Source organism: Pseudophaeobacter flagellatus, assembly GCF_021228235.1.
Classification (GTDB): Bacteria; Pseudomonadota; Alphaproteobacteria; order Rhodobacterales; family Rhodobacteraceae; genus Pseudophaeobacter; species Pseudophaeobacter flagellatus.
The window spans coordinates 1-57671 of record NZ_JAJQRG010000012.1 but is presented as its reverse complement, the minus strand read 5'-3'; the positions used below and the strand labels follow the sequence as shown (position 1 = coordinate 57671).

Sequence of the window (57671 nt, the reverse complement as noted above, 5' to 3'; positions counted from 1 at the left end):
GACCAGCAGGTGGTGCTGGACGGGACGACCCTGCTGGCGGGGCCGGGGGGGACACAGCTGGGCCTGCGCGAGGCGCAGCGCCGGGTTGGCCTGGCGCTTGATCTGCGCTTTCAGCTGCTGGAGCAGGCTGATTTTGATGCCGCCCTGGCACGGGTCTACCGTGAAGCCAGCCTGCCCGCCGAAACCGCGCTGAGCTTTGATCTGGAAGAGCAGGCCTTTGCCCGCCGGCAGCGGGATCTGCTGGATGAGCCGGGCGATGCGCCAGTGATCACCCTGGTCAATCAGCTCTTGGCGCGGGCAGTGCAAAGCGGGGCGTCGGACCTGCATATTGAACCGCATGAAGCCGGTCTCAGGGTGCGCATGCGCATCGACGGGGTCTTGCAAGAGGTGATGGATCGCGCCGATGTACCGGTGCGCCGGATCGTGTCGCGGTTGAAGGTCATGGCGGGGCTGGATATCGCGGAAACCCGGCTGCCGCAGGATGGGCGCATCCCGCTGGCGCTGGCGGGGCGGCAGATCGACACCCGGGTTTCTGCGCTGCCCGGTCACTACGGTGAACGCATCGTGCTGCGGATTCTTGACCGCTCAACCGGGCTGCGCCCGCTGCAGGATCTGGGGCTGTCGGATCAACAACAGGCTCTGTTACAGCGACTTTCTGGCTTTCCCAACGGAATAATCCTGGCCACTGGCCCCACCGGGGCGGGCAAGACCACGACGCTCTATTCGCTGTTGCAACTGGCGGATCGCGCCGAGCGCAATATCGTCACGGTGGAAGATCCGATCGAATATGACCTGCCCGGCATCAGCCAGAGCCAGATCAACGCCGAGATCGGCATGAGCTTTGCCGCCGGGCTGCGCGCCACGCTGCGGCAGGATCCGGATGTCATTCTGGTGGGGGAAATTCGCGATCAGGAAACAGCCCAGACGGCGGCCCAGGCGGCGCTGACCGGACATCTGGTGTTTTCCTCGCTACATGCCAATAGCTCTATCGGGGCGATTGTGCGGCTGCGGGATCTTGGGCTGGACAATTTCCTGATCGCCGCCAGCCTGCGCGGGGTGATTGCCCAGCGTCTGCTGCGTCGCCTGTGTCGCCAGTGTCGTGCGCCGCAACGCATCGATGACGCCGAACAGGCCCGCATTGCTGCGCTGTTCCAGCGGCATGCGGTGGCGCTGCCGGGCCAGATTCAGGCCCCGGTGGGCTGTGCCGCCTGTGGTGGCTCTGGTCATGCCGGGCGTATCGGTATTTTTGAAATGGCTGAAATCACCGCTGAAATCACCGCTGCGATTGATCGCGGTGCCCCCGAGAGCGAGCTGAAGGCGCTGGCGCTGGAGGTCACAGAGACGCTGACAGGCCAGGCGCTGCAGGCGGTGGCTCTGGGCGAGGTCAGCCTGCAAGAGGCCCTGCGGGTGGTCGGGGATGTGATGTGAAGGCCTATCGCTACATCGCCTATACCGATACCGGGCGACGGCGCAGCGGTACGGTTGTGGCCGAAACCGAAAGCGATGCCAGTCGTCAGCTGGCGGCGCTGGATCTGTTTGTCGCAGAGCTGGCAGAGGCCCGCCGCCAGCCTGCATTCCAGCCCGCCCCGCAAGAGACAGGCGCCGATCAACCGTCAGATCCGGCAGGCGGGCCTATCGCCGCCCGGCAAGAGGCGGGCAAGACCATGCTTTGGGCCCCATGGCGCCAGCGGCTGAACCCGGAATTGCAGCTGGTCTTTACCCGCCAGATGGCGGTGATGCTGGAGGCCGAGCTGCCGGTCGATGCTGCCCTGGAGGCGGTGCGCAGTGCGGGCCACTCCAGTCTGGATGCCATGGCCGCTGATGCCCGTGCTGCCCTGCTGGATGGGGCCAGCCTGTGTCAGGCGCTGGATCAGACCGGGGCCGGCTTTGCCCCCTATTATCTGGCGGCCCTGCGCGCCGGGGAAAGCGCCGGAGAGCTGGCCTCGGTCTTTACCGCCCTGGCCGATCATCTGGAACAATTGGGCAGCGACAAGGCGCAGATTGCCACCGCGCTGGTTTATCCCGGATTTGTCGCCGCTGTGTCCTTGCTGGTCTGTGCCATTCTGATGGTCAATGTCGCGCCCGAGATCGTGGCTCTGTTTGAGCTCTCGGGGCGGGATCTGCCACCGCTGACCCAGGCGGTGCTGGCGGTTTCGGATTTCATCCGCGATCAGGCGGAGCTGATTGGCCTGGGGGTCTTGGCAGTCTTGCTGTTTCTGGCCTTGGTGCCACGGATGCCTGGGCTGCGCCAGCGGCGCGACCGGCTGCTGCTGCGGGTGCCGCTGGTGGGCCGGCTGATGCGGCTGTCGGCAGCGGTGCAATATCTGCGCACCCTGGCCCTGGTGTTGGGCGCGCGCCATGCGGTTCTCAGCGCCACCGACAGCGCCACCGAGGTGCTCTCGGTGGCGCTGTTCCACGCTGAGGGCCGCGCCGTCACTCGTCGGGTGCAGCAGGGCGAAAGCCTGTCCTCGGCGCTGGCGCAGCTGTCCTGTCTGCCGCCGGTGGCGCGCCAGCTGATTGCGGCGGGCGAGGTCTCGGTTAGATTGGCCCCGATGAGCGCCCGCGCCGCTGCCCTGGTGGAACATCGCTTATCGAGCGAACGAAAGCGCATTGCCGCCTTGTTAGAGCCTGCCTTGATGATGTTGGTGGGCGGGATGGTACTGGTAATTGTCCTGGCGGTGCTGCTGCCGATCTTTGATCTGCAGGCGGTGGTGACAGGGTGATATGATCGAATTGACCGGGGCGAATGGATTGGGCCTGGCCGATCCTGTCGGGGCGGCAGCGGTGCATAGGCTCAGTCGACAAAGCCCAGCAATTCTGGCGCCCCACCCTGGCGCGAGACCCAGAGCCCCTGGCCATCAATCCGCATCACCTTGATATCGGCGCGCAGCGCATCACCTTGGCGCAGCAGCTGTTCGCCGCTGGGATGGTCAACGATGGCCCAGGTGGCATCACCTGCCTGCACCCGGCCTTTCAGCACATAGCCCAGGCTCTCGATCGGGGGCAGATCGGCGGAGGCGGAGAGCGGCTGCGGTTCTGCCGGGGTGGTCGCCGGGCGGGGCGGTTGCTTTTCACCAAACAGCGCTGGCCAGCGGGGCGGTGGGGCGCTGGTGGCCTGATCGGGGGCCAGGTTGGGGGCCTGATTGGCAGGGTGAGGGCGCATCAGATCTTGCCCGACAGCGGGCGCCGCTGCCAGATCCAGAGGCCCGTCTTGCGGCCCATTGAACAGCTGCCACAGCTGATAGCTGGCCAGCAGCGCCAGCAACAGGCAGGCAAAGGTCAAGAGGCGGGCAATCAGGCGCATGGGCTTCCTTGCTGGCGTTTTGGGCGGGGGCCGGAGTCAGCCCCTGACAACAAGAGGCGCATATGGGTCACAGATCTGGCCGCAGTCGTGCCTGCGGGCCGGCCCAGATAGACGGGCTGTGCTGAACATGGTAAATTTTCAGCCAAAGTTAAACAGAAAAAGAGCAGGCAATGCAGGTGATATCCATGACCAAATTCGCGATCATCAGCCTGAGCTTTGTAATCCTGGGCAGCTGTGGTGACAGCCTGGGGCCCCAGGCCGCGGGCAATGGCGGGTTTCATGCCAAATATGCGGTGGCGCGCAACGCGCTGGAAGGCGGCGATTACGCCCGCGCCAGCCGCAGCTATCAGCGCCTGATCACCCAGGCCGGCCCGCTGGCACCACGCCTGCAACTGGAATATGCCCATGCCGAACTGCGGGCCGGAAACTACGGCGAAGCGGCCCGGATTGCCGGCACCTTGGCCCAGGGGCAAAGCGGGGCTGCCCGGGGCGCGGCCCTGGCGGTGCAGGGCACGGCCCAGCATGAATTGGGGCTGGCGCTTTTGGCCAAGGGCGAGATCGCGCCCGGCAAGGCCCAGCTGACCCAGGCCAGCGCCGCTCTGGCAGAGGTACTGAAAGCGCGCGATGATCTGGATCCATTGGGATCCATGGCGGGACGGCGCGCCAGCATCGAGGCGCGGTTGCAAAAGCTGTAACCCCGGCCCAGCCTCATCCCATCCAGTTCCTTCCAATCAGGCGCGGGCACCGGTTGCAGGGCGGCCGGGCAAAACAGCGGGTCAGCGGGTCTGTGTTGTCGGGCTCAGGCTGATCCAGGCGGCGACCCGACCGGCTGCCGCCTCGCCCTCCAGCGCCTCGAGCCGGAAACTGTCGATGCGATAGCCCCAGGCCGGATGCGCCGTGCGGAGCCACTGGCCCAGCTGGATAAAATCGACCCGATCAAAGCGTAGATCAATGGCGCCGCCCTCCTGGACCGAAAGCGCGCTGAGCGGCTGACGCAGATGCGCCTCTATCAGGCCGGCCTCTATGCCGCTGGTGCCAATCGGCGTTTGCGAAATTGCAATATTCCCCTGATTTAGGCCCTGTTTTTCGGCAATACGCGCCATGATCCACTGTTCCAATGCGCGCAGTTCGGCCAGCTGGGTTTTGGCCTGCTGGTGGCGTTCCTGCAGCGGCAGGAGCAGGCCAAAACCAACCGCCAACAGGATCATCAGGCCTGCGCCACCCAGCAGCCGCCGTTCGCGCCGGGTAAGACGCAGAAGCAGGTCGATCAGCTTCGCGCTCATGGCTGTGGCTCCTGTATTGCCTTGGGGGAAGGCTCTCGATCTGTGATGACAAATTCGACATAGACGCCGCGCCGCGCCTCATCCACCCGTGACTTGGTCAAACTGGGGCTGAGCTGGGCCGCGCGCAGGGTCGCGGCCAGCTGGTCGGCGGCCGCAAAATCCGGCAGGCGCAGGGCCAAGAGCAGCCCCTCTCCGGCACGATAGCTGAGCAGATCAGGCCGCAGCCCCGCCGCCGCGACCTTCTGAGCCAGCCGCCCGGTCAGGTCTAGTGGATCGAAATGCGCCCCGGCAGCAGCGCTGTTGCGCTGCAGGTCGGCAAGGGCGCGGCTGACCTGAAGGCGGGCATCCAGAACCGGGCCACTTGGGACAAAATGCGCCCTGACCAGGGCCTGATTGCGGGCGGTCTGGGCGGCGATTTCAGCGCTGATCCGGGTCAGCTCGATCCACTGCCCTGCCGCCCAGAGCCCGGCGGCGAGGCAGGCGGCCAGCAGAGGCCAGCGCCAGGGCAGAACAGCTGCGGCCAGCCGGGCCCGGGCCGCCATCGGATTATGGCGCAGATCGCAGGCCAGTTCACCATGGGCAAAGCGTTCCGGCCGGGGCAGGTCCAGGGCTTTGGCCTCTTCGGGGCTGTGGATGAGGGCAATGTCATGGGCGCGGGCCACTGCGGTGATTTCGGCCAGTTCGGGTGCCTCTGGCGGCCCCAGCCACAGAATGGCCTGCGGTGGTGTGCTGGGGGCGGCCTGCAGGGCCTGATGCAGCATGGCCAGCCCCAGGGCGGGGCGGGCGCTGAAACCATCACCGGGCCCCAGCCGTGCCACCAGCAGCGGCAGAGTGGCGGCCGACCCTGCCCCAGACTGCAGCACAGGGTGCGGGCCAGGCTGGGCGGCGGGGGGCACGGCCGGGCCGGGCGCGACGATCTGCTCCAGCGTCAGGCTCCAGACCCCGGCCGCCGTGGGCAGGGTCAGGTAATCCGGCAGGACCGCCCGACCGGGGAGCTCTTGCAGGCTGTGCAGCCAGTCGCTGTCCCCGGCCAAGACCCGCGTCCAGCTGTCAAGACCGCGCGTCTGGCGCGACCGGATTGGATCTGTCTGTTGCGGCATAAAGGGGCGCAGGCTCAGGCTGTTTTGCCCCAGCCCGGTCTGGTCGGCCAATTGCCGCTTGGCCACCTGTTCGCGGGCCTGCCCCCGTAGCCCAGGCGGCAGGGCAAGACGCAGCAGCGGGATCTGGCTGCCCGGCACCGTGATCACCGTTTCCGGCGAGATCTGCGCCACCATCGCTGCAGAGAGTTGATCCTGGCGGATGATCTGGCCCCCCACCTGCCCATCCACCTGGCCCGCACCCTGGCCGGCACCCTGGGCAAGGTCCGGGCCCAAGGCGGAACCAGAAGCAGAGCCAGGCCTGGCCAGTTGGGCACTCTGGGCGGCGGGCATCAATCGGGGCTCCTGACGGTGGTCATTTGGGTCATTCGGCTTTCATTACGGGCTGCATCTGTCGATAGCATCCCGCCCGCGCAATGTCGCGTTTTTCTGCCGCGGATCTGGGATCTGTCAGGGGCGATAGGTCACCTGCCAGGCCAGTCTGGGGCGCGCGCCCCGGGTGCTGCGTTGCAGCAGGCTGATGCGGCGGGCATCAGAGTGATTCAGCCGGGCCTGGCTGTCGACGCGAAACCACTGGGATTGGACCGCCAGCTGATCAGCGCCCAGCGACGCAGGAGTTTCTTCGGGGGGATCCTCTGTCCCGGCATCGTTGTCAGAGCGGTCCTCTTGCGGCAGCCGGGCGGCGATCAGGAAACTGTCGACCGAGGCAAAGCCACTGCGATCGCGCAGGCGCAGCAGCCGGGCCAGGGCGGCGGGCGGCAGGTCAGGCAGAAAGCTGGCCAGCACCTCGGGGGGGGCGGTGTTGACATTCAGGCGGCTGTCACCGGGCAGGGCCGTGATCCAGGGCCGCAGCCGGGCATAGGCGCGCGGCGACAGCCCCGGAAGATCCGTTAGCTGATCGGCGCTGAGCAGCGGGCCGCCCACCGGATCCTGCGGCGGATCCATCTGCCGCCAGCGGCTCTGGCCCTTGGACCGGGCACCGGGGGTGACAAAGCTGCGGATCTCGGTGGCAATCTGCGGTGCCAGGCCAAGCCGCGCCAGCAATCGCCCAAAGGCAGCCTGCGCCAAGGGATTGTCCGGGTTGCTGAGCCAGTTGATATTGAACCGGCCCTGCAGATCCCGGATCTGGCCAGAGACCTCACCGCGCTCCAGCGCCAGTGGCGGCCTGGGCCGCGCCCAGGCTTCGCCCAGGTGATCGGTGCTGCCGCCATCCCGGGCCAGCTGTGTCAGTGCCAGCGTATCATAGGCATCCAGCGCCAGCATTAGCTGATCCGCCTCTAGCCCCGCCTCTAGCCGACTGCGCCCCTGTTCGGCCCGGGCCAGTAGCAGGGTCGCCAAGGCCGCCAGCGCCGCGACCAGGACCAGGGCATTGACCAGCACAAACCCGTGATCGCCGGACCTGCCCCCAGTGTGGCGCACCGGGCTCATTTCAGGCTCTCTATAAGGGATATTTCGCCAAAATCCCCGGTGACCAGGGTTAGTTCTACCGCCAGGGGCAGGGTGCTGGAATAGACCTCTCTGACGATTCCGGCCCGGTCGTCATCGCTGACAGCACCGGCCTGAAGCCCATGCGCCTGCGCCCCGGCGACCCAGCCGATCTGCGGCCAATAGCTGCGCAGGCGCAGATCCTGCACCCCGCCAAGCCGGGTCTCCAGCCCGGTTGCAACCTGATGATAGGAGCTGCGGTCGGCGGGCATCAGGCTGAACCAGACTGCCCGGCTCAGCTGGCCATTTTGCAGCTGCCATTCCACCCGACCGGTGGCCAGCCCGCTGGCGGGCTGTCTGCTCTGCTGTCCGCTCGGGGGCAGGGGGCTGTCGAACTGCGCCATTCCGCCTCGGGACAGGGTCAGCCGCACCGCATTTTCCTGGCGGGAAAATCCAAGGGCGCTGCGGGGCGCGCCGCGGTCGGGCGGGTAAAACAGCATTGGCACCAGCGCCGCCAGATCGGCGCGCAGCAGGCTGGTCAGCTCACTCAGGGCGGCGCTCTGGTCGGCGCGCGCGGTTAGATCGGCGCGCATGCGCATCATCCCGGTGAGCGCCTGAGCCCCCATCACCGCCACCAGCGCAAAGAGCCCCATAGCCAGGACCAGCTCGATCAGGCTGAGCCCCTGATCATCGGTTTGATCCCTGACTGCAACACCGGGCGGTGGCCTCTGCGGCCGGGGGGCTGTCGCGGCGCGGCGCGTCATTGGCGCGGCTCTGGCGACAGATAGAGAAACAGCTGCGCCCCCGCGCCCTGGGTACTGCGGGCGATGATCTCGGTCTTGATCAAGCCACCGGCGGTGATCTCTTGCCGGGTTGTCAGAAGGAATTGCTGCCCCCCCTGGCTGACCTCGGCGGGCAGAGCCGGGCCTGCACCGGCATAGAGCTGCAGCTCTTCGGCGCGGTTGCGGGCGGCAATGCGGGCCAGAAGGCGTGGGGTCTCGCCGCCAATGGCAAGGCGCGATTGATCGCTGGCCCGCAGCGCCGCCAGGGTACCAAGCGCCAGCACCAGAATGGCCAGGGCCAGCTCGATCAGGGTGAACCCCCGGCTGGAGCGTTTCAAAAAGTGCTGCATGTCAGCCCCGTCCAGCCATCGCTGCGACAGCTGGCCTGTCGCCCGCCCCCCCGCTGGGAAAACCGGATCACAAAGGCCGAGCTGCGCCCATCGGCAAGAAACTGGATCTGCGGGCTATCCGTCGCGCGGCTGGCAGCGCGGCCCAAGCTGGCAAAGACCACCCGCCCCTGCCAGCGCAGCTGCTGCGGCGAGAGCTGCCAGTCGGGCTGCTGCTGATCGTTGAGCTCCCGTCTGGCCTGGCGCATCCCGCGGGCATCCACTGCCAGCCCGGCTGTGACCTGCCCGGTGATGGCCCGCTGGCGCAGCGCTGTGTATTGCCGTTGAAACAATGTCATGTCGCGGTCTGCCGCCGCACTGCCACGGGGCAGGGCCAGGCTGGCACCAAAGGCCAGTACCGACAGAATGGCAATACAGACAAGTAGCTCTATCAGGGTAAAACCGGCGGTTTCAGTCTGGAAATCAGGCTCTATTGCAGGGTCCATGAGCCGATATCCTGATCTGCCCCCGTGCCCCCGGCCTGACCATTGGCACCATAGCTGAAGATGTCGAACTCCTCATGCACCCCGGGCGAGAGATACTGATAGGGCTGGCCCCAGGGATCCATCGGCAGCCGATCCATATAGCCGCCCTCGGCCCAGTTGGCGGGGAGGGGATCGCTGCTGGGGCGGCTGACCAGCGCCTGCAGCCCCTGTTCGGTGGTTGGATAGCGGAAATTGTCCAACCGGTAGAGTTTGACGGCGCTGACCACCGAGGCGATATCGGCGCGGGCGCGGGCGGCGCGGGCCTGATCGGGGCGGTCAATCACCCGCGGCACCACCACCAGCGCCAGGATCGACAGAATCACCACCACCACCATCAGCTCTAGCAGGGAAAACCCGGCGTCGCCTGCTTGGCGGTCAGGTCGGCGGTCAGGCCTATGGGCTGGCGTATGAGCGGGGCGAGGCGCAGCCTGATCGCAGCGGCGGCGCGCAAAACAGACAGGAAAAACAGAGACCATGGGTGACTTTCATTTGCTTGCCCGCATGATAAGGGAGGGCGGGAAGACTTGTCCATCATCCGCCGGTCGCGTGCCGTGAAAACCTGCCTCTGATGGCAAGAACAGCCAGGGCCAGGTCGGCTGCGACAGCGCAGACAAAAGGAAAGACACGCGGCATGACCCCGGATCAGGATATATGGCCCTTGGGGCTGACGCTGTTCCTGTTGCTTCTGGCGCCGGCCTTAGGATCCTTTCTGGGCGTCCTGGTTGATCGCCTGCCGCGGGGCGAAGATGTGGTGCGCGCGCCCTCATGCTGTCGCAGCTGCGGTGGGCGGCTGGCGCTCCGGGATCTGGTGCCGATCCTGTCTTTTGTCTGGTCGCGGGGGCTGTGCCGATCCTGTGGCGCGCCGATCCCCGCCTGGCAGCTCTACCTGGAGATTGCGGCCACCGGGGCGGCAGTGCTGGCGCTGGCGGCGGCGGGCGGCAGCGCGGCGGTGCTGTTTTCCTGCCTCTTCCTCTGGGGGCTACTGGCCCTGGCGGTGAGTGATCTTTTGTGGCTGCGCCTGCCGGATCTGCTGACGGTCGGCCTGGCCCTGGGGGTGCTGGCCTTTTCCGCCTTTGGTGGCGGCGGGCAGGGCGGGGCGCAGGATCTGGGGCAGGCGGTGCTGGGGGCAGTGCTGGGCAGCGGCAGTTTCTGGGCCCTGCGGCGGGGCTATCGCTGGCTGCGCCAGCGCGAGGGACTGGGGTTGGGCGATGTCAAGCTGATGCTGGGGCTGGGGGCCTTTGCCGGGCCGTTTGATCTGCCGCTGCTGGTCCTGATCGCGGCGCTGCTGGGGCTGGGGGCCGGGGTGACCGGCTGGCGAAGGGGCAGGGTAAAGGCGGGGCGGGGCGCAGAAGCCCCGCCCGCCCTGGGCCAACAGGCGCTGCCCTTTGGCACCGCCCTTTGTGGCGCGGGGTTTGTGATCTGGCTGCTGCGCGCAACAGGTGTCCTGCCCGGCTAACCGGGCAACAGGACCGGATTGTTTGATCTTGCCGCGCCCTGGCCTTAGGCTCCGGCTGCAGCCTGCCCGGAGCCTATTGGCAGCTTTCCTTCAAACCTTTTGAAACGTGAGACAGATGGCGATTTTCAAGACCTTTTGGTACTTTTCCCGCAAGCTCCTGCCCCTGAGCCTGTGTTTCGTGCTGCCACCTCTGGTGCTTGGTGCGCAAGAGGCTGACCCTGCTCCGGCTGCTGTTCCGGTGCCGAGCGCGCCCCTGACCGTGACCGCGACGGAAACAGGGCCAGAAGAACCCGCCCTGAACAAAGACCCTGCCCTGGACATGGTGGCCGTCGAAGCGGCCTGGGCGGCGGGTGATTTTGCCAGGGTGCGCCAGGGGCTGAAACAGCTGGCCAGCGAAGGCGGCGGGCCACTGGTGCAGTATCGCTATGGTCGGGTGCTGCTGGAGGGCCGCGGCGGGCCACAGGATCTGGCGGCCGCACAAGACTGGCTGGAACGCGCTGCGGCGCAGAACCAGCTGCCCGCCGCGGTGCTGCTGGCGCGGCTTTACCTGCAGCCACCGCCGGGCTTCCCCGCAGCAGACCCCGGGCGCGCGGCAGTGCTGCTGCGCCGGGCTGCGGTACGCGGCGACCCGGCGGCGCAGTATTACCTGGGCCTGCTCTATAGTACCGGGCAGGGGGTCACCGCGGATCCGATAGAGGCGCAGACCTGGATGCAGGTCGCGGCAGAAAACGGCGAAGCCGAGGCCCAGTTTCTGCTGAGCCAGGCCTATGCCAGCGGCGCGGGGTCCTCGCCAGAGGCAGGTACATCAAAGGCGGGCACATCAGAATCGGGCGCGCTGGCCCCGCACAAAGGGCTGGGGCTGGCCAAAGATCCGGCAGCGGCGCTGCGCTGGCTGCAGGCGGCGGCCCGGGCGGGCCATGGCGAGGCCCAGTATTATCTGGCCTATGCGCTGGATCGTGGCCAGGGGGTCGCGCGCAACCCGGCGGATGCGCTCAACTGGCTGCGCCGCGCCGCCGAAGGCGGCTTTCTGCGCGCACAGGTGGCTTTGGGCCAAAAATATCTCAAGGGCGACGGGGTCACGGCCAACCCGGATGAGGCGCTGCGCTGGCTGGCGCTCGGGGTTGGGGCGGGGGATCTGGCAGCGACGGAAGCGCTGGGGCTGGCCCTGCTGGGCGGCAGCGGGATTGCCCGCAATCCGCAACAGGCCTGGAGCCTGCTGAGCCAGGCCGCCGCGGCAGGCTCGCCCCGCGCCAGTTACGCTCTGGGGCAGATGCTGGAACAGGGGCTGGCAGAGGCCGCCGAGCAAGGCACCGCACTGGATCAGGCGGTCCAGATGTATCGCCAGGCGGTGGAGCAGGGCAGCCAGGAGGCCCTGTTGCATCTGGGAACAATGACCCTGAGCGGGCAGCTGGACGGCAGCATGGCACCGCACCGCATGGTGCCCTGGGTTGCCGCCTTGCGGAACGCAGCACCGCAGGACAGCGCCGCCGCCGCCGATTGGCTGCGTGGCCAGGCCGAGGCGGGGCTGCGCCCGGCTCAGCTGGCCTGGGGCCAGTGGCTGCTGGCAGAGGATCCGGCAGCGGCGGCCCCCTGGCTGCTGCAGGCGGCCCAGCGGGGCGCGACGCAGGCCCAGCATCAGCTGGGGCGGCTGTATATTCAGGGCGAAGGCGTCTCGCAGGACTATGTGCAGGCGCATAAATGGCTCAATATCGCCGCCGCAGGCGGCAGCAGCGCAGCGCTGGAAATGCGCGCCACCGTTGCCGATCTGATGACCCCCGAGCAGGTGGCCGAGGCCCAGACCCAGGTGCGCACTTTCTTTGCCGCATCCCAGCCAGAGCGGGGCACAGAATGAGCCGAGACATCAGACCAGACAGGCGCCAACAGCAGGCGCTGGCGCTCTTGGGGCTGACCTCGGCGCTGTGGCTGTCCGGCGGGATGGCCCTGGGAGAGACACAGGAGCAGGGCGCCCCCCCGGCTGCCCTGGTGGGGTCTCTGGTAGATCCCTTGGTGGATCCCCTGGCGGATCTGCGTGCCAAGGCCCAGGCAGGCGAGGCGCAGGCGCAGTATCAGCTGGGGGATGAATTGCAGCGCGGCCGCCTGCTGGTGCAGGACCACGCGGCGGCGGTTGCCTGGTTCTTGCGCGCATCCGAACAGGGCCACAGTGGCGCGCAGACGCGCCTGGGACAGATCTATCTACAGGGGCTGGGCGTCGCGGCAGATCCGGCCCGCGCCCTGCAGTTTCTGGAACAGGCCGCTGAAAGTGGCGCAGCCGAGCCGCTGTTCTATCTGGCCAGTCTGCTGGAACAGGCCGCCGCACCGCTGGCCGATCCGGCCCGCGCCGCCCGGCTTTATCAGCAGGCGGCAAAGCTGGGCCATATGGATGCGGCGGTCAGCCTGGGGGTGCTCTATCAGAATGGCACCGGGGTGGTGCAGGATCTGGAGCGGGCGCACCAACTCTATCAGGCACCAGCGGCGGCCGGCCATCCCCGGGCGCTGAACAATCTGGGCCTGCTCTATGTGCGCGAGACCGGGCCAGAGCAGGACTATGGCCGCGCCGCACTGCTGTTTCAGGCAGCGGCTGATCAGGGGCTGGCGGTTGCCTTGAACAATCTGGGCACCCTTTATGAAAATGGCTTTGGCGTGGCGCTGGACGAGGCGCGCGCACAGGCGCTTTATCGACAGGCCGCGGATCTGGCGCGGGGTGGGGCGGACCTGATCCAGACCACGGCAGCCGGGGCGATCTATGATCCCAGCCTGGAGCGGCCCGCGCGTGCTGCTGCCGATCTGCAGCAGCTGCAGCAGCAGGCCAAGGCGGGCGATCCGGTGGCGCAGTTCCAGCTGGGCTGGCTGATCCTGCAACCGGAAACCGCAGCCTCGCGCCGGGAGGAACTGCTGGCGGTACAGCTGTTGCAGGCGGCGGCCCAGGCCGGGCAGGCAGCGGCGATGGTCAATCTGGCGCTGCTCTATGTCGAGGGACGCCTGCTGCCGCAGGATCACATGCTGGCCTATATGTGGCTGGTGCTGGCCATTGCCGCCGGTGAGCCAGGTCTGGCGGCCCAGGCCAGCGATCTGGCCGCAAGCCTGGCCAGACAGATCCCGGCGGCGCAGATCCTGCAAGCCCAGAGCCGGGCGCAAAATCTGGCCCAGAACCGGAGCCGCTAAGCCGGTCCTATCGCCCAGTGTTAACCTGGTGCCTGCCCATTTCCTATCCGGTGCCTACCCGGTGCAAAGATCGGCCGCCCCCCAGGGGCGGCCGCGCAGGATCAGAAGTCCAACCGGACCCCGTGCTCGATCTTCAGGCTGTCGACGCCGGGCATCGACAGGCGGGTCACGACCGCGCCCTGATCATTGAGAAAACGGCGTTCCCGGTGGAAATCAATGCTCAACCGGTCAGTATCATCGATATTTTCATAGTCGATCTCAAAGCTATAGATCAGCCCGGTTACCGGATTGAACACCTCACGGCGGAAGCCCAGTCCCAGACCACAGCCCAGGCTGCTGTCATAGGAAGAAACCTCGCAGATCACCCGTGGCGTCAGCGCCATCTCGGCCTGGCTGGCGCGTGGATCAGCATCGCTTGTTGCAGGGCCAAAGCCGGAAAACGCCACCTCGGCAAACAGACGCCCGCCGTTGTAATCGGGGATATCAATACTGCCGGTATCGGTCTGGGACAGCTGAGTGGCAGTGACATCGGCATCGCCAGTCAGCGCATAGGCCAGATCCAGCCCGACGCGCGGGGTAATCAGCATCTTGTCCAGCTGGTGCTGTCCTGACAGGGCCACCCCGGCAAAGGCCGCGGCATAGTCATAGCTGCCATCAGCCTGGATCGCGCCGCCGATGGCCGCAAAGCTGAGGTCAAAGCGGTGATGGCCAAAGCCGCCCGCCGCGTAATAATCAAGGAACAATCCATCGCCCAGCTGGCGCGCGCCATAGATCCCGGCATTGACACCGACCCCGTTGATCGAGCCATCCGCCAGCCCGGTGACATTGGTCCGGCTGAGATAGCCGCCCCAGAACTTGCCGCGCAGGTCGGTTTCAGACAGGAAGCGTTCCCGCTGGCTGGAGAACTGCACCAACGCCTGGGTGCCGATGTTTTCCGTCCGGGTCAGGCTGAAGCTGCCGGCCAGAATGCTGCGGCTGCCGCTGCTGCAATTGTAGACATCATAGCCAAAGGTCCCGTCGCTCTGGCCATTGCCCCCTTGGGTATTGATGCTGCCATCAATGTCAAACCCGGCCAGAGAGCCACAGCCCAGCCCGGCCTCGCCGGCCTGCAACCGCGCCAGGGCGCCCTTGGCGATGCCATTGAAATAGCGCTGCTGGGTCTGCACGGTTTCTTCGACATCATTTTTCAGGATCTCGGTCAGCGGTTCCCGGATCTGGTCGATCAGGTCGTCACTGACGGTGACCTGCGCCAGGGCCAGGCCAAAGCCGTCAAAGGCGCTATCGGCCGAGCTGACGCTGACGCTGGGCTGGCAGCTATGCGCGCCTTCCACCACATCGTCATCCAGCGCGGCAATGGTCAGGGTCTGGGCACTGGCATAAGTGGCGCTGGTAAAGGTCAACACCGCAGGCGAGACGCTACACTGGGAATCGCCGGTGAAATTCAGCACCACATCCTGGCCCGGCTGCCCCATCAAAACAAAGGACATCGCCGCAGTGTCGCGGCCATTTTCGGATGCGGTGAGATCATCATTGGTCACCGCAATGGTGGCAAGGTCATCATCGGTGATGCTGGTGCTTTGGGTCAGATCCGCCGTGGTGGTCGACAACATCACCGCCGTATCCGTCGAGGTGACAGAGGTCAGGGTGAAGATCACGGTTTCACTGCCCTCGATCAGCCCGTCTTCCAATACGGTCAGATCCACCAGCGCCGAGGTATCGCCCGCCGCGATGGTAACGCTGCCGCTGGGGGCGGTGTAATCCACCCCGGAGGTTGCGGTGCCGCCCAGGCTGTAGCTGATGGTGCTGTCCTGAGCGGCGGCCTTGCTCAGGCTGACGGTAAAGCTGACGCTGTCGGTGGCTGCGCCATTGGCCTCGGCACCGGTATCGCTGGCGCTGGCTGTTACCTCGATGATCTCGCAGTTGGTCATCGGGATATTGTTGGCCAGTACATCCGGATCGCCTGCTTCAATCGTGAAGTTATCGTAAAATACCGGGTTGGCCGCCAGGGATGCATCCGCCAGGAAGCCGGTTGATCCCACCTCGGTCGAGCCCAGCACCGCCGGATTGGCCGGCAGCAGCGAGGTCACGTCCAGCGTGCCCGACGACAGGCGCGTGGTGCTGGCGCTGCCGCTGGCAGGATAGCTGTAGGCGATGCTATAGCTGCCGGGAGAGAGGGCAAACCACTGAAACTCTCCGCTAGAGCCATCGCGCACGATATTGATGCCATTGGAAATCCCGACCGAACTGTTGGAGCCGCTGGGGCCGGTCACCGTAATGCCGCCACCTGACAGGATGCGGCCATCATCTTCGCAGTAGAAATAGCCCTGCGGGTCATAATCGGCGCTGTCGACAATACCATCGCCATCGCGGTCGGCGCTGCTGCTTTCCAGGTGGTCAGGGATGCCATCGCCATCGGCATCGGCGGGGGGATTTGGATCGGGCGTGCCGGTCAAATGCGCCTCGACGGTCACCGGATCGCTGACCAGGTTGCCATTGCCATCAGCATTGACGGCACTGTCCTGCGGCAGGGTCAGGGTCATGGTGCCATCATGGTCGGGGGTCACGGTAAGACTGTAGCTGGTGCCGCTGCCGGTCAGGCTTGCGGCGCTGCCGCCGTCCACCACCAGGGCGCTGGCCACCAGGCCGGTGACGCTCTCGCTAAAGTCCAGATCAAGGGTAAAGGCGCCGCTCTGGGCCGGTGTCGGCGCGCTCAGGGTGACAAGCGGCTGGCTGGTATCCTTGCGGGTGGTATCGCTGGCGGCAGGGCCGCTTTGCCCCGCGGCATCGGTCAGCACAACCGAAAGCGTCAGGGTGCCATCCGCAAGCCCCGATACATCCAGCCCAGTGATCTGATCGCTGGCGCTGGCCAGGGTCCCGTTGCCGGTGACCGCCGTGCCGCCACCATCCGACGTGATGCTATAGCTGTACTGGATGCCGGTTTCGGCCCCGGCAAAGGTAAAGCTGAGCGCGGTCTGGGCGCTGACATTGACCGGATCCTGATCAAGACTGACGCTGTAGCCAGAGGGCGCATTCTGATCCAGACTCAGCGTGGTGCTGGCCTGATCGACCGGATTGCCCGCCACATCCATGGCATCTGCGGTCAGGGTCAGGGGGCCATCGGCCAGCGGGCTGAGATCGAGGTTCACGCTCCAGGCATTGCTGGTCACTGTGGCGCTGCCAGTGACGGTGGCGCTGGCGCTGTCGGTGACCAAGAGGGTCACGCTCTGGGCGTCTTCCACGCCGGCAGAGCTGCCGGACAGGGTGACCGCGCTGGCTTCGGCTGCTGACACGATGTCATCCCCGGCCAGTGGGCTGTCAAATCCCAGCGCGGGCGCATCGGTATCCAGGCTGAGGCTGGCGGTTGCCTGCGGTGTCGGCGTGCCTGCTGCATCCGTAACATCCGCAGTCAGGCTGAGGCTGCCATCGCTCAGAGGGCTGAGGTCCAAATCCGTGCTCCAGCTGCCGCCGGTCACCGTGGCGCTGCCGCTCACCGTGGCGCTGCTGCTGTCGGTGACCACCAGGCTGACGCTCTGGCCGTCTTCGATCAGGGTACTGCTGCCGGACAGGGTGACGGTTGCGGCCTCGGCGGAATTGACGACATCATCCCCGGCCAGCGGGCTGTCAAAGGCCAGGCTGGGCACCTTCAGCGTGGCGCTGGCTGTGCCGGAATTGCCCAGCGAAGAGGTCAGATCGCCCGTGGTATTGACCAGGCTGCCGCTGGCAGAGCTGAGAACATCAACGCTGAGGTCGCAGCTGGCGCCGGCGGCGACCGTGCCGCCAGTATAGCTGATGGTCGAGGCCCCGGCAGTGGCGGTCAGAGTGCCCCCGGCGCAGGTGGTGCTGGCATTGGTCGGGCTGGCCAGGGCAAGCCCGGCGGGCAGGTTATCGGTGAAATCCAGCCCGCTGGCTTCTATCAGGGCACTGCTGTTGTCGATGGTAAAGGTCAAGCTGGTGCCGGACCCAAGGGTGACACTGCTATTGGCAAAACTCTTGCTAAAGCCGGGCAGCGGCGCGGCGCTGACATTCAGCGTGGCGCTGGCTGTGCCGGAATTGCCCAGCGAAGAGGTTAGATTGCCTGTGGTATTGAGCAGCCCCCCCACCGTGGTCGCTCGCACCTCCACTGAAAGGTTGCAGCTGGCACCCGCAGCGACCGTGCCGCCAGTATAGCTGATGGTCGAGGCCCCGGCCGGCGCGGTGATGGTGCCTCCGGTGCAGGTGGTGCTGGCATTGGCACTTGGGGCGATGACCAGACCTGTCGGCAGGTTATCGGTGAAATTCAGCCCGCTGGCCAGAAGCGTCGCGGCGCTGTTGTCGATGCTGAAGGTCAGGGTTGTGGTATCGCCCTGCACAATGGGGGATGCGGCGAAGCCCTTGCTGTACAGCGGTGCCGGATCAATGGTGAAGCTGGCACTGGCGGCATTGGCGGCAAATACACCGTTTTCCGTCAGGGGGCTGCTGCTGCCGGGATAGCTGCCGGCACTGGCCGTGCCTGGAATCGAGAGGGTCAGCGCGATGCTGCAACTGTCACCCGGTGCCAGGCTGCCAGAGGTCAGGATGACCTCGCTGGTGCCGGAAACCACAGAGCCGCTGCCGCAGAGATTGCTGCCGGTACCGGCACTGACGACCAGCCCGGTGAGGGCGACATCCAGATCATCGGTAAAGCGCAGCCCCGAAAGGCTGGCACTGCCATCATTATTGGTGATCTGATATGTCACGGTGGTGCTGCCACCGGCGCCCAAAACCGGATCGGCAAAGCTCTTGACGAAACTGGGCAGCGCAAAGGCGCTGACGGTCAGATCCGCTGCGGCCGCTGGCCCGGTCACTGCCAGCCCGCTGGCCTCGGCCGTCACGCTGGTGGTGGTGCCGGCATAGACATTGGCACTGCTGCCGCCGGGCACCACCTGCGTGACGCTGAAGCTGCAGCTGGCGCCTGCGACCAGAGTGCCGTTTGCAAAGCTCAGCATTCCGGTGCCGCTGAGCGATGATCCCGAGCCACAGATATTGGACTGGCTCCCGGAGGTAGAGGCAAGCCCGCTGAGCTGCGCGTCCAGATCATCGCTAAAGGCGATGGAGGTCAGCGCCCGGCTGCTGTCATTGCTCAGCGTGTAATTCACCACGACGCTGTCCCCGGGGGCGGTTGGGGTGCTGGCGTAGGATTTGCTCAGGCTGACCAGGGTGCTGTCGACTGCAAAGTTGGCCAGCATATTGTCAAGAGTGACAGTGCCGCCGTTCAGGGTTGCGCGGACGGCGGTGGTGGCCGTCATATAGCTGCCATCGGCGGCCCCTGAGGGCACGGTCAGGGTGACAGCGATATCGCAGTTTGCCCCTGGTGCCAGCGACATGCCGGTGAAGACCCCGGTTGTGGTGCCGCTGGCAGAGCCGCCGCCGCAGAACCCTGCGGTGGGCAGCGCGGCGACCGCCAGACCGGACAGGGCCTGAGAGTAGTTGTCAGTAAAGTTGATGGCGGAATAGGTATAGGTGCTGTCCGGGTTGCTCAGCCGATAGGTCAGGGTGATCTCTTCGCTGGGCAGGGGATCGGTGATGTCAAAGGAGGCGCTGAGGTTCAGCGCCTGGGCCACCAGGATTTCGATCGAATCCGTGGCCGCCGCCGCCGTTGTCGTCTTGCCACCGGCACTGCCGGTCAGGGGGCTGGTGGTATTGGTATAGGTATTGGCCACCACCCCCGCATCCAGCGTCACCGTGGTCTCGATGGTGCAACTGCCGCCGGGATCCAGGCTGCCCCCGCTATAGGTGAGCATGGAATTGCCCGCAGACAGGCTGGTGCTGCCGGTACAGGTGCTGCTGTCAATGGTCAGCGTGGTGCCGCTGGCAAAAGCCGCCAGATCATCGGTAAAGCTAAGCCCGGTGGCCGTATTGGGCGATTCCGCCGCGCTGGACATGGTAAAGGTCAGGGTTGTGCTTTGACCTGCCCCCAGAATATCGGCGGCAAAAGTCTTGGAAAAGTTGAGATTGGCGCCGCCTTCGACATCCAGTGTCGCGCTGGCCGCTGCCGTCGTGACTGAATTGCCATTGACCGTTGCGCTGACCTCTCCGGTGCTGAAGGGATAGCTGCTTGGCGGCACGCTTGCATCCACGTCCAGGATCAGATCAAAGCTGCAGGTCTCGCCAACCGCGAGGTCAGCGCCACTCACCTGCATTCCAAAGGTATCAAACGCCGGGAAGCTTAGGTTAAAGGTGCTGCCCCCGCCGCAGCTGCCGTCTGCTGGCAGGGTCGCAATCGAGATGGAATTGGCCCCGGTGATATCGGTGATGACCTCCTGAAAGGCGATATCCGTCAAGGCCTGCGCCGAATTGGGATTGCTCAGCGTATAGCGCAGGGTGGCGCTGCCACCGGGGGCAACCGGATTATTGACCACCTGTTTGCTCAGGCTGGCGCCCTGGCCGCCATCGCCCAGCACCGACAGCGTGGTAGAGGCGGTGCCGCCGGTATAGGGAGCGCCATCCAGCGTGGCGGTCACCGCGCTGGTGACATTGAGATAGCTGCCACTGGTAGCCCCGGCCGGGATCAGCACCGAAACATCAAAGGTACAACTGTCGCCCGAGGCCAGCGTGGCGCCACTCAGGGTCAGGTTGCTGCTGCCGGTCAGGCTGGATTCGGCCCCGCAGAACTCATCTGGGGGCAGGGCAGTGGCGGTCAGCCCCGACAACATCGCATCCAGGTCATCGCTAAAGCTGATATTGGTGGCGCTGCCGCTGCGGCTGGTGTTCTGCAGCACAAAGCTGAGGGTCACGGTCTCGCCCGCCCCCGCCTGTGCGACATCAAAGCTCTTGAACAAGCCAATGCCATCTGTCGGCAGGCTATTCACGGTGAAGGCGGTGGTTTTGGTCTCTGTACTGAGCGGGCTCCCAAACGCATTGCGGATGATGAGATTGCTGCTCAGCTGGTAGTCATCCGAAGCACCCCCTGTCAGCACTGAACTGACCGTACAGCTATAGGTGCCCGCCGTTTGCAGCTGATCGCCGGTAAAGCTTAAGGTACCAGCATCGCGATCTGCCGCGAAGGTGCCACTACAGCCGCTTGATGTGTTATTCAGCGGCGTGGCAAACTCCACCCCTGTGGGCAGGTCCAGGGTCAGATAGGAAGAGCGCCATTCACTGGAGGTCCCACCCGTGGGGACCACAATGTCAAAAGACAGGCTCAAGGTGGCAGAGCTGCCGGGATCTACCGCTGTGGGGCTGATAGAGGTGATAAAGTTGGTGGTGCTGGCGGTGACCGTCAGATCATCACTGGCGGGGCCGCTATTGCCCAGATCAGAGGTCAGATCCCCCGTGGTGAAGGTATGGGTCCCCGCTGTGCTGGAATTGACGGGCAGGGATACTGTGCAGGATTCGCCATTGCCGAGACGTCCGCCGCTCAGGCTGATGGTGTCGCCGCCCGCCGTGGCGCTGAGGCTGCTGCTGTTGCAGCTGTTGCTCTGACTGCCGCTGGCAATGGTGACCCCTGCGGGCAGGGTGCCGTTAAAGGCCAGATCCTGCGCCGCCGTTCCGCTGGTGTTGTCGATGGTAAAGGTCAGCACCGACTGCCCGCCGGAGGAGATACTATTGGGGCTGAACTGCAACGAGAAATCAGGCCCCACCGGAGCAGCCCTGGCGACACCCGAACTCAGGATCATCGCCGGTACAAGCCCAAGGCACAATACAAAGCAGAGGCATGAAAAACGGCGCAAAAGGCTGGTCATAGAATATCCCGAAATATCAGAAGTGATGGTCTGCAATGCCCCGCCTGCGACAACCTGCAGGGGTGCCGCAAGCCTACGGCGGGGCAGCAATGGGCAGCAATGGTGCATTTTCAGAAAGGCGAATTTTTAGGCGAGTGTCGCAGATTGGCCATTTTCCGCCGACACAACCCAGGGTGTTGCCAGCCGTCAGCCGCAAATGGCAGGCAACAGCCGCACCGCGGGGGGGGGGGCACAGACGGTGGTTTTTCAGGACAAGCCGCCAGCCAGAGGGGCCCAGGTGCAGCCCGGTTGCCAGCCAGTTGCAGCCCAGATCAGCCCCTAGCGCTGGCGGCTGATCTGATAGAGGTTACCGGCGCGCAGGGGGCCTTCGATACGGGTCTCGCTGCCATCAGGCCAGCGGATGCTGACAGCGCTGGCCGCGCCGTTTTCTCCCAGGCCAAAATGCAGTCGGGGCGCATCGTAGCTCATGAAACCACCGCCAAGCTGGATCTCGCGCATCTGCTGGCTGCCATCCGCCATTTCCAGGGTGACCCGGGCGCCGATTGCGGCGCGGTTGCCCCTCAGATCCTCTAGCTGCATCGCCAGTCGTGGGGCCTGGGCGCTGTTGCGAAACAGCGCCACCGGCCCGTTCACCGGATGGGTCACCAGATCAAGATCGCCATCCCCGTCGATGTCAAACTGGCTGGCTGCGGCTGTCATCAGGTGATCCTCCAGCCCCGCTGCCCGCGAGGCTTCGGCAAAACCGCCCTGGCCGTCATTCTTGAAATAGAGGTTGGAGGGCGAGACCTCATTGGGCACCCAGGTGCCATTGACGATATAGAGATCCTGCCAGCCATCCAGATCAAAATCCGCCACCTTGGTGTCCCAGCTCCAGCCGCCGACCTCCAGCCCGCGTGTGGCTGCGGTATCAGCGTAGCGCCCGGCGGTCCCGGCGCTGGCCGCCTGCCATTCCAGCAGCACATTGGCCCGCAGGATCTGCGGATGGGTCAGGGCAATTTCTGCCGCCAGGGGCGCGCGCGCCGGTTTGAAATGCAGGTCGCAATAGGCCCGCGGCACCGGCTGATGCTCTGGGATCAGGGCACAGAGCGCGGGATCGCGTTTCTGGATCGCCAGATCCTTGATCAGCATGGCTTTGCACGCCTCTTGGTTGCGCCCCTGCAATTGCTGACAGCGGCTGGCATAAGAAGGATCAAAACGGTTGCCCGATTTATACCAGGCCTTGATCGCCATATTCTGCTCGCAGGTGGCCTTGCTGGCCGGGTGCTCGATCGCATCGCAGTACTGCGCCAGCGGCTGCATGTTCAGCCGATCAGACACCCCGGAAGAGCGCCCGGCGATCTGCGCCATGTAGATATCGGGGGTGCCATCGTTGAACAGATCTGCCACCGCCACCGACATGGTGGTGGTTGGCGTATGCGGGATCAGCCCCTCGGGCTGGGTCAACATACGCATCCCCCCTGCGCCATCGCCGCGATAGAAATAATCGGGGATATCAAAATCATTGCCGACAATCAGATCCTGCATCCCATCGCCGTCAAAATCGCTGAACAGCAGCGACAGGGTTTCGCCGGGAATGCCGGGCAGGTCCTGGGCGGTCTTGCCATCCAGGCGGCCATCGGGGTTAAAGACCAGCCGGTTGCGGGATTCCTCGCCCGGAATGCGGCGATACCAGCCCGCCGCCCAGTTGCCGAGGCCGAGATCCAGATAGCCGTCGCGGTCCAGATCGGCAAAGCTCAGCGCCATGGCAAGCGGGGTCTCTTCGCTGCCCTGCACCACCTGCAGCGGGCTGTCGCCAAACCGGCCCTGATGGTTGCGCCACCAGAAGTTGCCCTTGAGATAGCTGGCAAGGAACAGATCCAGCCAGCCGTCATTGTCGATATCCACCAGGACCGCGTTGAAAATCGACAGATCCGTCAGCGCTGCCAGCTCGGCCTGCGCCGCCGGGTCCAGGGCAAGGCGGGAAAACTGGCCGCTGCCATCGTTTTCATAAAGATAAAGCCCGGCTTCGGTCGAGGCCAGCACCAGGTCTATATCGCCGTCCCCGTCCAGATCACCCGAAGACAGGCTGCGGCCCTCCCAGAAGGGGGGCCACATATCGCGCATGGAAAATTCCAGCGGCTTGTCGATGCCAAAGCTGCGGGCCTCGGCGCGGGTGAACAGGGTGTCGGCCGCAGGCGAGGGCGGCGCCAGGGCGCTGGCGGTGAGGCTGATGTCAGCGGCATCCGGCGTGGTGACCTGTGGATCCAGCGTCGCCGCCTGGGCCGCGCCCCAGAACAGCCCGCCGCCTGCGATCTCTGCGGCAGGTGCGAGGGGCTCGGCCGCGCCCTGCAACAGCATCTCCAGCGCCCGCTGGCTTTGCCAGTTGTGATAGCTCTGCGCCCCGGCCCCGGCCAGAATACCCAGCAGCGCCAGCACCCCGGCCATCTGCGCCGCAACCCGCAGCCCCAGCATCTGGCGGATGATAAAGAAGGAATAGATCGAAAAACTGCCCAGGGTGATCAAGAGCGCCATGACATAGCCCTGCGCCAACCCGCTGGCGATCAGCACCCCGCAGAGCACCACGTCAAATCCAATGGGCACCGGCAGGAACAGCCCCACCGCAGCAATCAGCAGCAAGGCCCCCAGCCCGAAGGGCAGGCCAGTGATCAGGCTTGACGGCAGCAGGGTCGCGACCAGCGCCCCCAGAAATCCCGCCGCCAGCATCAAGGGCACAGTGAGGCGCACAATATACCACAGGTTGCCCAGATAGGCCCAGGCAACGCCAAGCACCGCGCGCAGCAGCCCCTCGGGCTTGGCCGCCGCTGTTGCTGCGGGGGCCAGTTCGGCGGCGCTCCAGGGCTGCTGCGCGGGTGCATTGGGCGGCCCCTGTTCCGCTGCCGCCTGATCGACCGCAGCTTGGGGCAGGGCCCGGCAGATCAGCGGCACCACCACCAGGATCACCAGCAGGCTGATCGCGACCTTCACCACCACCATATAAAAGGGCACCAGTGCCAGCAGCATGGTCAGCACCACAAAGTTGAGGGTGGGCGAGGCCACCATCGTGGCCAAAACCGTCTCGACCCGCATCCCCGAGGCATGTAGCCCCCGGCCAATCGGCGCGGCACAATTGGCGCAGACCCCCAAGGGCACGCCGATGAACAGCCCCAACAGCGCATTGGCCAGCCCGCTTTGAAAGGCACGGCGGCGCAGATAGCCAAGCGCGGTCATGAAGCTGGCGGCAAAGAGAATGCCGAAGGTCATGCCCTTCTTGTTGGTATTGATCCAGTTCAGGGTGGTGTAGAACACCCGCTCCGCGATCCCCATGGTCTCGGTCAGCTGGTATTTTGCCTCAAAGCTCAGCGGATCTTCGAGCTGGATCGCGCCAGACATCATCAGCTTTTCATTCAGCGCCGGATAGCGTGATCCGGTCCAGAACAGCAGGGTGATCACCACCAGAAGCAACAGCGCCAGCCCCAGCCGCAGACCAGAGGGCGCCACCGCCGTTAGACCAGGGCCAAAAGACGAAGCAGATTGGGACTGGGGCTGAGACTGGGGGCTGGCTGGCATGGGGGATCTCATCTTTTGTAGAAAATACAGGTGGCTGAGACTTCTGCCGGGCAGGCGGGAGCCGGGGACCTGGAGGCAAGAGGGCAAGGGGGGGGGCAAACGGCAAAGCGCAGGGTTGGAAAGGCGCAGCCGATCCGGCCAGACTTCTGGCCAAAACACGGGCCACCCGAGACTCAACCACAATCGGACCAGAGCCTGGGGCGGCCGCCGGGATCAGCCCCCTTGCAGGTGGGTTTCCAGTTCTGAAATCCGGGTGTTCAACTGTTCGATGTAGATATGTGCGGTTTCCAGCTCGTTCAGCATCCGCAGCATCTTCAGTGAAACATTGATCGGCGCATCCGGACCGGTTGGCCCCACCGCTGGCAGGTGCTTGTCTGCCCACATCTGCGCCGCGTGCTCTTCGATCGAAGGCACCTGATAGGCTTCGGGGTCAAAGACAGCATCACAGGGATCAGCCGCCGTACAGGCGCCACCGCCGCCGGTGGTGATCAGACTGCCGGGAATAGTCACATTGCCGGCTTCATCCAGCTCCAGCTCGGCATCGCCGGTGCCGTCAAAAGACAGGCGGAAGGTGCCGCCAGCCAGGACCATTTTCAAATCGGGACCGGGGTCACTGCTGTCAGACATGATCAACGAGGTGGTCCCCGCATTGGAGATATTGATCGTGCCGCCCGTCGTCCCGTTGCCAGCGACACTAAGATCGCCGTTTTCAACATTAATATTGCCACTTACCAGATGCAGCTTGGCATTGGGGGAAGCGGTCCCCAGGCCAATATCACCGTCCGTATCGATATACAGCGCATTGGTCGGCGCCGAGGGGCGGATCCTGAAAGGCAGGAGGCTGCCATTGGTGGCATCGCGGATAAAGAAGTTGGTCTCGTTGCTGGCCAGATCCCAGGTCTGTGGGGTGAAGCCGGAGGAGCCATCCTGCTCAAGCCGCAGCGTCGGCGTATCGCCATCCACGACATGGGCTTCAACGACCGGGTTGAAGGTGCCCAGGCCGATGCGGCCGCTGGCATCCACATACAGACTATTCGATGGCGCCTTGGCCTCGATGGTAAAGGGGGTGCGATTGTTATCAAGGTCATCGATGGAGAACTTTTCCTGCCCGCCGTTTGCGCTGTCGTTGAAGGTCAGCTGCCAGTCATTGGTGGGAAAGCTGCCGGCGGTTGAGGTATCCATGGCGCGAATACGCAGATTGTTTTCCTTCAGGCGAATGGTCTCAAAGCCAAAGCTTTCCCCATTGACGCAATCCATCCCGACGCAGATACTGCCGTCCGCGATCACGTCGTCAGTGAACACCTGATCCGCCTGCGCCACCCCTGTTGACAGACCCAGAGCCCCCGCCATCAGGCCTAGGGAACTGATGCCTGTGATCAGGCTGCGCTGGAATGAAACTGTCATACTATATCCTCTTTGGTGCTGCGCAGATCTGACTGCGTGGCCTGGCGTCATCGACTTAGTCTTCCTGGATCTCTTCCGGGGTAACAATCACCCCGCGCGATACCATAAAAGACCCGTTCATGTAAAAAGGTTTGGCCTTCGAGCTGGCGACCTCTCCCCGGCCATTGTCGGTAGGGTTGACGATTTCAACCGTCTCATCGGTGGCCGCCTTCAACTCATAACGATAGATGCCGTCCAGCACCTCGTCGCGGTCCAGTTCATAGACCGGGGTGCCAGAGGCGGAAAAAACTTCGCTGACCGCGCCATTGGGGGCGGCAACCACCAGTGTGGCGTTGCTGAGGCCCGACCAGTTTTCAAACCAGACCGCGCTGGAATTATGCTGCTGCACCGGATCGATGGTCAGGGCCGAAGCGGCAGTCAGCCCCCCCAGCGTCAGGCCACCCAGCGCCAGGCCAAAGGCCAATGATCTGATAGAAACGCGCATTTTCAAATCCATTTTTCCTAATAGCTTCAGCCCAGTCAAACCGCCCGTCTGACTGCCAGCCCGTTCGCCCGGCTGGGCCTTGCCACATCATCTACTAAACCTGCACAGGATTAGCGGAAAAAGGCAAAAACTTTAAGTATTTTTCACACTAGGGCAATTTTGCAGCACCCAGACCCGCCACACCCCAGGGGGTGCCCCGGCTCTTTGGCCAGGCGAGCGGTCCCGGGTCAGCCCCTAGAGAACCCCCGCCCGGCTAAAGACGCCAAAGAAATTGCCGATGATATTGGAAATGGTCAGCGCGTCATTGATCGGCGATTCTGTTGCCATCACCAGATCTCCGGGGTTGATCTGGAACTTGCGGGCCGAAAACAGCCCATCCGCCGAGGTCAGATCCAGGGTAAAGACCACCCGGGGCAGGCGCGGCCCCCGCACACCGGGGGCCACTGCATCCGGCCCATATTCACGCAGCACCAAGAGCCCCTGGGGATCGGCGCGACCATCCTGAAAACCACCGGCTACCGAAATCGCATCCATTGCCGACATCTCGTCCTTGGTGAAAATATGCAGATCCTCTGTGCCGGTGGCCCCGAAGGACAGGAAATAGCGGGCATCTTCTTCGACAAAGACCCGGTCGCCACCGCGCAGCAGCGTATCAAGCCGCGGGGTGTTCAGCAGGGTATCCACCGAGGTGCCATAGATATTCTGGCCGCGCACCAGACGGATCTGCGGGTTGTTCAGACTGGCGCTGATGCCGCCCCCGGTCGAGATCAGCCCCATGACGGAAAAATTCCGGTCGGGCATCGGATAGGTGCCCGGACGCGCCACACCCGAGACCAGATCAACCGAATTGTTGCGCCCCTCGGCCATGTCCAGCTGCAGCTGCGCCGAGGGCACGATGGCCTCCAGCTCGCCCTGCAGGGTCTCGCGGGCCAGATCCGGGGTCAGCCCCAGCACATTCACATTGCCCACATAGGGCATGAAGATGCTGCCATTGGCCGCCACCCGCACATCCTGCAGCTGCACCATCTTTTGTTCTGTAGAGGTCAGCAGGGAATTGTCGCTGCTATCCCAGATCCGCAGGGTCAGCTTGTCGCCGGGCTGGATGATCTGGGTCTTGGCCCCGGTGCTGGCCCCAATCCAGTTGAGCCGCTCTTGCTTGCCCGTTGCGGGCCACTGCGCCACCGAGGGCAAAAAGGCACGGGTGACCGCATAGAGGGCAAAATCGGCCTCTACCTGCCCCGATTGCTGGATGATCTCTTCGCTGGCGGGGGCCCCACCGGGCAGACGCCCGCAGGCCGCTGGCAACAAGGTAAGGCTGACAGCAGCAAGCAGGGGGAACAGAAGGCGCATGGAGACTCTTTTCGGGAATGGTCTTGATTTTTGCTCTGTGCAAGATACTGGGCTTGGGCGGCGCGTCAACACGGCTGCGCGCCCAGAATAAACAGAGGCGACAAATGGGTTTTCCGGTCACAGTCATTCTTGGCGCTTCAGGGCGTATCGGGGCGCTTTTGCGCCAATTCTGGTGCCCAGAGCAATCGCCGAGAACCACCGCCACCGCCCAGCTGCACTGGCAAAGTCGCCAGCCGCTGCGGGACGCCCACAGCAGACCCCTGGCCAATCCAGTGCTTGACCCGCTGGCAGAGCCCACGCGCCTCGCAGCGCTGGTGGCCAGGGCGGATGTTGTGCTCTGTCTGGCGGGCAGCATTCCGGGGCGGGGCGGCGATCTGGCCGATAACAGCCGCCTGGCCGAGGCCACAATCAGGGCATCGGCCCAGGCCCGCAGGCCCGGAACCGATCAGCCGCCGCGGGTTTTGCTGGCGTCCTCGGCAGCGGTCTATGGCAATCAGCCCGGCCTGCTAGCGGAAGATCAGCCGCTGCATCCGGTGCAGCCCTATGGCATCGCCAAGGCCGAGATGGAGCAGCGCGCCACCAGATTGGGCCAGCAACTGGGGGTGCCGGTCACGGCGCTGCGCATTAGCAATATCGCCGGGCTGGACGCCATTCTGGGGGGCTGGACGCCGGGGTTTTGCCTGGATCAGTTCGGGGATGGATCCAGCCCCCGGCGCAGCTATGTCGGGCCACAGGCGCTGGCCCGGATCCTGGCGGCGCTGCTGCCCCGGACCGATCTGCCGCCCTGTCTGAACCTGGCCCAGCCCGGATTGATCGAGATGGGCGCGCTGCTGCGGGCCGCCGATCTGCCGTTTCAGCTGCGCCCTGCCGCCGCCAGCGCCATTGCCGAGGTCGGGCTGGATGTCGGCCGCCTGGCGCGGCTCTTGGCTGGAACCCCTGTGCAGCAGTCGCTGCTGCAAACCCCGGCGCAGGTAGACCAGCTGGTCGCAGACTGGGCCACCATCGCCCCGCACCCCACAAAGGAGACCCCCGGTTCATGACCTGGCGCAAACGTCTTTTTGATCTGTTCTTTGTCACCCTGCTGATTGTTATTCTGGGGCCAATCCTGCTGGCCCTGCTGCTCTGGCTGTTGTGGAAAGAGGGGCGCCCGGTGTTTTATCTGGCCGAGCGCATGACCACACCGACCCGCGGCTTTCGCCTGTGGAAGCTGCGCACCATGACCCTGGCCAGCGACGACACCGGGGTTTCGGGCGGCGACAAGGCGGCGCGCATCACCAGGACCGGGGCCTGGCTGCGCGCCAGGCGGCTGGATGAATTCCCCCAGCTGTGGAATATCCTTAAGGGGGATCTGTCCTTTGTCGGGCCCCGCCCGCCGCTGCGCCAATATGTCGAAGCCCATCCCGAGATCTACGCCCAGGTGCTGCAATCACGCCCCGGCGTCACCGGATTGGCATCGATCTGCTATCACAAACACGAAGCCACCCTGCTGGCGCGCTGCCAGACGCCAGAGGAAACCGATGCGGTCTATTCCCGCATCTGCGTGCCCGCCAAGGCGCGACTGGACCTGATTTATCAGCGCAACCAAAATATGTGCTATGATTTTGATCTGGTGTTTCAAACCATTGGCAATATCTTCCGACGCGGTTGACGTCCCAGCCGCCATCCCCCAGATCCCAAAGGCAAAAAGCGAAGCACCGATCAGGGTTGCAAACCCGGGCCATGACCGGCGCTGCCGCCAATTGGCAAAAATGCACGTATTTATAAGAAAAAATCCGCCCTGGATCTGGTTGGACCCCCCGCTTTTCTTTGCTAGTCATGGGGTTTCATGTTAGAGGCAACTAAATGCGAAGACGGGCCCGGAAATACATCTTAAAGGTGTGAATCCAGACAGGGCGGGGCGTGAAAAAACGCTCTTGCAGCTCTTCACCAACAAGCACCACCCTCGAAACGGGGGGCAAAGAAACTGGACGGACTGGGATGCTCGACCTGATCAGCGCGCTATCGCGCAAGCAGAAGTCCTATGTCTTTTTGGCAATTGACTTGACCCTGGTGCCGCTGGCGCTGCTCTTCACCCTCGCCATGCAGCCACTGCCGCAGTCGGCGCTCCTGACGCTGTCGGGGCTGCTGCCGGTCTTGCCCTATGTCCTGACAATCATGGCCCTGGCCGAGCTGCGATTGGGGCTGCCGATGGTGCAGCTGAATGCCTATGAACGTCACGCGGTGGGGCTGACCGCCCTGGTGGCCCTGGTGACGGCGGCCGCCCTGGCGCTGCTGACACAGCTGTTTGGGCCGGGGCTGTCACCGGGCACCTATGTGGTCTTTGCCACCAGCCTGCTGCTGTTCATGATGGCCATCCGCGCTGTCCTGCATCAGGTGGTCCTGATGGCCTATCGCCGTGCTTCGCCGCGCTGTCGGGTGCTGATCTATGGCGCCGGCACCACCGGCACCCAGCTGGCCCAGGCACTGAAATCCCATGATGGCATTGATCCGGTGGCCTTTGTCGATGACAACAGCTCGCTGCAGGGGATGACCCTGGTCGGACTGCAGGTCTTTGCCCCTGGCCGCATTCAAGAGCTGGTGGAGACCCGCCAGATCAACCGGGTGCTGCTGGCGATGCCGTCGCAAAGCCAGCCGAAACAGGCCCAGGTCATCGTGCGGCTGCAGCGCATGGGGCTGGAGGTGCAGGCCCTGCCCTCCTTTGCCCAGCTGATTGGCGAAGAGGCCCTGGTCGACAAGCTGACTCTGGTGCCGCCGCAGAAATTTCTTGGCCGCAAAGCCCGCGATCTGCCGCTCAATGCGGCCAGCAGCTCTTATGAGGATCGGGTGGTGCTGATTTCCGGCGCCGGTGGCTCCATCGGATCAGAGCTCTGCCACCAGGTGCTGCGGTGTCGCCCCACCCGCCTGGTACTGTTCGAGCTGAACGAGCTGGCGCTTTACACCATCCACCAAGAGCTGGAGAGCCTGGCCCGCGAGGCCGGTGTCGAGATCGTGCCGGTGCTGGGATCGGTCACCGACAACCGCCAGATGCGCCGGGTGCTTGCGGCCCATAACGTACAGGTGGTGCTGCATGCCGCCGCCTATAAACATGTTCCCCTGGTTGAAGCCAACCCCTTGGCAGGGCTGGCAAACAACGTCTTTGGCACCCAGAATCTGGCGCAGGCCGCGCTACAAGCCGGAGTCGAACGCTTCATCCTGATTTCCTCTGACAAGGCGGTGCGCCCGACCAATGTGATGGGGGCCTCGAAACGCATGGCCGAACTCTTGCTGCAGGATATGGCCAGCCGCAGCCCCCGGACCGTCTTTACCATGGTGCGCTTTGGCAATGTGCTGGGCTCTTCCGGTTCAGTGGTGCCGCTGTTTCAGGATCAGATCAGCCGGGGTGGCCCGGTCACCGTGACCGACCCCCGCGTAAAGCGCTATTTCATGACCATCTCCGAGGCGGTGCAACTGGTGCTGCAGGCCGGGGCAGAGGCCCAGGGCGGTGAAGTCTTTGTGCTGGATATGGGCGAGCCGGTGTCGATTCTGCAGATGGCGCGCCAGGTGATCGAAAGCGCCGGCTACAGCCTGCGCGACGCAGAGAATCCGGATGGTGAAATTGCCATTGAAATCATCGGGCTGCGCCCCGGTGAAAAGATGGAAGAAGAACTGACCCTGACGAATGAGCTGATCACGACCCGGCACCCCAAGATCTTTTGCACCCGCGAGACCGTGCTATCGGAAATCGAAGTGGCCACTTTCATGCGCGGGCTGCGGACAGCCGTTGCCTCGGGCGACAACCATGCCGCAAACCTGGTGTTGCAGCGCTGGGTTGAAGGCTATGGCAGCCAGGACACAAACCGAAAATCTTCCTGAGCCGCAGAGGTCCTGTGGCCGCGCCAGCGTTGATCCCTTTGCGGGTTCCGTGGTCTAACCCCTGAAACACCTGCATAAAACACGTCAGCGAATAAGGCAGCCCCAATCCCGTGATACGCCGCTCTTTCTTCACGTTCAGGACCACCCTGGGCAGCGCTGCTGTTCTGGTCTGTGGTGCCTCGGCGACCCTGGCCTGGGGCCCGGATATCACCCGAACGCCGCATGACCCCGCGCCGGGCAGCGCCGAGGCCGCGCCCCGGTTCAAACCACTGCCGCCGCCCGCGCTGAACTTTTATGGCTCACCCGGTTTGCTGGACACGCCCTCGGCCGAGATGCTGCCGGATGCGACCTATGCGGTCAGCTATTCCTGGTTTGGCGGCCAAAGCCGCTACAACATCACCTTTCAGGCGCTGCCCTGGCTCTCGACCAGCTTTCGCTACAATGGCATCCGCAACCTGAACCTGTTTGGCTTTTCCACCTATTACGACCGCGGCTTTGATGTGCGGGCGCGGCTCTGGAAGGAAGGGAAATACCTGCCAGAGGTGACCATGGGCCTGCAGGATTTTGCCGGTACAGGCGTCTATGCGGCGGAATATTTTGTTGCCACCAAACGCTTCCAGACCCCGGCGCTGTCGCGGCGCAGCGGCCCCGGCCTGCTGAAGCTCAGCGCAGGCCTTGGTTGGGGGCGGCTTGGCTCTTCCGGGGCCATTGGCAATATTGGCGGCCAGCGCCCCAACTTTGTCGGCGGCGGCACCGGCGGCCAGCTGTCTTATGACCAGTGGTTTCGCGGCGATTTTGCCCCCTTTGGCGGCATTGAATGGCAGCCCAACGATCGCTGGAGCCTGAAGGCGGAATATTCCAGCGATGCCTATACCACCGAGACCCAGGTCTCGGATGTGTTTGAGCGCAAATCCTCGCTGAACTTTGGCGCCGAATACCAGTACAGCAACCGCACCCGTCTGGGCGCCTATTATCTCTATGGCTCTGAAGTCGGCTTTACCGCCCAGTTCCAGCTGAACCCGCGCCAGCCGATGACGCCAATGCTGGTGCCCGCCGCCGCGCCAATCCTGCCGCGCAGTGAATGGGCCGTCGGGGAAAACGACTGGAATCAGGACTGGCCCCAAAGCAGCCGCCAGACCACGGTGTTTCGCGATCAGGCCGCCGCGGCCTTGAAAAAGGACGGGCTGATCCTCGAGGCAATCCACTTTACCGGCACCGAGGTGGAACTGCGCTATCGCAACCCGCGCTATCAGTCGGAAATGCAGGCAGTGGGGCGCGTCGCCCGCGCCATGGCCGCCACCCTGCCAGCCTCGGTTGAGACCTTCCGCATCACCCCGGTGCGCAATGGCGTCGGACTGTCGACCGTCACCCTGCGCCGTTCCGATCTAGAGGCCCAGGAATTCAACCCGCAGGCCAGCGAAGCCATTCTGGCGGTCAGCGCCATCAGCGACGCCCGCCCGCTGGCCGAAGACGCGGTCTTTTCCAACGAACTCTATCCTGCTTTCTCCCGCAGCATTTCCCCCTATACCAAGCCCTCTTACTTTGATCCGAGCCGCCCCTTCCGCCTAGATATCGGCGTCGATCTGGCCGCCAGCTATGCCCCGGCGCCGGGCTGGTTCATTGCCGGGGCGCTGCGTCAGCGCCTGGCGGGCAATGTAAAACGCTCGCGTGAATCCAATTCGGTCCTGCCCCATGTGCGCACCGATGTGGCAGCATATGCACAATATGGCACCACTCTGGAAAACCTCTATGTGATGCGGCACTGGAAGCCCGGCCGCAATCTCTATGCCCGCGCCAGCGCCGGTCTGTTTGAAACCATGTATGGCGGGATCTCAGGCGAAGTCCTGTGGAAGCCGGTGAACAGCAAACTGGCCCTGGGGGTCGAGGCAAACTATGTGGTCCAGCGCGACTATGACCAGCGGCTGGGCTTTCGCGACTACAAGACCTTTACCGGCCATGGCTCTCTTTATTACCAGCTGGGCCATGACTACCATCTGCAACTGGATGCGGGGCGCTACCTGGCGGGCGATTATGGCGGCACCCTCAGCCTGGATCGGATCTTCAGCAATGGCTGGGTTGTCGGGGCCTTCTTCACCCTGACCAATGTCTCGGCCGCAGACTTCGGCGAAGGCTCTTTTGACAAGGGCTTTCGCTTTCGCATTCCGCTGGCCTGGATGCTGGGCAAGCCCAACCGCCGCGGCTATGGTCTGACCATTCGCCCCACCCAGCGCGATGGCGGTCAGCGGGTATCGGTGCCCGGGCGCCTTTACGGATCCATCCGCACGGCCCACCGCAACAGCCTGCAAGAGCAACGCGCGAGGTTCTGGGAATGACGTATCTGCCGCGCCGCGCCACGGGGCCAAGGGCCCGAACCCTGTTCAAATCCCTTGCCGGGCTGGTGCTGCTGCTTGGCACCGCAGCCTGCAGCACGGGCCCGGAAGAGGCCAGGAGTTCTGTTGTGCTGGGCCAGGCCATCCGCGAGGTAATTTCCGATTACCGCGCGCCAGATCCCACACCGGTCACGGTCAACCGCGCCTTGCTCGATCAGCTGGGGAACCCGCATCTTGAAGTCTATATCGAAAACCGTGACCTGACTGGCTATGTCGGGCTGCTGCGGGTGCGGCATGACGATCTGCCCGGTGAAATCACCACCTGGAGCACCAATGATGACATTGCCTTATTTTTCCGCAATGGCCTGCTGATTGGCACCCGTGGCCTGCCCGGAAACCTGATCTCTGCCGATGTCCCGGTGCAGGAAAACATTGTCGGCCCGGCCCAGGGCGGGCTGCGCCGCTATTACCTGCGCGGCGGCAACAGCGAAGAACGGCGCATCACCATGGCCTGCGAATTGCAGCAGCTGGGCCGCGAAACGCTTGAAATATATGAGCGCCACTTTACCACTCAGCACCTGCAAGAACGCTGCGAAGGGCGCGATCCAGATGGACGCAAGACAGAAATCATCAATGAGTACTGGGTTGATTCCCGTAGTCAAAAAATTTGGAAATCTCGCCAGTGGGCCGGGCCGGAAACCGGGTATCTGCGCATCCGAAACCTTGCAAGCTGAGCGTTTTTGCCACAGGTTCGAAATATTCGAGCAATTTTCCTCTTAAATACCATTCCGCAAGCTATTCCCCTCTATGCCTTAAGTTGAAATTGACCGTCAGCTCGCTTAGGGTTGTCGCAAACAACTCTCCAAAGGAGCTTTTGGATTATGAACAAGATGATTGCAGCCCTGCTTCTGACAGCAGCCACCACAACCGCCAGCTACGCTCAGGCCGTCGATCCTGATGCTGTCTCCCCCACCGTAACCAACCAAGCCACTGGTGCAGGCGGTGGTGGTGCAGGCGGCGGTGGTGCTGCTGGTGGTGCAGGCGGCGGTGGTGCTGCTGGTGCTGGTGCAGGCGGTGGCCTTGGCGGGCTGGGTGGTGGACTCGGTATCGGAGCTGCTGCTGCTGCTGCTGCCCTTGTGATCGCAGTGGTCACCAATGACGATGAGAGCACAGGCACAACAACAACGACAACAACAGACTGATCCCAGTTGGGGTGACCTTGCCCCCAGAGACAGGCAGAAACTGAAACTGGCAGAAACTGGCGCAGTTTAGGAGAAGCTTCGGCGGGATAGGTCACACAGAGTCAGCAACACAACATTCAAAAGGCGGGTCTGAAAAGGCCCGCCTTTTTGTCACCGCCGCTTTGGTCCCGCGCACTCTGACTCTGTCGCAGCACTCTGGCCAAACCTGCAATTGTGCAATCCATTCAGCCTCCAGAACCTGTCGCGTTCATTTGGGTTTGCTAAAGATCCGGGATCAAGCCTTTCTGGCTTGCGGTGTCCAGATCATGCTGAAATTGCAATAACTCAACAGCACCAGCGCCATTTCAGCCCATGACTGCAAGGCAATCACGTACCGGCTGTATCGTCCCCTGGGGATTTACCAGGGGATTCAACTTGCATGTCGGCCAGATATTTGGCTGGTTTCACACAGCCAGGCGCCGCAATGGATTTGGCCACAAACTCGTGTTCTGGGGCCAAATATCAACGCCAAGATGGCGCGCTGCCTTGTCTCAAATTCAAAGCTTCGCTACCAATATCGCATTGTAATTATTGCTTGATAGAGTAGTTCTTGTGACCCCAAGCATCCCCATTCTTCTGTGCGGGGGCTCGGGCATCCGTTTGTGGCCGCTATCGCGCAAAAGCGACCCCAAGCAATTTGTCCCCTCTGAGGGGGAAGAGGCCTTGTTTCAGGCCTGGACACTGCGGGTGGTAAAGCAAGGGAACGGCGTTGATTTTTCCGCACCGATGGTGCTGGTCGAGGTCCAGACTGGCAGTTCCTGGAAAGGCTGCGCCCAGAACAGACGAACCTCTGCTGCCCTCGGGGCGGATACGATACAACGCAAAACAGGATGCCAACTATGAAAATTGCTGTTGCCGGAATTGGCTATGTAGGACTTTCCAACGCGGTGCTGCTGGCCCAGAACCACGAGGTCGTTACTGTTGATATCGCCGAGGATCGTGTCGCGATGGTCAATTCCAACCAGAGCCCCATCGCCGACCCCGAACTGGAAGATTTCCTTGCGACGCGAGATCTCAAGCTCAGCGCCACAACCAACGGAGCCGCCGCTTACCAGGATGCGGATTATGTGATCGTCGCAACACCAACCAATTATGACGCGCAGACCAACTCCTTTGACACCTCCACCGTCGAAGCTGTCGTGACAGAGGTCATGCAGGCCAATCCAAAGGCCACCATCATCATCAAATCGACCATTCCGGTGGGCTATGTACGCGGCCTGCGCGCCCGGCTTGCGACGGATCAACTGATCTTTTCACCGGAATTCCTGCGCGAAGGCCGCGCCCTCTACGACAACCTGCATCCCAGCCGCATCATCGTCGGAGAGAGATCCGAGCCCGCCCGGATCTTTGCCAATCTCCTGCTGGAAGGCGCCCAGAAGAAAGATGTCGAAATCCTCTTCACCGACCCGGATGAGGCCGAGGCAATCAAGCTCTTTGCCAATACCTACCTCGCCATGCGGGTTGCCTTTTTCAACGAGCTGGACAGCTATGCCATGGCCGGCGGCATGGATAGCCGTCAGATCATCGAGGGCATCAGCCTCGACCCAAGGATCGGCGGTCATTACAATAATCCGTCATTTGGCTATGGTGGCTATTGCCTGCCCAAGGACACCAAACAGCTGCTGGCCAACTACAATCACGTGCCACAGAACCTGATCCGCGCTATTGTTGACGCCAACCACACCCGCAAAGATTTCCTTGCCGATCAGATCCTGATGCGTGGGCCAAAAATCGTCGGCATCCACCGGCTGGTGATGAAGGCCGGATCGGATAATTTCCGCCAGTCGTCGATCCAGGGCATCATGAAGCGGCTGAAAGCCAAGGGCATCGAGGTCATTATCTATGAACCGGTAATGGAGGAAGACCACTTCTTCCACAGTCGCGTGATCCGCGATCTTGACGCCTTCAAGGCGGCGGCGGATCTTATTGTCGCCAACCGGCTGACCGATGACATTCGCGATGTGTCGGATAAGGTCTTTACCCGCGATTTGTTCGGCGAGGATTAAAAGATATAATGCAGACCGTTCTTGTCACCGGATCGGCCGGGTTTATCGGCTTTCACCTGTGTAGGCTGCTTTTGCAACACGGCTATCAGGTGGTGGGGGTTGATGCGCTCACGGACTACTACAGTGTCGCGCTCAAGCAAGCCCGCCATGCCATCCTGGCCAAGGAAGGGCAGGATAGCTTCCTTCCCGTCATTGGCAAAATCGAAGATCCGCAGCTCTTGATGGAGCTCTTTGCCAGTCACAAGCCGGACTATGTGATCCATCTCGCGGCGCAGGCAGGGGTTCGCTATTCGATAGAAAACCCTCGGTCCTACCTGGAAAGCAATATTATCGGGACGTTTGAGCTCTTGGAAGCGGCCCGGGCCTATCCGCCGCGCCACCTTCTGTTGGCATCGACCTCCTCTGCCTATGGCGCCAATACCACGATGCCCTATCGAGAGACCGCGCGCGCCGATCACCAGATGTCCTTTTATGCTGCCACCAAGAAATCGACCGAGAGCATGGCGCATTCCTATGCTCACCTCTATGGCCTGCCAACAACCATGTTTCGCTTCTTTACAGTCTACGGGCCATGGGGCCGCCCGGATATGGCCCTGTTCAAATTCACCAAGGCCATTTTGGAAGGCAAGCCGATCGACGTCTATAATCATGGCGATATGAAGCGGGATTTCACCTATGTCACCGATCTGGTCGAGGCGATCCATCTGCTGCTCGATGTGGTGCCGGAACCGCCTGAAAACGGTGTGGTTGAAGACGGCGACAGCCTATCGCCTGTCGCGCCCTGGCGCGTGGTCAATATCGGCAATTCAGACAGTGTGCAGCTCACCAGCTTTATCAAAGCAATCGAGGTAGCAACGGGGATCAAGGCGCAGCAGAACCTGATGCCGATCCAGGCCGGTGATGTGCCCGCAACCTGGGCAGATGCCGCGCTGTTGCAGCGGCTGACAGGCTATGCGCCAAAAACCGACATGGCAGAGGGGGTCGCGCAGTTTGTCGACTGGTACCGCAGCTACTATGGGGATCAGGCACCCTAAGGCCAAATATGGCGCCTATCAGGTATAATATCCCCTGCAATGTCCCAGTATTTGCTTTTATCTCCAGTAAACTGCGGGGTCTTTCGCCCGGACAGTCATCCATTGCCCCTTTTATGCAGGCTTTAAGGGCAGGATATTGAAATCCGCATGACCCGATCTGGCCTTATCGCAGCACCGATATGAAGGCTGGTTCCGCCTTTGGTGCCAGGTCGGCCGCCCACACAGCATCGGCCTGCTCCCAATACTCTCCTGTAGCCGCTGTTCCCCTGTACCCCACAGCAGGATATCGCTCACAGCGGCGGATCGAAACTGCGCCTCTGGCCCTGTACAAGCGGGGCTTTATGCTGGCACAACAGCCTGTCGCCGCAGGCCTGGGCTTTCTACGCCTGGCTGCACTCTGGCAGAAACGACATTCATGGGATGCAAAATGCGCAACTTATTTGGCACTGACGGGGTGCGAGGCACAGCCAATATCCACCCGATGACCGCAGATATGGCTCTGCGCATCGGCGCCGCCGTGGGGCGGTATTTCCGCCGCGAGGCCGGCGGCGTGCACCGGGTGGTGATTGGCAAGGACACCCGGCTTTCAGGCTATATGTTCGAAAGCGCCCTCACGGCCGGGCTCACCTCGACCGGCATGAACGTGCTGCTGCTGGGGCCGGTGCCAACCCCTGCCGTGGGGCTGATGACCCGTTCGATGCGCGCCGATCTTGGGGTGATGATCTCGGCCAGCCATAACCCGGCGCAGGACAATGGCATCAAATTCTTTGGCCCCGATGGCTTCAAACTCTCCGATCAGGCCGAAACCGAAATCGAGGCCCTGATAGACGCCGGCGTCACCCCGGCCCAGGCCCAGAATATCGGCCGGGCCAAACGCATTGATGACGCCCGCTTTCGCTATGGCGAGCGGGTCAAATCCTCGCTGCCGCGTGGCATTCGCCTGGATGGGCTCAAGGTGGTTCTGGACTGCGCCAATGGCGCGGCCCATCGCACCGCCCCCGAAGTACTGTGGGAATTGGGCGCTGAAGTCGTCCCCCTCGGGGTCAGCCCCGATGGGCTCAATATCAATCGCGACTGTGGCTCGACCCAGCCCGCAGCAGCGGCGGCGGCGGTGCTGGCCCATGGTGCCGATGTCGGCATCTGCCTGGATGGCGATGCCGACCGGGTGATCCTGATCGACCAGACCGGCAAGGTGGCCGATGGCGATCAGCTGATGGCCCTTCTGGCCAGCCGCTGGGCCCAGGCCGGAACCCTGGCCGGCAATGCCCTGGTGGCAACGGTGATGTCCAATCTCGGGCTGGAACGCCACCTGCAGGGGCAGGGGCTAAAGCTGGAACGCACCGCCGTTGGCGACCGCTACGTGGTGGAACGGATGCGGGCCGGCGGCTTTAACCTGGGCGGCGAACAATCCGGCCATATCGTGATGAGCGATTACGCCACCACGGGCGATGGGCTGATGGCCGGGCTGCATATGCTGGCCGCCCTGGTGGAAACCGGCCAGAGCGCCTCACATCTGCTGTCACAGTTTGATCCGGTGCCACAGCGGCTGCAGAACGTGCGCTTTACCGCCGGTCAAACCCCGCTGGAACTGGCCTCGGTCCAGGCGAGCATTCGCGACGCCGAAGCCGTGCTCAAGGACAAGGGCCGCCTGCTGATCCGCAAATCCGGCACCGAGCCGCTGATCCGGGTGATGGCAGAATGCGAAGACGAAGGACTGCTGAACACCACCGTGGCCGAGGTAGCCGCCGCAGTAGAAGCCGCAACCCGCTAGCCCATGCCATGCCTGCCAGATTTCATCTTACCGGAAATACCTCGGGGGAGGCCCAGAGGGCCGGGGGCAGCGCCCCCCTTCTTCCGCCCCCCCAATGAGACGGGTCAATAGGGGGCGAAATAGGGGAGACCCAGACAAGACCGCCGCCAAGGATTTCTCCTTGGCGGCGGTTGCTGCAACATGCCCTGATCAGACCCAGGCTCTTACAGCCTTTCGCGTTTGATGCGGAACGCCGTCATCACCCCTTGGGCCGACGTGGCTTGGCGCTGCCGCCCTTGGTGACCTTGGCCTCGGCGGTGCGGGCGCGGTTCTTCTTGCTATTGGATTTACCCTTGGGCGGTGGCGGGCCTTTGGGACCGCCGCGCTCCTCGCTTGGCTTGCCGCCAAACTTGCCCGCTGGCTTGCCTGCAGGTTTCCCGGCTGGCTTTTTTGCCCCCGGCTTGCCGCCATCCTTACGCCAGCTCTTACCGGGATCCCCGGCACCGGCGCGATAGCTCGGCTTGCTGTCAGCCTTGGCAGCTGGCTTACTGCGGGGGCCGACTTCGCTCACCACCGCATTGGGTTCGCGCGGTGCCTCGGGTTTATGGCGTGGGCGTTCGGAACGATCGCCGCGCGGCTTATCCCCGCCATAGGGTTTCTTGTCTTTGTAGCCACCGGCCTCGGCGCCGCGATGCGGGCGCTTGTCCTCATAGCCACCGGGTTTCCTGCCTGCGCCAGCTGGCTTGCGCGGTGCCGAAACACGGCCAGCCGGAATATTGGGCGGAGTGTTCAGGCGGGTCACCTTGGTGCCATCGTCCAGCACCATATCAGCGCCCATGGATTTCAAAAAGCCAGCCACATGGGTCTCGCGGATCTCGGCAAAGGTTTCCTCGGACTGGATGCGGATCGCACCGATATCGGCCTTGGTAATATCCCCGGCGCGGCACAGCATCGGCAACAGACGGCGCGGATCGGCCCCCTTGTCGCGACCGGTATCCAGCGAGAACCAGACACTGGGGCCAAAGGGCGCGCGCGGCTCGGGCTTGGCATTGGCCGCCGACAGCTCTTCCGGCGCCGAACGGCCGGCATTCCACAGCCGCAGATAGGCTGCGGCCAACTGCGACGGCGAAAATTCCTCGACCAGCTTGGCAACCATCGCCTCTTCGCTGGCGGCAGGCACCTCGCTCCAGGCGGGATCGGCCAGCATGCGTTCGCCGTCACGGTCCTTGATCATCTCGGCCGAGGGCGCATTGTCCCAGGTTGCGGTCAGCTTGGCCATCTTCAGCAGGCGTTCCGCCTTGCGGATGGATTTGGGCGGCACCACCAGGGCGCTGACGCCCTTGCGACCGGCCCGACCTGTCCGCCCCGAGCGGTGCAGCAGGGTTTCGTGGCTGTTGGGCAGTTCGGCATGCACCACCAGATCCAGGTTCGGCAGGTCAATGCCGCGCGCCGCCACATCGGTGGCGACACAGACACGGGCGCGGCCATCGCGCATCGCCTGCAGCGCATGGCTACGCTCGGCCTGGGACAATTCGCCAGACAGGGCCACCACGGAAAAGCCGCGGTTGGACAGGCGGCTCAGCAGCCGGTTGACCATGGCGCGGGTGTTGCAGAACACAATGGCATTGGGCGATTCATAATAGCGCAGCACATTGATGATGGCGTTTTCATCATCGCGGGCCGCCACCGACATCGCCTGATATTCGATATCGCTGTGCTGGCTTTTCTCGGCCACGGTAGAAATCCGCTTGGCATCGCGCTGATAGCTTTTGGCAAGGCCGGCAATAGCGGGAGGCACGGTCGCGGAAAACAGCAGGGTCTGGCGCTCGGCCGGGGATTCCCCAAGGATGAATTCCAGATCTTCGCGAAAGCCCAGATCCAGCATTTCGTCCGCTTCATCCAGCACCACGGCGCGCAAATCAGACAGATCAATAGAGCCGCGCATGATATGGTCGCGCAGACGGCCCGGTGTCGCCACGACGATATGGGCACCACGATCCAGGGCGCGACGTTCATCGCGCATATCCATGCCGCCCACACAGGAAGCCATCACCGCACCTGCTTCGCCGTACAGCCAGGCCAGCTCGCGCTTGACCTGCATCGCCAGCTCTCGGGTGGGCGCAATCACCAGCGCCAGTGGCGTGGCAGCGGAGGTGAATTTTTCATCCGCACCCAAAATCGTATCGGCAATGGCCAGGCCAAAGCCCACCGTCTTGCCCGACCCGGTCTGGGCGGACACCAGAAGGTCGACACCGGACAGGGCCGGATCAGAAACCGCCTCCTGTACCGGGGTCAAAGAGGAATATCCACGGCGCTCGAGCGCCAGCGCTAATGTCTGTTTCAAGAGATGATCTGCTTTTCTATTGTGGCGGAGGCCAAACCAGGGCTGCCGCACAAAGGGCAGGGCCCAGGCAGCAATTGGCCGCGTATAGGCCTTTCATGGCGCCATGTATAGGCACCGATTCCCGCCACCTATAGCCCGCTATCGCAGGTTCGGCCAGCCTGGTTTTGACCTCGGCTCTTTCCGCACCAGACTTTTGTGGCTGTACTTGCAGTCTGTGACACCATTCCGGATGTCGCTGCGCTTTAGTAAAATTATCGACTTTTGGTGCCGGTGCCCCCCGCAGAGAGGCTGATTTCACACCGCTACCATACGCGAATTTAACGATCTTGTGGCACAGTCGCCCCCAGAGATGAAAGGAAAAAGGAAGCGTTCATGTGGGGGATCCGCGTTGTGACAACTGCCCTATCAGAGCTGACCTCACTTTTGTCCCTCATCGGGGTCCTTGTGCTCTCGGGGCTTGTATCCTTTACCGCAGGGCGCGCCGTCCATGCCGATGTGATAGAGTTGCGCGCCGGCCACTGGTGCCCCTATGTGTGCCGTTCTGACACCAGCCACCCCGGCCTGTTGATCGAACTGACCCGCGAGGCCCTGGCGCCCTTTGGCCATGAAATCCGCTATGAGACGCTCAGCTGGTCGCGCAGCCTGACCCTGGTGCACACTGGCGCGGTCAATGGTCTGCTCGGGCCCGAGATGTACAAGATCAGCGGCCTGACCTTCACGCAGCCCATCACCCATCATCAAGAAGCCCTGGCCTTTCGCCGCGGCGAGGCCCGCCCCGTTCAGGTCCTGCAGGCCCTGCAGGACCTGCAACTGGGCGCAGTGCAGGACTATCGCTATTCCAACAGGCTGGCGCAATATATCGCTGAAAACCGCAACCGCCCCAGCCGGGTGCAGCTGATCAATGGGGGCGACACGGTCGCACGCAACCTGAAAAAGCTTTTAAATCATCGGGTTGATCTGGTGCTGGAGGCCCAGGCAGTGCTGGTCCATCGCGCCCGCCAGCTCGGCCTGTCCGATCTGATCGATATTCAGTCCTACAGCATGCCCCAGGCCATACGACTGGGCTTTTCCCCAGCCCTGCCAAGCTCGGCCCGCTATGTCCAGCAATTCAACGCAGGCCTGGCCCAGCTGAAACACTCAGGGCGCTACCACGAAATTCTGGTCCGTTATGGCCAGGCAGGGGCACTCCAATGAAGATTTTTCCACTGCAGTTTATATCCAGGCTGTCCTTTCGCATCCGCCTGTTTCTCGGGCTGATCCTTCCGGTTATTGTCATCCAGGGCATCGGCATCAGCTATCAGGCCCTGGACCACAAAGCCCATTTCATAGAGGGGCTGGAAACCGAGCACGACCTGGCGCTGCATTTTGTCAGCGAAGCCCTGGCCCGGCCCATGTGGGACTATGACAACAACCAGATTGAAAGCCTGGTGCAAAGCATCCTGCACGAGAGACGGACCGCCCGGGTGCAGATCTTTGACGCCGGTGGCACGCCGCTCTATGAGCAGCAAAAGCCAGACTATCATCCGGCCGCCGATGATCTGCAGGCCAGCCAACAAATCACCTATACCATCGGCGACCAGCTGCATGTGCTGGGCACGCTGGAGCTGACCCACACGCTGGCCGGTATGAAAGACCTGCTGAACAAAAACCTGCTGGGGCATATCGGCTCCTCGCTCTTTGTGCTCTTCATGATTGGCCTGGTGATCTATCTGGTGCTGCTGCGGCTGTCGCGTCCCATCGAGGCCCTGACCCGGACCCTGATCGACATGCGCCGTGATGATTTTGACGGCCCGATTCCCGGCCTGGAGCGTCGGGACGAAATTGGCCTGATGGCCCAGGCCCTGCACCAACTGTCCCAGAACAAACTTGAGGTTGCCGAGCTGCGCGACCAAAGCGACGAAAGCGCCCGGCGGGCGAACCGGCGGATCAATCGGGCGCTGCAATCCACCCGCGACGGGGTGCTTCTGGTCGATGAAACCGGCAAGGTGGTGCTGTGCAACCCCAATGCCGAGCAATTCTTTGGCGATGCCCAGGTCGGCCGACAACTGAACCTGCACTCCTGGCTGCCGGAAAACCTGGCCAACCATACCGAAGAGACAATTGAAAAGAACGAAAGCTTTGCCTTTGAGACCACCACCACCCACAACCGTTCACAACAGAGGCTCAACCTTCTGGTGCGCGGTGGCCCCATTCGCGACGAACACGGGCATTACCTTGGGGCGATGTTGCTGGCCTCGGATCATTCCGACCAGGCGCGGCAGGCAGAACGGGTACGCTTTCTCGCCGAACACGACAGCCTGACCGGGCTGCCCAATCGGCGGCTGATGGAGCAGACGCTGACAACCTGGCTGCAGCAGGACGGCGACGAGGTCTCTATCCTGCTGGCCGATCTGGATCATTTCAAACAGATCAACGACACGCTGGGGCATCCGGCGGGGGATGCGCTGTTACAGGTGGTGGCGCGCAAATTTGAAGCTTGCACCAATTCCTATGTTACGGCAGCCCGACTGGGCGGCGATGAATTTGCCATTCTGGTACGCGGCGGCGACAGCCAAAAGCGGATGAGCAATATCGCCAATCGCCTGGTCGAAGAAATGGCCCAGCCACAAGAGGTCAATGGCCAGGTCCTACACACCGGCATGAGCGCCGGCATCGCCACCCTGTCTGGCCCCCAAAGCACGCCCTCGGAAGGTATTCGCCGCGCCGATCTGGCGCTTTATGAGGCCAAGCGCGGCGGCCGTGGCATGGTCGAGGTCTTTCACGAAGATCTGGAGACAATCGTCAAACGCAAGAGCCTGCTGGAACGGGAATTGCGCGCCGCCCTGACCGAGGGAGACATCCGTCCGGTGTTTCAGATCCAGACCGACCTGGGCAGCGGCCAGATCATCGGGTTTGAAACCCTGGCGCGTTGGCATCACCGCCAGCTAGGCAGCATTTCCCCGGCCGAGTTCATCCCCATAGCCGAAGACAGCGGGCTGATCCGCGATCTCACCTATCAAATCATGATCCAGGCCTTTCACACGGCGGCCCGCTGGCATGATGCGGGGTTTCAGGGCCGGGTGGCGGTCAACCTGTCGCCAAAGCTGTTTGGCACCCAGGTTGATGAATTTGTCAATGACTGCCTCTTTGAAACCAATTGCCCGGCCTCGGCCGTAGAGGCCGAAATCACCGAAACCGTGGTGCTGGCCAGCGGTCAGTCTGCCCTGCGCGAAATCCAGGCCCTGCAGGAACTGGGGGTCACCGTGGCGCTGGATGATTTTGGCATGGGCTATTCCTCGCTCAGCTATTTGCAGAAATTCCCGGTCGACAAGATCAAGGTCGATGCGGCTTTTGTCTCCAAGCTGCCGGAATCCGAGGAAACCCGCGCCATCGTCAGCGCCATCGCCAAGCTGGGCCATGCCCTGGGCATGCGGGTCACTGGCGAGGGCGCGGAAACCGATGAACATCGTCTGCAGCTCAAGGCCTGCGGCGTCGACTATTTGCAGGGCTATTTCGACGGCCCGCCCCTGACCGAACGCGCCGCCACCGCACGGCTGTTTCCGGGACGGCAAGCGCGCAGCCTGCGCGGCTAGGCCTCCCCCTGTATCAAACACCGCCGACCGGGCGACTATGCTCAGGGGGGGCCCTCTCCCATGAACAGTTTTTGAATATCCACAAACGGGCTGCTGGCCAGCAAGACCTGCACCGCCTGCCAGGGGGCCGGGTCGGCGGCAATATGGTCATAAAGCCGCCGCTCGACCTGGAAATCATTCAGGTGCGTTTCGCTGCTGGCGGAAATCCAGGCCAGGTCGAGCATATCAGCCTGTGCCCCCATCAGGCGCAGCTCCACCCCCTCGGCCATCGGGGCCTCGGGCAGGCGGCGCAGCAGATCCAGCTTGGCCACCTCCCAAAGTGTATCGTCAAAGCCGATGTCCTGCAGCACCAGCTTTTCGCGCAGGGCCGGCCAGCCAAAGACCAGTCGCTGCTGCAGATCCTGCCCCACGCTCTGGGCGGCGGCGGGGGCCTGCGCGCCATAGCTCAGATCAAACACCGCCTGCGTGTCCGCGACAATGTCCAGATGATCGCGCAGCTGGCTGGCGGGCAGGGCGGCGATCCACTGATGCCGCCCCACATCCAGATAGTTGAAATCCGGCTCCAGCCGAAAGCCATGGCCGCATTCACTGCAGGTTGCGGTCTGGAAGCGATCCTCCAGGATCTCTGTGCGCAGATCCGGGCGCCGGTCCGCATTGACGCTGCCCACAGCTTCATAGGTGAACACGGCTGCACAGTTCGGGCAGGTCAGGTTCATCGGAACAAAAAGTGACATCCTCTACTCCCCTCAGACCAGTGTCTTCAGCCAGGCAACGGCCGGATGCTGATCTTTTAATTTTTTGCTGTGATAGGCTGCATATAACTCTGAGAACCATTCCCCCGGCGCCCGGAACTGATAGCCGCTGATGGCCTGCTTGCGGGCGGCAAAGGCATAGCTGCTCCAGCTGCCCCCCTTGTAACTTTCATGGTAGACGCGGCCCGCGATATTGAGCTTGGCGGCAATGGCAGCGCTTTGCCAGGGGTTATTCGTTGCCCGTGCCATATCTACATGGGCACAGCATTTGCTGCGCCGCTGTTCCCAGACTTCAGGGTCCACATCAGCCGGGCATTCCGGCTGGGCAGGATTGGCATTCCCGCTGGCATATTGTGCCACATAGTCCGCATCATAGCTGTAATGCCCGGCGATGGCATCGGCCACGGGTTTGACATTGCCCCCATGCTCCTGCCAGCCGCCATAGGTGGCATTGCCCGCCACCCCGGTCATGAAACTGCGCTGATCATCCACCGCATGCCCGGCTTCATGCAGGGTATTCCAGGAAAAGAAATCCACCTGGTCCTGATCGGCCGGCTCGCAAGCGGGATCGACCTCTCCCACCTCATGCGGGCGGCCAAAGCCATAGACACTGCTGAGACTGGCATTGCCCTCGCGCATCACCACCTCTTTGGCATCGCCCCCATAGTAAGAGCCCTTCTGGCTTTCCACATCCTCATAGCCAAAGATTTTCATCGAGGCATTGTCGCGGGTATCCTGCGGCGGCAGCACCGACATCACCTCATACAGACGGCGGATATTGGGACCCTTCTTGCTGCCGTCCGCCACCAGATTGCCGGCCCGGTGACGTGTCGCATCATCATCCACCGCCGCCGCATAGATATTGAGCTTGCAGCCATATTTGGCCTCAAAGGCCACCCGCAGGACCTTGCGCTGCACCGAAGCATCCAGCCCCTTGATCATCTCATCCAGCTGTTTGTCCCCATCCGGGCGTTCGAGGATCTTTTTGATATTTGCAGGATCCGGGGCCTTATTGTCGGCCATCTTATCCTTGGCCACCGCATCCACGGCCAGGGCCTGAGCCGTTTTCACATGGGCCTCGGCGCTGTCATGATCGCGTTTTGACGCCGCCGCACGGGCCTGCGCCACCTCGCCAGACAGGCGTTCCAGATCCGCGCGGATGGCATAGCGGTGTTCACTGCCCAGCAACGCCGCATGCTGGGTCTCCAGCGCGTCGCAGTCCTTGAGCAGCTGATCATGGCGCGCCGCCATACGCATCAGCGCATGCTGCTGATCCATCACCGCCTCGATTGCGGTGCTGGCGCTGGCCGGATCGCCGCCCGTCTGTGCGTCTTTCAGCGCCGCAGCGACCGCTGCCTTCAGCGCATCGGCATCTTCCGCAATGATGCTGTATTTGACAAAGGGGGCAGTGGTGCTGGTGATCCGGGCAATGACCCGCGTCGCCAGCTCTGCCAGATGCTTGTGATGGCTGATCTCCACCTGCAGGGCCTCGCAGGCTTTCAACGCGGCGGGAATCGCAGCTTTTGCCGCTGCAGGATCTGCTGTCAGCTGCTCCTCCACCGCATCAACCTGACTTTCCGCTGCCTCCAGCCCCTTGGCATATTCCGCCTCGCTTTCCCATTTCAGCGTATCAAAGACGGCGCGCAGATCTGCGATGGCTTTGCTGATGGCTGCGGTATCCTCTTCCTCGGCACCGTCCAGATCATCGCTGATCCCGGCCAGAGCTGCAGTGTTCTTGGCCGCCGCCAGCGCATCCTCGCAATCCTGTGGCAGCACATCCAGTAGCGCCTTGGCCTGGTTCATATGGCCCTGGGCGGCCAGCTCCATCATATTGGCATATTTGCCCTCGATCCGGGCAATCAGCGGGGTGATAAACTGCGCCTGGGCGTGATCCTTGACCGCCTGGATCTTGGTTGCAGCCGCCTGGCTGCCCTCGACAAAGAGCTTATAGCGCTTGCAGGCATCAATCACCGGCTGGCAATCGGTGGCCAGGGCCTCCATTTCAGGGCGAGCCGTGTCAAAGCGACGCTTGGGCACGGCAGTTTCAGCATGGGCCTGGGTATAGCGGGTCCGCAGCGCCGCGGCCTGGGCGGTCAGCCCGGCATTGGAGGAAACCCGCCCCGCCTCGGTCTCGGCCTCCTGCACCTTGGCTTCGGCGGCCGCGCGCTTGGGTTCATAGGCGGTGCGGGCCGCCAGAATGGCCTTGCCGCGATCAATGGCAAAAGAATCGTCATTTGCCACCTTGCTGGCCGCCGCAAAGGCACGCTGCTGCAACAGATTGGCAATCTTCACCTTGGCGGCGGCAATTTCGTCGCGCTCTTTCTGCACCAGCGGATCGCCCGCAATATTGACCTCATCGTCATAGATCCATTCCTGACGGCGCGTAATCGCGGTGACGTAATCCGCCCGCACCGCCTCATAGGCGGCGCCGCGTTTGGCATCTCCTTTCAGCTTGGCCAGTGCCGCTGCATATTTGCCTGCGGCCCAATCGGTATCAAAACTGGCGCGAAATCCTGCCACCTTGTCCACCTCGATCTGCAGGCTTTCCTTGGCATCAATCGGATTGGTATAGGTCAGCGCCCGGTCGCGGCTGCGGATAAGACGGCGTTCAGAGGCCGCAAGCTTGGTCTTGAGCGGCCCGGCCGCGATATAGAGCGCCAGCTTCTTGCGCGCGCCCGGCACCAGAGCCTGGGCCGCATTTACCTTTTCCAGGCCAGTGGCAAAATCCAGACCCGGCGCTTTGACCGCATCATCCGCCGCCGTCAGCAGCAGGGTGAGTGCCTGCAAATCGCTGGCCAGGCAGCTGTCATTGGCGTCGCTGCCAGTCTTGAGTTCCGTCTCTACTGCCGGGCGAATGGCGCTGCGCAGGCTGTCAAATGCACCTTTGCAGGCCGTCTGTTGCAACACCGCCTCCAGCTGCTTGATCGCCGCGTCCAGATGCGCCCGCACGCTGTCCAGATCGGGGCTGGCCCCCATCGAGGCGGTCCGGCCCTTTTGCGCCTCGGCCGCGGCTGCGGCGCGCAGAGTGGCAAATGTGCCGTCATCCTTGCCAGCGACAAATTTTTCCAGTTCGCCATAGTTCTTGAAGGCCGCCACCACATCGGTATCAACCGCCGCCAGCACATCGTCCTTTTTCAGCTTGGCCATCTCGGCGCGCATCTCGATGAGGGTCTTGGCCACATCCGCCGTTGCATCCCCTGCGATGACGCTTTCCTTTGCGCTTTTGTAATCGCGCGCCGCCGCTTCGGTGCTGGCCTGGCGCAACTGGCTGTCACAGATGGCCAGTTCATCAATCGCCGCCGCTGCCTCGGGCAATTTGCGCAGCTCTTTCAGCCGGGCCTCCAGCACATCGCGCCTGGTCTTATAGGAAAGATAGTCATCCGCCCGGGTCTTATAGGCAGGCCAGTCGCCCTGATTGGCCGCCAGGATCCGGGTGGCGCTGTCAAATTTGCGCATGATCGCATCCGAGGCGGCGCTGGCAGACTCTGCCTCCATCCGGGCAATCACATCGTCGATGCCCGCCTTGCCGGCATGGGCCTTGAAATCATTCAGCTTGGCATCAAAGAGCGCGCGCATATCCACATAGGCCTTGGCCTTTTTACCGCGCGCCTCAAGGTCATTGCATTCGCGCCGCGCCAGCGTCAGCTTTTCAGCCGCCTTCACCACATCCGGCTCTCCCCCTGGCTGGCTGGCATCATAGGCCGCCTGGCAGCGGTCGATCCCGGCCTGCAGCAGTGCCTTCACATTGGCGGGCAGGGCGTTGAGCTTGGTCAGGGCGGTGTTCACCTTGCCCAGCAGAAAGGTTGTTTCTTGTTCCCGATCCAGCAGCAGATCCACCTGATCGGCCAGCGCGGGGATCTTGTTCATCAGCCGCACCGCCGCCTCATAATCTTCACCGGCGGCCTTGGCGACGCCTTCGTCATAGGTGGTGCCCAATTCATCAATGCAGGCTTGGATCGGTGCCCGGGGGGATGCCTTGGTGCGGCGCGGGGTGACCAACACCAGCCGGTCGGCCTGGATCTTGCGGTAATGGGCGAAATCATCCGCCAGGGCCTCCAGCGCATCGCCCCGGCTGAGAAAAGACACGATGCCACTGGCCGCTTTCTTGAACTCAAACCGAGCGGCATCGGCCTCAGCTGCGGCAATCTCGGCCTCCATTTCTGCCAGTTTGGTCTTGACCGGGTCGACACCTTTCAGCGCATGGGCCTTGATCGGCACCAGACGGGCGGCAAACAGCGGCTGCTGCTGGTCCCAGGTCTGCTTGTCCAGGGTCAGCTGTTTAATCTTTGGCTCAAGATCGCCCAGCAGCCCCTCGGCCTCTTTGGCGTCCTGCTCGATCTCTGCGGCCTTTTTCTCCGGTGCCGGGCTCAGCAGAGCCTCAGCCTGGCGCAGCACAGTGGCCCAATCCTCTGGGTTGGGGCTGCCAAAGGCGGCGATCAGCCCTTCAATCCGGGTCAGCCCACCCCGGGCCGCATCAATTTTTTCCAAAGCCTGCTTTTTCACCGGGTCATCGGTGCTCTGCGCCAGTGGATCGGCCTCTGGTGCGGCTTTTGGTGCAGCCTCTGGGGCGGCTTTGGGACTGGCCTCTGGCGCCGTCTTCACAGCCGCCTCTGGTTCCGCCACTGGGGGAACAACTGGGGGAACCTCGGGCGCCACCTCCGGTTCCGGTTCACTCTCTGGGGCGACAGCTTTCTCCTGCGGCGGAGCCGGGGTTGAGGTCGGCCCGGCGGCAACCCCTGGTTTGACCTTTTGCGCAGAGGCCGGTGTCGTCTCACTGTCCAGAAGCGGGCGCAGGCGGCCCGCAATCATATTGGCGGTGTCAAAATCACCGCCCCGGGCCGCCTTCAGCGCCATTTCCCAGGCCGCCGCAACCTTGGCGGCCCGCGGGTCCTCGCGGTTCTGCAGCTCTGCCACCACAGGACCATAGAGCGCCACGGTCTTATCCCAGGCGGCCCCGGTCTGAGCGCTGTCATCCCCGGCATCCATTGCCTCGGTGGCGGCACTCTTGGCGGCAACAGCGGCCTGCGACAGCAGCGCCGAAAGCGGCCCGACGGCTTTCAGAGCTGCCCCAAAATCCCCCGCGCTGGCCTTGCCCTTGGCAAAGTCCCAGACCGCCTTGATCTTGTTGAGATCCCCATGACCGGCTGTCAGGGTCTTTTGCACATGCGGGTCCAGCTTGGCAAAACTCGCCTGCCAGCGCGCCGCCTGCGGATCTGGATCTGCCGCCTGCGGGTCGATGCTCTCGGCACTGGGCGGCGTACCGGGCGGCGTACTGGGGGGGGCACTGGGATCAGAACTGGGGGCAGAGGCCGCCTTGGATTTTTCAATCTGCTGCAGCGCCTTTTCCAGTTTCTCCAACAGCGCCGCCGCCTTGGCAGGATCGCCCTTGGCCAAACTCTGCACCGCCAGGGTCAGCCCCTCGGTCAGCTTGGCCCGCACCGGCCCGTCCTCCAGGGCGGCAATAGCCTGCTGCAGGCCCTTGCTGCGCGTCTTCAGCGCCGGCTCTGGGCCGCCGGGATCATCCTGCGCGGCCCCAGGCGCAGGCGCGGCCTCAGCACCGGCAGCCGGGCCGGGGGCTGGATTTTCCGCCCCCACGGCCGCCTGATCCGCTGCCTGATCTTCGGCTTCCAGCGTGAATTCCGCCTCTCCGGGGGCCTGCACCGCCAGCTTCATCGTCAGATCATTGCTGCGAAAGAAGAGACGGAAGTTTTTCACCAAACCGGCCGGCGGGTCACTGCGGCAGGCCAGTTTTACCACCTGGCCATCCACCGTCAGGGTGCCGTAGCAAGATTTTTTCGGCTGCACGCCCGGCATTTTCTTGACCTGCAACAGCAGTTTGTCGCCGCCCCGCTCTTTATGCATGATCAGGGCACAGTCTTCCGGCTTTTTACCCAGGGCCAGCGCAAAACTCAGCTCTTTGTTGCGGGCCAGTTTGAGCTTTTTCTTCAGTTCCTGCGCGGATTCCTTGTCTAGCGGCACAACATTCCCCCCAACCAATTAACAGATAACAAACATAAAATTCGATAATACCGGGGCCGCAACACGACGCCGCTCCCCATAAGATGCACTCAGATCCCGGTTCGGTCCAGTTTTTTACCACCCCGCAAGGGCCACCCCGCGGCAGGACCGGATCAGCCAGCCGACAAGAGCACACCAACAGCAGCAATAAAGACAGAGAAGGGCAGGCGGCGAAAACGCAGACGCAGGGCCAAAGGGCCCCGCGCCTGGTAAAGAGTTTGGTACTGAAAAGAACTTGTCGACACACCACCACTCACGGTTAAGCAAAACTGTCGGACTCGTCCGAAGCTTAGACACTCGCCTTCACGTGTCAATATGATACTTTAAATCCCACCCTGTTTGCCTTTGGGCTGTTTACTTTTTCAGCATCTTCGGCAGACTCGGCCTGTCATGTCGATCTCGGCCTCGCAATCAGACGCAGCACTTTTTACAAAGGCGGCTCTATGCTGGGCAAGGCCCAGCACGGATTGGAGAACGGCACCAAAGATGTCACTGATTTAAAGTTAGAAAGCTTATGTCTGAAATTTCAAAACTGGTGGAACTGAGAAAACTGCTCTTGGACATGGAAGATTCCATGGGCCTGCAAGAGCTCTCCCCGGTTGAACGCGACATCTATTATGTGGCCAGCGATCATGTCGGCAGCGCAGGCACGGTGAAAACCACCACCCTGCAGGACCATGCCCTGCTGGCCAATGTGTCACGGCCAACCTTTTTCAGGGCGCTCAAATCCCTGCAGGGCAAGGGCTATCTGGAACACTGCAAAGACTCTGTCCGGGGCTACTATACCGTCAAGACCCCGGCGAAATAACCCTCAGGGGGGAAACTGCGAGAGGGCCAAGTTGGCACTAGGACAAACAGGGACATTGCAAAGGCTGGCCACAGAGACATGCATTGTCTCGCTGGCCTATCTAAGTGCCTTCTTTGTCACCTTTGAAATCCTGATGCCGGTACAAAACCTGTTTTTTGCAAACTCTGCCCACTTTGCCAGCCTGTTGTTTCTGCCACATGGGGTGCGGGTGCTAACGGCCTGGCTGCTGGGCTGGCGCGCACCGCTGGTGCTGCTGCCGGGGGTGGGTCTTGTCTTTTTCTATGTGGCCGGCTGGGCGGCACTGACGCCAAGCCGACTGGCCGCCATTGCCATTGCCGTCTGCATACCCACCCTCTGTTTCCAGCTGCTGCGCCTGCTAGGCCACGATCTCAGCCCCGCCCCGGACAAGCCCCCCTGCTGGCCCTGCATCATGGCGGTTGGGCTGGTGATTGCGATCGGCACCTCGCTGCTGACCAACTATGCCTTTGGCAGCCCACCGATGGATTATGCCGCCTATCTGATTGGCGATATCAGCGGGTTGTTTTTCCTGATGCTGATCTTGATGGTGATCTTTCGCAGGATGCGCAGCTACGGCCTATAGCCTGCGCCGGTCCCTGGCCCCAATGCGTTCAACCTGCCTGGCGCAGCGCCCCGCCCTGGCCTGTGAGCTGGCCTGTGATCTGGTCGGCGGGCTGATCTGGCAGCATGGTCCCCGCGGCCCGATCTGTGCGGAACCCGCCAAGCGCCGCATCCATCGCCTGCGCCTCTTGTGACAGGCCAATACTGGAAGAGGTGACCTCCTCGAACAGGGCTGCGTTCTTGGCAGTGGCATCGTCCAGATTGCCCATCGCCGCGTTGATTTCCTTCAGGCTGCCCGATTGTTCCGAAGAGGCGCTAGAGATTTCCTGCATCAGGGCCGCAGCCCCGGTGACCGAGGTCGAAATCTCGCCGATGACCTCGCCGGTGCGGGCCACCAGATCGGCGCCCATCTCGACGTTTTCACCGCTTTCAGCCACCAGGCTGGCAATCTCGGTGGCCGCTTCCTTGGAGCGATACGCCAGGGTGCGCACCTCTGATGCCACCACGGCAAACCCCTTGCCCACATCCCCGGCCCGCGCCGCCTCGACCCCGGCATTCAGGGCCAGAAGATTGGTCTGCTGGGCGATACTGTCGATCATGCCGATGATCTGGGTAATCTTTTGCGAACTCTCCTTGATGCCTTCCATGGCCGCATGGGTGCGCTGCACCACATCCAGGCTTTCGCGGGCATTGCGGCGGGCCAGCTCGACCGAGGCCGAGGCCTCGCCAGAGGCAGTGGCCGTCTGGGCAATCGAAACCGAGAGCTGGTTCACCGCCGCGGCCGTGCTGGCCAGGGTCTGGGCGGTGCGTTCCGAGCGTTCCGACAGATCCCGCGAGGCGGCAGAGATTTCCGAGGTGCCGCCGGCAATGGATTTGCCGCTGAGACTGAGGCTGCTGACCGATTTTGCCAACCCTTCCAGCGCCGCGTTGAAGTCATCGCGCAGCTTGGCATAGCCGGCGCTCATCTCATCCTGGATGCGAATGGTCAGATCGCCCTGCGACAGCTGTTCCAGGCCCCGCCCCAAGGCGGCGACTGCAGCAGTCTGATCGGCATGGCGCTTTTCGCGCTCGGCCTCGGCGGTCTTGGCGATCTGCTCTTTTTCCACCAACCCGTTGCGGAACACCGACAGCGCCCCGGCAATGCGGTAGATTTCATCGCTGGCCCGCTCGAACCCGGTCACCGGGCTCAGATCGCCCTCGGCCAGATGTTCGGTGGTTTCACTGATCCTGGCCAGGGGGCGGGTGATCAGCAGCCGGGTCAGCAACAGGGCCAGGATCACCACCCCGCCAGAGAGCAGCATCAACAGCTGCATGCGGTGCTGGGCGCGGGTCATATCCAGGGTGATCCCATTGGCCATTTCGGCAATTTCAGCCTGGCTGACGGTGCCCAGTTCAGTGGCGTGACGGACAATGCTCAAGACCACCTCGGCGGTCTGCTGCGAGGCCAGGCCAGCGGCCTGATCCGCCTTGAGCGATCCCACCTGAAACGCCGCCAACCCCTGGGTCGGATCGGCCAGGGCAATCAGCCCTTTCAGTTCAGGTGCCAGGCTGCCATCGGCAAAATCAACATAGCTGGCCAATGCTTCGGCGGCCTTTTGGAACGGCGCGATACTGGCTTCGGCTTCGGCGACATCCGTCGCGGCAATGACATCCAGTGCTGCCAGTTGAAAGGCGCTGATGGCACCATTCACCCGCAAGAGTTCATGCAACACCCCGACCTGATTATCCAACAGGTCCTGAATAGCCGCTTCATTATTGTCACTGGCCTGGCTGGCGGCGATCGACAGGGTAAAGACCATCTTGTCCAGGGCGCGCGACAGCGGTGCCGAACTGGTCCGGCGCGCCTTCATCACGACTTTTCGGCTTTCCTTTTGTTCCTTGCGGCTGGCGTTCAAGGTGCCTTTGAAAACCGCAACCCCGGCCCGGACCTGCTTGGCACCAAAGGCATCCAGGCCGATCTCTTCCAGTTGATCCATCACCGGCTCCAGATGGGCCAGGGCCTGCGTGGCCATTTCTTCCAGCGCCTTGCGGGTTTTCACATCCCGCACATGGCCAAGCGCCAGGGCGGCGCCCGACAAAAGATTGATATCGCCGCGCGCTTCCAGCAGGGCCTGCAAGCCGCCGAACTGTTTCTCCACCAGATCGCTCAGCACGCCGTCCACCTCCTGAATGGTCTCGCCACCGCCCTGCATCAGATTGCTATAGGCGATATCGGCCACTCCCAGCAATTTCTCCTGGAGTGCTTCGCTATAGCCCTGTAGCTCGGCGGTCTGGGTGTCGATCCAGGCCCGGTTGCGAAAGGCGCTGTTGCGCGCGGTCAGCAGGCTTTGCAGGGTCTCGCTGACCTCGGCGGCCTCGGCCCGGAACCCCGTCTGGGCACTGGCGGGCAGAGTACCGATACTGGCGTCCAGATCAGCGGCGGCCTGGGCCACGCTCTCTTTGGCGCTGGCCAGATCGGCCTCGTTCTGAGACAGCAGAATCCGGGTCATGGCATTTTTGCTCTGGTTGGCGGCCACGCCCAGCCTCTGGCTCAGCTCCAGCTGCGGTAGCTTTTGCCCCGACAGCTGCTGCATCTGGCTGCCCACCTCGGTAAAGACCAGCGACACCAGCACCCCGCTCACCGCCGAAGCCGCCCCCATGGCCAGGAGGATCAGAGTGATCTTGGCGCCAATGCTGGAGAAGGGCCGCCATGCACGGGTCGCCTTGGCGGGTTTTGCTACCGGTTTGTCTGCTGTCATGATCTATTTCGCCTTCACCTATTCGGTGCCCCCCGTCACGCAGGTCGTGGCACAGCCTGGGCCAGATCACCCCAAGAGGGAGGCAGGCCTTGTTACAGCCAAGCCATAAGAGAGTAAAAAAACCATGAGGGACGGCAGGAAAGCCATGAAACTTTTAGCGGATTGGCGCGCCGCAGACGGGCGGCCGGTTCTGGATCGTGCCGGGTGCCTGAGCTGGGCTTCAAACCTCCAGCCCGTTCTTTTGGTGGCATTTTTGAGCCCTGTTTCTGCGCCTTCGGCCCCCGCGCGACCCGAATTTTCGGCCCCTGTTTGAAAAGAAAGGCCTGCCACCAATCGAAACCATGGCCGTCATGCGCGAACCGGTCCAATGGCTGGGCAGCTGGTTTCGCTATCGTCAACGCCCGGCGCTGCAGGGCCGCCCCAACAGCGCCGCCGGTGTCAGCTTTAACGACTTTGTTTCGGCCTATCTTTCCAAAGATCGACCTGCCTATGCCAATATCGCTCAGCAGTCAGATTTCATCACGGATAAAAACGGGGCGCTTCTGGTCGATCACCTGTATTTCTATTCTGACCTGCCTGCTGCGCTTCAATTTCTAGAAAAGCGTCTGCAGCAGACAATCACTCTGCCGTTGGTCAATAAATCCCCTCAAAGGGGCGGCGAGGATATGTCCCTGTCACCAGAGTTAACCGCAGAACTGCACAGGGCAAACGCCCTGGATTTCGAAATTTATGAGGCGCTACAAAGCGGAAACCTAAGCCGTCTCCGCTAAACGTATCTGCGAC

At 63.0% G+C, this 57671-nt stretch carries 37 protein-coding genes and 1 pseudogene (1 of these 38 running past the window's edge); 21 read left to right on the top strand and 17 right to left on the bottom strand.

Annotated elements, in window-relative coordinates; all coding sequences use genetic code 11:
- Together LRK71_RS18430 and LRK71_RS18425 are read left to right on the top strand one after the other, a co-directional pair.
- Positions 1 to 1428 carry the 3' portion of a GspE/PulE family protein gene (locus LRK71_RS18430; protein ID WP_232405459.1) on the top strand. The gene continues 33 nt to the left of window position 1, outside the view, so 1428 of the gene's 1461 nt are visible here — the last part of the coding sequence; its start codon lies beyond the left edge, outside the window; the stop codon is at positions 1426 to 1428.
- The gene (locus tag LRK71_RS18425) at positions 1425 to 2723 is read left to right on the top strand and encodes a type II secretion system F family protein (RefSeq protein WP_232405435.1); all 1299 of its coding nucleotides are present in this window, start codon (positions 1425 to 1427) and stop codon (positions 2721 to 2723) included. The genes LRK71_RS18430 and LRK71_RS18425 overlap by 4 nt, the downstream gene beginning before the upstream one ends.
- A gap of 71 nt (positions 2724 to 2794) precedes the next feature.
- Here the strand turns inward: LRK71_RS18425 and LRK71_RS18420 are convergent, their stop codons facing one another.
- Positions 2795 to 3304, bottom strand: a complete 510-nt coding sequence (locus LRK71_RS18420; protein WP_232405434.1) for a type II secretion system protein N — start codon at positions 3302 to 3304, stop codon at positions 2795 to 2797.
- A 185-nt stretch (positions 3305 to 3489) separates the two neighbouring features.
- Here LRK71_RS18420 and LRK71_RS18415 point away from each other — a divergent pair, with 185 nt between their 5' ends.
- Positions 3490 to 3999 carry an outer membrane protein assembly factor BamD gene (locus LRK71_RS18415; protein WP_232405433.1) on the top strand — a complete coding sequence of 170 codons (510 nt, stop codon included), beginning with the start codon at positions 3490 to 3492 and terminating at the stop codon, positions 3997 to 3999.
- Positions 4000 to 4080: 81 nt separating this feature from the next.
- Here LRK71_RS18415 and LRK71_RS18410 read toward each other — a convergent pair whose 3' ends face one another.
- The 7 genes from LRK71_RS18410 to gspG all read right to left on the bottom strand — a co-directional run bounded on the left by LRK71_RS18410 (position 4081) and on the right by gspG (position 9238).
- Positions 4081 to 4587 carry a type II secretion system protein M gene (locus tag LRK71_RS18410; protein ID WP_232405432.1) on the bottom strand — a complete coding sequence of 169 codons (507 nt, stop codon included), beginning with the start codon at positions 4585 to 4587 and terminating at the stop codon, positions 4081 to 4083.
- Entirely contained in the window at positions 4584 to 6017 is a 1434-nt protein-coding gene (gene gspL, locus LRK71_RS18405) for a type II secretion system protein GspL (protein ID WP_232405431.1), read from the bottom strand. The genes LRK71_RS18410 and gspL overlap by 4 nt, the downstream gene beginning before the upstream one ends.
- Before the next feature lie 117 nt (positions 6018 to 6134).
- Positions 6135 to 7112: a type II secretion system minor pseudopilin GspK gene (gene gspK, locus LRK71_RS18400; protein WP_232405430.1), complete on the bottom strand. Its 978-nt coding sequence runs from the start codon at positions 7110 to 7112 to the stop codon at positions 6135 to 6137.
- Positions 7109 to 7873 (bottom strand): type II secretion system protein GspJ, encoded by a 765-nt coding sequence (locus LRK71_RS18395; protein ID WP_232405429.1) that lies wholly within the window; start codon positions 7871 to 7873, stop codon positions 7109 to 7111. The genes gspK and LRK71_RS18395 overlap by 4 nt, the downstream gene beginning before the upstream one ends.
- A complete protein-coding gene (locus tag LRK71_RS18390) occupies positions 7870 to 8241 on the bottom strand; it encodes a prepilin-type N-terminal cleavage/methylation domain-containing protein (RefSeq protein ID WP_232405428.1) in 372 nt (123 codons plus the stop codon). Before LRK71_RS18390 ends, LRK71_RS18395 begins: the two co-directional genes overlap by 4 nt.
- Positions 8226 to 8723: a prepilin-type N-terminal cleavage/methylation domain-containing protein gene (locus tag LRK71_RS18385; RefSeq protein WP_232405427.1), complete on the bottom strand. Its 498-nt coding sequence runs from the start codon at positions 8721 to 8723 to the stop codon at positions 8226 to 8228. Before LRK71_RS18385 ends, LRK71_RS18390 begins: the two co-directional genes overlap by 16 nt.
- On the bottom strand, positions 8708 to 9238 hold the full coding sequence (gene gspG, locus LRK71_RS18380) for a type II secretion system major pseudopilin GspG (protein ID WP_269751805.1): 531 nt from the start codon (positions 9236 to 9238) through the stop codon (positions 8708 to 8710). Before gspG ends, LRK71_RS18385 begins: the two co-directional genes overlap by 16 nt.
- A 155-nt stretch (positions 9239 to 9393) precedes the next feature.
- Here gspG and LRK71_RS18375 point away from each other — a divergent pair, with 155 nt between their 5' ends.
- From LRK71_RS18375 to LRK71_RS18365, 3 genes are all read left to right on the top strand, one after another.
- The gene (locus LRK71_RS18375) at positions 9394 to 10218 is read left to right on the top strand and encodes a prepilin peptidase (protein ID WP_232405426.1); all 825 of its coding nucleotides are present in this window, start codon (positions 9394 to 9396) and stop codon (positions 10216 to 10218) included.
- Between the two features lie 115 nt (positions 10219 to 10333).
- Entirely contained in the window at positions 10334 to 12070 is a 1737-nt protein-coding gene (locus LRK71_RS18370) for an SEL1-like repeat protein (RefSeq protein ID WP_232405425.1), read from the top strand.
- Complete coding sequence (locus LRK71_RS18365; protein WP_232405424.1) at positions 12067 to 13380, top strand: SEL1-like repeat protein; 1314 nt, start codon at positions 12067 to 12069, stop codon at positions 13378 to 13380. Before LRK71_RS18370 ends, LRK71_RS18365 begins: the two co-directional genes overlap by 4 nt.
- Positions 13381 to 13481: 101 nt before the next feature.
- Here LRK71_RS18365 and LRK71_RS18360 read toward each other — a convergent pair whose 3' ends face one another.
- The 5 genes from LRK71_RS18360 to LRK71_RS18340 form a co-directional block, all read right to left on the bottom strand.
- Complete coding sequence (locus tag LRK71_RS18360; RefSeq protein ID WP_232405423.1) at positions 13482 to 21080, bottom strand: DUF7933 domain-containing protein; 7599 nt, start codon at positions 21078 to 21080, stop codon at positions 13482 to 13484.
- Positions 21081 to 21398: 318 nt separating this feature from the next.
- Positions 21399 to 24626, bottom strand: a complete 3228-nt coding sequence (locus tag LRK71_RS18355; RefSeq protein WP_232405422.1) for an FG-GAP-like repeat-containing protein — start codon at positions 24624 to 24626, stop codon at positions 21399 to 21401.
- Between the two features lie 213 nt (positions 24627 to 24839).
- Positions 24840 to 26030 (bottom strand): hypothetical protein, encoded by a 1191-nt coding sequence (locus LRK71_RS18350; protein ID WP_232405421.1) that lies wholly within the window; start codon positions 26028 to 26030, stop codon positions 24840 to 24842.
- A 55-nt stretch (positions 26031 to 26085) separates the two neighbouring features.
- Positions 26086 to 26514, bottom strand: coding sequence for a hypothetical protein (locus LRK71_RS18345; protein WP_232405420.1), 429 nt, complete (start codon positions 26512 to 26514; stop codon positions 26086 to 26088).
- Between the two features lie 234 nt (positions 26515 to 26748).
- Positions 26749 to 27864: a polysaccharide biosynthesis/export family protein gene (locus LRK71_RS18340; protein ID WP_232405419.1), complete on the bottom strand. Its 1116-nt coding sequence runs from the start codon at positions 27862 to 27864 to the stop codon at positions 26749 to 26751.
- A 104-nt stretch (positions 27865 to 27968) separates the two neighbouring features.
- Between LRK71_RS18340 and LRK71_RS18335 the strand changes: the two genes are divergently transcribed.
- From LRK71_RS18335 to glmM, 10 genes and pseudogenes are all read left to right on the top strand, one after another.
- A complete protein-coding gene (locus tag LRK71_RS18335) occupies positions 27969 to 28904 on the top strand; it encodes an NAD-dependent epimerase/dehydratase family protein (protein ID WP_232405418.1) in 936 nt (311 codons plus the stop codon).
- Positions 28901 to 29512 carry a sugar transferase gene (locus LRK71_RS18330; protein WP_232405417.1) on the top strand — a complete coding sequence of 204 codons (612 nt, stop codon included), beginning with the start codon at positions 28901 to 28903 and terminating at the stop codon, positions 29510 to 29512. Before LRK71_RS18335 ends, LRK71_RS18330 begins: the two co-directional genes overlap by 4 nt.
- 329 nt (positions 29513 to 29841) lie before the next feature.
- Positions 29842 to 31716, top strand: a complete 1875-nt coding sequence (locus LRK71_RS18325) for a polysaccharide biosynthesis protein (RefSeq protein WP_232405416.1) — start codon at positions 29842 to 29844, stop codon at positions 31714 to 31716.
- Positions 31717 to 31826: 110 nt separating this feature from the next.
- Positions 31827 to 34049, top strand: a complete 2223-nt coding sequence (locus LRK71_RS18320; protein WP_232405415.1) for a YjbH domain-containing protein — start codon at positions 31827 to 31829, stop codon at positions 34047 to 34049.
- Complete coding sequence (locus LRK71_RS18315) at positions 34046 to 34780, top strand: YjbF family lipoprotein (protein ID WP_232405414.1); 735 nt, start codon at positions 34046 to 34048, stop codon at positions 34778 to 34780. The genes LRK71_RS18320 and LRK71_RS18315 overlap by 4 nt, the downstream gene beginning before the upstream one ends.
- Positions 34781 to 34927: 147 nt before the next feature.
- Complete coding sequence (locus LRK71_RS18310; protein WP_232405413.1) at positions 34928 to 35248, top strand: hypothetical protein; 321 nt, start codon at positions 34928 to 34930, stop codon at positions 35246 to 35248.
- A gap of 591 nt (positions 35249 to 35839) precedes the next feature.
- A pseudogene (locus tag LRK71_RS18305) lies at positions 35840 to 36022 on the top strand (sugar phosphate nucleotidyltransferase); the annotation flags it as partial.
- A 104-nt stretch (positions 36023 to 36126) separates the two neighbouring features.
- Positions 36127 to 37293, top strand: a complete 1167-nt coding sequence (locus LRK71_RS18300) for a nucleotide sugar dehydrogenase (RefSeq protein WP_232405412.1) — start codon at positions 36127 to 36129, stop codon at positions 37291 to 37293.
- An 8-nt stretch (positions 37294 to 37301) separates the two neighbouring features.
- Positions 37302 to 38327, top strand: coding sequence for an NAD-dependent epimerase (locus tag LRK71_RS18295; protein WP_232405411.1), 1026 nt, complete (start codon positions 37302 to 37304; stop codon positions 38325 to 38327).
- Between the two features lie 427 nt (positions 38328 to 38754).
- Complete coding sequence (gene glmM, locus LRK71_RS18290; RefSeq protein WP_232405410.1) at positions 38755 to 40098, top strand: phosphoglucosamine mutase; 1344 nt, start codon at positions 38755 to 38757, stop codon at positions 40096 to 40098.
- Between the two features lie 238 nt (positions 40099 to 40336).
- Here glmM and LRK71_RS18285 read toward each other — a convergent pair whose 3' ends face one another.
- Positions 40337 to 42421, bottom strand: a complete 2085-nt coding sequence (locus LRK71_RS18285; protein WP_232405409.1) for a DEAD/DEAH box helicase — start codon at positions 42419 to 42421, stop codon at positions 40337 to 40339.
- Between the two features lie 372 nt (positions 42422 to 42793).
- On the opposite strand from LRK71_RS18285, the gene LRK71_RS18280 reads away from it, so the two are divergent.
- Together LRK71_RS18280 and LRK71_RS18275 are read left to right on the top strand one after the other, a co-directional pair.
- A complete protein-coding gene (locus LRK71_RS18280; protein WP_232405408.1) occupies positions 42794 to 43615 on the top strand; it encodes a substrate-binding periplasmic protein in 822 nt (273 codons plus the stop codon).
- Complete coding sequence (locus LRK71_RS18275; protein WP_232405407.1) at positions 43612 to 45993, top strand: putative bifunctional diguanylate cyclase/phosphodiesterase; 2382 nt, start codon at positions 43612 to 43614, stop codon at positions 45991 to 45993. The genes LRK71_RS18280 and LRK71_RS18275 overlap by 4 nt, the downstream gene beginning before the upstream one ends.
- 41 nt (positions 45994 to 46034) lie before the next feature.
- On the opposite strand, the gene LRK71_RS18270 is transcribed toward LRK71_RS18275, so the two are convergent.
- The gene (locus LRK71_RS18270; protein WP_232405406.1) at positions 46035 to 46727 is read right to left on the bottom strand and encodes a CpXC domain-containing protein; all 693 of its coding nucleotides are present in this window, start codon (positions 46725 to 46727) and stop codon (positions 46035 to 46037) included.
- Between the two features lie 12 nt (positions 46728 to 46739).
- Positions 46740 to 52724 carry a hypothetical protein gene (locus LRK71_RS18265; protein ID WP_232405405.1) on the bottom strand — a complete coding sequence of 1995 codons (5985 nt, stop codon included), beginning with the start codon at positions 52722 to 52724 and terminating at the stop codon, positions 46740 to 46742.
- 553 nt (positions 52725 to 53277) lie between these two features.
- Between LRK71_RS18265 and LRK71_RS18260 the strand changes: the two genes are divergently transcribed.
- Both LRK71_RS18260 and LRK71_RS18255 read left to right on the top strand, forming a co-directional pair.
- Positions 53278 to 53571: a hypothetical protein gene (locus tag LRK71_RS18260; RefSeq protein ID WP_232405404.1), complete on the top strand. Its 294-nt coding sequence runs from the start codon at positions 53278 to 53280 to the stop codon at positions 53569 to 53571.
- A gap of 31 nt (positions 53572 to 53602) precedes the next feature.
- Complete coding sequence (locus tag LRK71_RS18255) at positions 53603 to 54172, top strand: hypothetical protein (RefSeq protein WP_232405403.1); 570 nt, start codon at positions 53603 to 53605, stop codon at positions 54170 to 54172.
- A gap of 28 nt (positions 54173 to 54200) precedes the next feature.
- Here the strand turns inward: LRK71_RS18255 and LRK71_RS18250 are convergent, their stop codons facing one another.
- The gene (locus LRK71_RS18250; RefSeq protein ID WP_232405402.1) at positions 54201 to 56888 is read right to left on the bottom strand and encodes a methyl-accepting chemotaxis protein; all 2688 of its coding nucleotides are present in this window, start codon (positions 56886 to 56888) and stop codon (positions 54201 to 54203) included.
- Positions 56889 to 57238: 350 nt separating this feature from the next.
- On the opposite strand from LRK71_RS18250, the gene LRK71_RS18245 reads away from it, so the two are divergent.
- Entirely contained in the window at positions 57239 to 57658 is a 420-nt protein-coding gene (locus tag LRK71_RS18245; protein ID WP_232405401.1) for a hypothetical protein, read from the top strand.
- The last annotated feature ends 13 nt before the right edge of the window (positions 57659 to 57671 follow it).

Excerpts from the sequence above, each read along its gene's own strand:
- LRK71_RS18350 (WP_232405421.1), bottom strand. The coding sequence starts at position 26,030 with ATGACAGTTTCATTCCAGCGCAGCCTGATCACAGGCATCAGTTCCCTA.
- LRK71_RS18415 (WP_232405433.1), top strand. The coding sequence starts at position 3,490 with ATGACCAAATTCGCGATCATCAGCCTGAGCTTTGTAATCCTGGGCAGC.
- LRK71_RS18280 (WP_232405408.1), top strand. The coding sequence starts at position 42,794 with ATGTGGGGGATCCGCGTTGTGACAACTGCCCTATCAGAGCTGACCTCA.
- LRK71_RS18360 (WP_232405423.1), bottom strand. The coding sequence starts at position 21,080 with ATGACCAGCCTTTTGCGCCGTTTTTCATGCCTCTGCTTTGTATTGTGC.
- LRK71_RS18420 (WP_232405434.1), bottom strand. The coding sequence starts at position 3,304 with ATGCGCCTGATTGCCCGCCTCTTGACCTTTGCCTGCCTGTTGCTGGCG.
- glmM (WP_232405410.1), top strand. The coding sequence starts at position 38,755 with ATGCGCAACTTATTTGGCACTGACGGGGTGCGAGGCACAGCCAATATC.
- LRK71_RS18310 (WP_232405413.1), top strand. The coding sequence starts at position 34,928 with ATGAACAAGATGATTGCAGCCCTGCTTCTGACAGCAGCCACCACAACC.
- LRK71_RS18370 (WP_232405425.1), top strand. The coding sequence starts at position 10,334 with ATGGCGATTTTCAAGACCTTTTGGTACTTTTCCCGCAAGCTCCTGCCC.
- LRK71_RS18345 (WP_232405420.1), bottom strand. The coding sequence starts at position 26,514 with ATGCGCGTTTCTATCAGATCATTGGCCTTTGGCCTGGCGCTGGGTGGC.
- LRK71_RS18330 (WP_232405417.1), top strand. The coding sequence starts at position 28,901 with ATGACCTGGCGCAAACGTCTTTTTGATCTGTTCTTTGTCACCCTGCTG.
- gspL (WP_232405431.1), bottom strand. The coding sequence starts at position 6,017 with ATGCCCGCCGCCCAGAGTGCCCAACTGGCCAGGCCTGGCTCTGCTTCT.
- LRK71_RS18390 (WP_232405428.1), bottom strand. The coding sequence starts at position 8,241 with ATGCAGCACTTTTTGAAACGCTCCAGCCGGGGGTTCACCCTGATCGAG.
- LRK71_RS18410 (WP_232405432.1), bottom strand. The coding sequence starts at position 4,587 with ATGAGCGCGAAGCTGATCGACCTGCTTCTGCGTCTTACCCGGCGCGAA.
- LRK71_RS18340 (WP_232405419.1), bottom strand. The coding sequence starts at position 27,864 with ATGCGCCTTCTGTTCCCCCTGCTTGCTGCTGTCAGCCTTACCTTGTTG.
- LRK71_RS18275 (WP_232405407.1), top strand. The coding sequence starts at position 43,612 with ATGAAGATTTTTCCACTGCAGTTTATATCCAGGCTGTCCTTTCGCATC.
- LRK71_RS18325 (WP_232405416.1), top strand. The coding sequence starts at position 29,842 with ATGCTCGACCTGATCAGCGCGCTATCGCGCAAGCAGAAGTCCTATGTC.
- LRK71_RS18385 (WP_232405427.1), bottom strand. The coding sequence starts at position 8,723 with ATGGACCCTGCAATAGAGCCTGATTTCCAGACTGAAACCGCCGGTTTT.
- LRK71_RS18270 (WP_232405406.1), bottom strand. The coding sequence starts at position 46,727 with ATGTCACTTTTTGTTCCGATGAACCTGACCTGCCCGAACTGTGCAGCC.
- LRK71_RS18315 (WP_232405414.1), top strand. The coding sequence starts at position 34,046 with ATGACGTATCTGCCGCGCCGCGCCACGGGGCCAAGGGCCCGAACCCTG.
- LRK71_RS18295 (WP_232405411.1), top strand. The coding sequence starts at position 37,302 with ATGCAGACCGTTCTTGTCACCGGATCGGCCGGGTTTATCGGCTTTCAC.
- LRK71_RS18250 (WP_232405402.1), bottom strand. The coding sequence starts at position 56,888 with ATGACAGCAGACAAACCGGTAGCAAAACCCGCCAAGGCGACCCGTGCA.
- LRK71_RS18260 (WP_232405404.1), top strand. The coding sequence starts at position 53,278 with ATGTCTGAAATTTCAAAACTGGTGGAACTGAGAAAACTGCTCTTGGAC.
- gspG (WP_269751805.1), bottom strand. The coding sequence starts at position 9,238 with ATGGTCTCTGTTTTTCCTGTCTGTTTTGCGCGCCGCCGCTGCGATCAG.
- LRK71_RS18395 (WP_232405429.1), bottom strand. The coding sequence starts at position 7,873 with ATGACGCGCCGCGCCGCGACAGCCCCCCGGCCGCAGAGGCCACCGCCC.
- LRK71_RS18300 (WP_232405412.1), top strand. The coding sequence starts at position 36,127 with ATGAAAATTGCTGTTGCCGGAATTGGCTATGTAGGACTTTCCAACGCG.
- LRK71_RS18335 (WP_232405418.1), top strand. The coding sequence starts at position 27,969 with ATGGGTTTTCCGGTCACAGTCATTCTTGGCGCTTCAGGGCGTATCGGG.
- LRK71_RS18375 (WP_232405426.1), top strand. The coding sequence starts at position 9,394 with ATGACCCCGGATCAGGATATATGGCCCTTGGGGCTGACGCTGTTCCTG.
- LRK71_RS18365 (WP_232405424.1), top strand. The coding sequence starts at position 12,067 with ATGAGCCGAGACATCAGACCAGACAGGCGCCAACAGCAGGCGCTGGCG.
- LRK71_RS18355 (WP_232405422.1), bottom strand. The coding sequence starts at position 24,626 with ATGCCAGCCAGCCCCCAGTCTCAGCCCCAGTCCCAATCTGCTTCGTCT.
- LRK71_RS18245 (WP_232405401.1), top strand. The coding sequence starts at position 57,239 with ATGCGCGAACCGGTCCAATGGCTGGGCAGCTGGTTTCGCTATCGTCAA.
- gspK (WP_232405430.1), bottom strand. The coding sequence starts at position 7,112 with ATGAGCCCGGTGCGCCACACTGGGGGCAGGTCCGGCGATCACGGGTTT.